The following is a 57,094-nucleotide window of genomic DNA, read 5'->3' as shown; positions in this document are numbered from 1 at the left end:
GAGGGGGTCCGGGACGAGCTGCCGCACTCCATCGCCGTGGTGGTGGAGGAGATGATCCCCGAGGGTCAGGTCATGAAGATCTACGCCGACCTGTACGTGGAGCGGCCCAGCCAGAAGGCCATCGTGCTCGGGCACAAGGCGAGTCGGCTCAAGGAGGTCGGCACCAACGCCCGCAAGCAGATCGAGGAACTGCTCGGCGGTCGGGTCTACCTCGACCTGCACGTGCGCGTCGCGAAGGATTGGCAGCGCGACCCGAGGCAGCTACGCAAGCTGGGCTTCTGACCCACCTCGTTGGCGGCGCCCGACCGGCGGCATGATCGGCCCTCGGTCGGGCGGCGGAGGATGTTCACCTTCGGTTGAGGTCGCTGTCGTTTGGTGCGTGCGCGACGCAGGGTAGGGAAGTTGTGCCCGGCGTCCCCGACCCAGATGCAGGCTGATGCGCAACAGGTACCTCGACCTCCTCCGTTCCCTGGCCATCGTTCGAGTAGTGGTCTACCACGTCACCGGATGGGCGACCCTCACCCTCGTCTTCCCTGCGATGTCGGTGATGTTCGCGCTGGCGGGTTCGCTGATGGCCGCGTCGCTGACCCGCTCCGGGCCGGCGGCGGTCGGGCGTCGGCTGCGCCGGCTGCTGCCGTCGCTGTGGGTGCTGGCGGTGGTCTTCGTGCCGGCCATGCTGTTCACCGGGCTGACGGTGAGTCCTCGGGTGCTGCTGTGGCTGTTCCCGGTCGCCGACCCGCCGGCCAACCACTGGGGTGCGCTGGCGCTGAGCGTCATCTGGTACCTGCGCGACTACCTGTGGTTCGTGTTCGCCTCGCCGGTCGCGTTCTGGCTGTTCCGGCGGGCTCCGCTGCCGACCCTGCTCGCCCCGTACCTCCTGCTGGTGGCGATCGAGGTGGGGATCTACCCGGCGCCGCCGGTGTTGCGCGAGTTCGGGCTCTACTTCGGCGCCTGGATGCTCGGCTTCGCCCACCACGCCGGGATGCTGCGCCGACTTCCCGGCCGGCTGCTGTACCCGGTGGCGCTCGTTCTCGCCATCGGCGGCGGCGCCTGGATCGCCGGACATCCCGGCCCGCGCGGGTACGACCTGAACGACAACCCGCTGGGCGACGCCCTCTGGTCGGCCGCGTTCATCCTGATCGTGCTGGGCCGGGCGCCGGCCGGGGTGGCCTGGCTGAGCCGGAGCCGACTGGCCGAACGGGCGGTGACGGTGCTCAACCGGCGGGCGCTCACCGTCTACCTCTGGCACATGCCGTTCGTGGTGGCGCTCACTCCGCTTGTCGACGTGGTGGGCTGGTCCCACCAGGACCCGATGGGCCTGGCCATCCGGGTGCTGCTGGTCTTCGCCCTGGTCGGGCTGGTCACCCTGGCCGTCGGCTGGGTCGAGGACGTCGCCGCCCGTCGCCGCCCGGAGCTGATCCCCGGTGGCCCGGCGCAGTCCGCCGACGCGGCCGTTCGGCCGTGTGCCGACGCTGCGGTCCGGCCGTGTGCCGACGCGGCGGACGGTGCCGGACCGACCGTCGGACGAGCGGTGGTGCCGGCGCCGCGGACGGCCGGGGCCAGCGTCGAGATCAACGCTCGCTGATCGTGAGGTTGCCGCTGTTGGCCGAACCGTCGAGCACCAGGGACGCCGCCGGGTTGTCGGCGACGGTGATGGTCTCGTCGCCGGAGTCGGCGTTGGACCGGACCCGGTAGGCGCCCGCCGGCACCACGAGCGTGACGTCACCGCTGGAGGCGTGGACGCGGGCCGAGGCCGGCTTGTCCAGCTCGACGTTGACATTGCCCGAGCTGGCCTCGGCGTCGACAGTGCCGCCCAGCCGGCGTGCGGTGATGTCTCCGGACGAGGCGCGCAGCCGTACCGCCGCGGCGGCCTCGCTCACCTCGATGTTGCCGGAACGGGCCTCCACCCCGACCGCGCCCGACGCACCGGAGATCCGCACGTCGCCCGAGCTCACCTGTAGCTCGACGGCGCCGACCCGGCTCAGCTCGACGTTGCCGGAACTGGTCTCGCCCTGCACCGCCACACCCTCCGGCACCGTCACCTCGTAGGAGATGCTGCACCGCGAGCCGCAGTCGGTGTCCAGCACCAACTCGCTGCCCTTGATCTCGTACCGGGCGTTGTCCGGTTCGCCGCCCTGGTAGCGCACCACCCGCTTGATCCGTACCTCGGATGCCGGGCCGGTGCCGCGGAGCACCACGTCGCCCGAGCCCCCGGAAAGCCGGACCGTGGTGATCCGGACCGCCTCGGTGTTGTCGTAGTCGAGCCGGCGGAACGACAGGTTGTCGCACCCGGAGAGCACGATGAGGGTGGTGACGAGCCCGAGTGCGACGGGAGCGGCGACGCGACGACGGCGCGGGGTGGTGGTCAGCTGCAGTGCCATGACCAGCACGCTACGGCCGGGCACGAGTCGGCCGCATCGGGGTTCATCCGCGTCTGCACCCCGAACCAACCCTGATTTCGCACCCCGAGGGAGAATGGCCCGATGGCCGGGTATCGCCGACAGCTCTACCGCGACGACGCGGTGGTCCTGCGTGTGCAGAAACTCGGCGAGTCCGACCGGATCATCACCCTGCTCACCCGCCGGCACGGCCGGCTGCGCGCGGTGGCTCGAGGGATCCGCCGCACCACCAGCAAGTTCGGCGCCCGGCTGGAGCCGTTCGGCCACGTCGACCTCCAACTCGCCGGTGACCCGAAGGGCAACCACGGCAGCTCACTGCACACCGTCAGCCAGGTCGAGGGCATCGACCTGTACGGCAAACGGTTCCTGGGCGACTACCCGCGCTACACGGCGGCCAGCGCGATCGCCGAGACCGCCGAGCGGCTGACCCCGGTGGAGCGGGAGCCGTCGCTGCGGCTGTTCCAGCTCACCATCGGCGCGCTGAAGGCGCTGTCCCGGGGCGAGCACGCCACCACCCTGGTGCTCGACGCGTACCTGCTGCGCGGGATGTCCCTGGCCGGTTGGGCGCCGGCGCTGGTCGCCTGCGCGGTCTGTGGCACGCCCGGGCGGCACCGGGCGTTCTCCGTGCCGGCCGGTGGCGCGGTCTGCCCGGATTGTCGGCCACCCGGGGCGGCCCATCCCGCGCCGGCCACCATCGATCTGATGTCCGCGCTGACCACCGGCGACTGGGTGATCGCCGACGCCACCGACGCCGCCGTACGTCGGGAGTGCAGTGGGCTGGTCGCAGCTCACCTGCAGTGGCACCTGGAGCGCGCGCTACGCTCGCTGCCGCTGGTCGACCGGGGTTCCTCGGCGGCCGGCACGGCCCCTCCGCCGGAAGGCACCGGGGCCGTGGTGCTCCGGCCACGTGGCGACGTCGAGGCCGGGGCGGACGGCGCGAGCAGGGAGTGACCGAGTGATCCGATCGAAGAAGGCCGGCCGGCGCGAGCCGACCCCGCCGGTGCCACACCCGTCCGGGGCCCGACCCCCGGCGCTGCCCAGCGAGGCGGTGCCGAAGCACGTGGCGGTGGTGATGGACGGCAACGGCCGCTGGGCGAAGGACCGCGGGTTGCCGCGCACCAAGGGGCACGAGGCGGGGGAGCACAGCCTCTTCGACACCATCGAGGGCGCCATCGAGATGGGCATCCCGTACCTGTCGGCGTACGCGTTCTCCACCGAGAACTGGCGGCGTTCGCCCGACGAGGTCCGGTTCCTGATGGGGTTCAACCGGGACGTGATCCGTCGTCGCCGTGACCAGCTGGTCGACCTCGGCGTACGGGTGGTGTGGTCGGGCCGGCCCGGCCGGCTGTGGAAGAGCGTCATCACCGAGTTGCAGACCGCCGAGGAGATGTCCCGCGACAACTCGACGCTGACCCTGCAGTTCTGCGTCAACTACGGCGGGCAGGCCGAGATCGGTGACGCCGCCGCCGCGATCGCGCGGGACGTGGCGGCCGGCCGGCTGGATCCGGCGAAGGTCACCGAGAAGACCGTGGCGAAGTACCTCTACCACCCGGAGATCCCGGAGGTGGACCTGTTCCTGCGCCCCTCCGGTGAGGAACGGATCTCCAACTTCCTGCTCTGGCAGACCGCGTACGCCGAGCTGGTCTTCCTGGACACGCTCTGGCCCGACTTCGACCGCCGCCACCTCTGGTACGCGTGCGAGTTGTACGCCCAGCGGGACCGACGCTTCGGCGGCGCGCTGCCCAACCCGGTCGCCCCGGCTATCTGAGCCGATGTGCTTACCGGCACGTCACTCTGGGTATCAGAGACGTCAGAAGCCACTGACGGAGGTGAACCCACATGATCCAGAAGCGCATTGCCCAGTGGGCGGTGATGGCTGTCGCGGTGCCGCTGGCCGCGGCCGGTGCCCGCCGGCTCAGCCACACCCTGGAGGCCCGCCGTGGTCCCTCCGGGGCGACCCGGTTGCTGACCAAGGGTGCGGACCTGATCCGTCCGCAGAAGGCCAAGCGCCGCCGCTTCTTCTGACCGATCCCCAACTGTCCCCGGCGCCGTCCGCACCCCGTGCGGGCGGCGCCGTCGCATCCCCACCCGCCCCCACCCCACCCCACCCCCACCCGCCCCGCCCCGCCCCACCCCGCCCCGCCCGGGTCGATCATGGAGTTGTGGTGGCCGGATCAGCCGCTTTTGCGGTTTATGCTCACCACCACAACTCCATGATCGACTCGGCCCGGCGGGTGGGCGTTCGGTCGGCGGGGTAGGCGTGTGGTTGGCGTGGGTGGTTGCGGTCGTTTCGGCGTCCCGCGCACGGGCGGCGGGTAGGGTCCGGAGGTGGTGGGACGACGGCGGTTGGGGTGGGAATGCGGGATCTCCGATTCAAGATGATCATGGCGTTGAACGCCGCCGATCTGGGCGACCCGATCTGCGAGCAGGTGGCCGAGATCTGCGCCGAGATCGCCGAGCAGCACTGCGCCGAGTTCGGCCACACACCTCAGCTGCGGACCGGTGAGATCGCCGAACTGGCCACCGGTGAGCCGGCCCTGACCTGGGCGCCGTCCATCCCCGATTCCGGGCAGCGTGCCTGGTGACCGCACCCGCGCCCGCTGTCGACATCCGTCGTGCCGACGATCGCTTCGCCACCCGGATCTCCTGGCTGGACTCCAAGCACTCCTTCTCGTTCTCCCGGCACTACGACCCGGCGAACACCCACCACGGCCTGCTGCTGGTCAACAACGACGACGTGGTCCGACCGGGGGCCGGCTTCGAGACCCACCCGCACCAGGACATGGAGATCGTGACCTGGGTGCTGCGCGGTTCCCTGGTGCACCAGGACTCCACCGGGCACTCCGGGGTGATCTACCCGGGTCTGGCCCAACGGATGAGCGCCGGCACCGGCATCCTGCACTCGGAGAAGAACGACGCCTGGCGGCTCAACAACCAGGAGCCGCACAGCGACCCGGTGCACTTCGTGCAGATGTGGGTGCTCCCCGACGAGCAGGGCGTCGACCCCGGTTACGAGCAGTTGGAGATCGAGGACGAGCTGCTCCGCGGGGGCCTGGTGCCGATCGCCTCCGGGATGGACCGCTACGACGGCGCGTCCGCGATCCGGATCCGCAACCGGTACGCGACCCTGCACGCCGCCCGTCTCGCCCCCGGCGACGAGGTCACCATCCCCGACGCGCCCTACGTGCACGTGTACGTGCCCGACGGCACGGTGACCCTGGAGGGCAGCGGCCCGCTCGGCAGTGGCGACGCCGCCCGGCTCACCATGACCGGTGGCCGGCGGGTCACCGCCGACGAACCGGCCGAGATCCTGGTCTGGGAAATGCACGCCACGGTCGGCTGACCGTCCCCCGCGCGGCCCTCCCCATGATCTCGCCCGAACATTGATGTAGTGGCCTCCCCACCGGGGGAGACCACTACATCAAGGATCGAGCACGATCACGGTGGCGCGCAGGGCGCCGCCCCGGCTACGCCGGGGACTCGGTGCGGTCGGCGGCCCAGGTGGTGTGGAACGAACCTTCGCGGTCCACCCGCTGGTAGGTGTGCGCGCCGAAGTTGTCCCGCAGACCCTGGATCAGCGCGGCGGGCAGCCGCTCCGCGCGCAACGCGTCGAAGTACGCCAGCGACGACGAGAACGCGGGCGTCGGCACACCGGCCCGGGTCGCGTCGGCCACCACCCGCCGCCAGCTCGGCACGCCAGCGCTGACCGCCTCCGCGAAGTACGGGGCCACCAGCAGCGTCGGCAGGTCCGGCTGCTCGTCGTACGCCTCACGGATCCGGTTGAGGAAGCGGGCCCGGATGATGCAGCCACCCCGCCAGATCGTCGCGGTGCCACCCAGGTCGATGTCCCAGTTGTATTCCTGGCTGCCCGCACGGATGTGGTCGAAGCCCTGCGCGTACGCGACGATCTTGGAGGCGAGCAGCGCCCGGCGGACGTCCTCGACGAACGTGTCCCGGTCGCTGACCTGCCACTTCTCACCCGCGTCGGGGAACGCCCGGCGGGCCGCCTCACGCTGGTCGACGTGCCCCGAGAGCGAGCGGGCGAAGGTCGCCTCGGCGATCCCGGTGATCGGAATGCCCAGGTCCAGGGCGCTCTGCACTGTCCACCGACCGGTGCCCTTCTGCTCGGCCCGGTCCTGCACGATGTCCACGAACGACCGGCCCGTCGCCGCGTCGGTGTGCGCGAGCACGTCGGCGGTGATCTCGATGAGGAACGACTCCAGCTCGCCGTTGTTCCACTCCCGGAAGATCTCCGCGATCTCGGCCGGCGTCGCGTCCAGGCCCGCCCGGAGCAGGTCGTACGCCTCGGCGATGAGCTGCATGTCGGCGTACTCGATGCCGTTGTGCACCATCTTGACGAAGTGCCCGGCGCCGTCGGGCCCGACGTGCATGCAGCACGGCACGCCGTCCACCTGGGCGGCGATCTTCTCGAACATCGGCCCGAGCTTCGCGTACGACTCGGCGGAACCGCCCGGCATGATGCTCGGCCCGCGCAGCGCGCCCTCCTCGCCACCGGAGACGCCGGTGCCACTGAAGTGCAGCCCCTGCGCCCGCAGCGCCTCCTCGCGGCGGCGGGTGTCGGCGAAGTGGGCGTTGCCACAGTCGACGATGATGTCGCCCTCGTCGAGCAGCGGCACCAACTCGTCGATCACCGCGTCGGTGGGCGCGCCGGCCTTGACCATGACGATGACCGCGCGGGGGCGTTCCAGTGACGCCACGAAGTCGGCCATCGTCTCGCCCGGCACGAACGTGCCCTCGTCGCCGTGCTCGGCGACCAGGCTGCGGGTGCGCTCCGGCGAGCGGTTGTGCACTGCCACCGTGAAGCCGTTGCGGGCCAGGTTGCGGGCCACGTTGCGACCCATCACCGCCAGCCCGGTCACACCGATTTGTGCCCTCGCCTGATCAGCCATTCGTGCCGCCACCTCTCGTCACACCACTATCAGCGTTTGGAAACTTACCGTGATGTGACCCGATACGGACCAGTGACGGGCGTCCCGTTACTGCACGTGATGTGGACGTTGCCGCTGGCGGCCCGGGCCGTCGGCAATGGTCGGTGAGCGCCGCGCAGGGAAACGTGTCGTCATCCCGCGCCGCGCCCGTCAGCCTTCGGCGAGACGGGCTTCGATTCGGGCGATCTTCCCGGTCAGCGCGTCGGTGACCCCGGGCCGGACGTCGGCCTTGAGCACCACACTCACCCGGGGCGCCCGCGCGGCGACCACGTCGACTGCCTGCTTCACCACCGCCATCACCTCGTCCCACTCACCCTCGACGGTGGTGAACATGGCATCGGTCCGGTTGGGCAGGCCGGACGCACGGACCACCCGCACCGCCTCGGCGACCAGGTCACCCACGGAGTCGTCACCGCCGAGCGGGGTGATCGAGAACGCGATCAGCATGTGCCGATCGTGCCAGTAAAAACGGATGCGCGCCGGTCGGGCGGTGGCTACGGTACGGACATGCGTAACTGACGCCCCACTTTTGAGCCGGCCCGCCGTCCCGCGTCGCGGTCCGTGCGCTCCCGGGCGTCCCGCATTCCCTCCCCGCCGTTCGGCGGCGCTGGCAGTGCCCGACCCCCGGTGAGCAGTCCCTTCCCCACTCGACCGTCGCGCAACGACGGTCACCAGCCGATCCGACCGACCGCCGCAGCGCGGGACCGGCCGTGCCGGTCGGCATTGAAGGAGGCCCGGATGCCTGCCAGGCGTAACCCGAAGAAGACCCGTACCCCGAGAGCGACGCCGCTCGGCGTCGACCCGACGGCCGGCCACGGCCCGATCCCACCCGCCCTTCCGGCCCTCGACCTCGCTGTCGAACCGGCCCTGCCGGCGGTGCTTGTGGAACCGGGAACGCTGGCCGAGCCAGCGCTGCTGGCGGTGCTCGCCGAGCCGGCACTGCCAGCGGCCGTCCTGGACGAGGTGGCGCTGCCGGTCGACGTGCCGGCAGCGGTCGACGCGCCGACGGTGGACGATCTGCCGAAGACGACAGCGCGACCATCGGCACCGACGGCCGGCCCGCCGCAGGGTGGCGGCAACCGCTCCGGCGGCGGCCGCAGTCAGCAAGCCGGCCAGGCCCGCCGCTACGCCTTCCGCCGCAGCTGACAGAGCCACCCCACCCACCCGGCCGGGCCCAGCCCAGCCCCGCCCCGCCCCGCGATCTTGCACTTTCTGTCGCCGCATCACCGGCATAACGGGATGAATCAACGACAGAAACCGCAAGATCGGCGAGGGCGGCGCGTGGGCGCGAGGCGGTGACAGCAACATCAGGGATGTAGTGGCCTCAGGCGCCAACGAGGCCACTACATCCCTGATGTTGTGCGGATCTTTGCGGCGGGCGGCGGGCAGCGGGCGGCGGGCGGCGGCGGGCAGCAGGCGAGCGGCGGGCAGCGGGCGGCCGGCGGGGCGGACTCAGCTGATCAGGGGGCGGAAGGTGCCCAGGGCGACGCTCGTGGTGAGGGCGGCTGCGGCCAGCACGACGGCCCCGGCGATGAGGAGCGCGTCGGCGCCTGTGAAGTGCTGGTGGCGGGCGACGGTACGAGGTGTGCCGGCGTCGAAGCCCCGCGCGTCCATCGCCACCGCCAACCGGGTGCCTCGACGGATCGCCCCCACCAGCAGCGCGAACGCGGTGGAGGCGAAGAGCCGCAGTTTCGCCACCGGATTGCGTCCCGCGTCGACGCCCCGGGCGCGCCGAGCCATGCTGATCATCTGCCACTCCTGACCGAGCAGCGGCACCAGCCGGAACGCCGCCAGCGCCCCGATGGCGAACCGGGCCGGCGCCTTCGCGTTCTGGATCAACGCGTCGGCCAGGTCGGTGGGGTCGGTGGTCGCGAAGACGATCACACCGGGCAGTGCCACCGCGAACACCCGCAGCACCAGGCCGAGCGCGGTGAGCAGCACTCCGGTGCTCACCAGCACCGGCCCCGCGTCGAGCAGGACCCGGCCGGACCGGTCGGCCGCGAACAGGACCAGGGTGACCAGGATGCCGGCGGCACTGAGCAGCAGTGGCCAGGCCCGACGGGCAAGCACCCGGTAGCGGATGCCGAACAGCGGCAGGACGGCCAGCTCGAGGGCGATGGCGATCGCCGGAGCCACCGGGTCCAGGGTCGCCAGCAGGGTGAACGAGAAGACCAGTGCGGCGGCGACCTTCGCCACCGGGTTGCGGCGGGCCAACGGCGCGTCCGGCGCGGCGACCGGCTCGATACTGATCATCGGCCGTCGTCCGGGGCGCGTCGCAGGGTGACGGTGCGGTCGGCGAGCGCGGCCACGAAGTCCGCGTCGTGGGTGACGGTGACCACGCCGTGGCCGGCGTCGCGCAGGTCGGCGAAGAGGTCGACCAGCTCCCGCCAGGTCCGCCGGTCCTGGCCGAAGGTGGGTTCGTCGCAGATCAACAGGCGTGGCGCGGTGGCCAGTGCCGTCGCGACGCTCAGCCGCCGCGCCTCGCCACCGGAGAGGGTGTACGGGTTGGCGGCGGCGAGCCGGGCCAGTCGCAGCCGTTCCAGCAGCCCGGCCACGGTTTCCTTGACGACCGCCTCGGGTTGACCGGTGCGGCGTGGGCCGAGCGCCAACTCGTCGAAGACCGTGCTGGTGACGAACTGGTGCTCCGGATCCTGGAAGACCGACCCGATCCGTCGGGCCAGCGCGGGGGCCCGCCACCGGTGCGGGGGAGTGCGGTGGTCCCGGCCGGCCAACTCGGCGGACGCGGTGACCCGCCCTCTGCCCGGCCGGAGCAGGCCGCCGAGCAGCAACGCCAGGGTGGACTTGCCGGCACCGTTGGGTCCGCGTACGGCGAGTGCCTCACCGGCGCGTACCGCCAGGTCGGTGGAGCCCAGCCGGGGCGGCAGGCCGAGCCGGTCGGCGGTGAGCAACAGCTCCCCGGGCCCGGCGGTGGCCGCCCGGGGCGCGATGGGGTGACCGGGCACCCAGACGCCCTCGGCGGCCAGGGCGGCGCCGTGGGTGGCGAAGACCGCCTCGGGTGTGCCGTCCGCGCGGACGCCGCCACCCGGTTCCAGGACGACCACCCGGTCGACAAGCGGCAGCGCCTCGGCGACCCGGTGCTCGACCAGGATCAGCGTGGTGTCGGCGTCCAGTGCGCCTGCCACCGCGCGCCGGACCAGGTCGGCCCCGGCCGGGTCCAGGTTGGCGGTCGGCTCGTCGAGCAGCAGCAGGGCGGGGCGCAGGGCCAGCGCGCCGGCCAGGGCGAGGCGTTGCTGCTCGCCGCCGGAGAGCGCCGCCGTGTGGCGGTCCCGGGGGTACGGGAAGCCGACCCGGTGCAGCGCCTCGTCCACCCGGGGCCAGATCTCGTCGGCCGGCACGCCCCGGTTCTCCAGCCCGAACGCGACGTCGTCGCCGCAGCGCGCCATCACCAGTTGGGTCTCCGGGTCCTGGAAGACGATGCCGACCCGTTCCCGCCCCTTGCGCGGGTCGAGCCCGTCGATCTCGACGGTGCCCTCCTGCTCGCCGGAGTCCTCGGGGAGCAGCCCGGCCAGCGCGCTGAGCAGTGTGCTCTTACCGGCCCCGGACGGTCCGAGAAGCAGAACCCGCTCCCCAGCCTCAACCCGCAGGTCAACCCCGCGAACGGCCCAGGCGCGCCGCCCAGCGTGCCGCCACCCGAACCCCCGCAGCAAAACCCCGCCCACCGACCCACCCCCCTCCCACCCAACCGCGCGCCCCGCCTAACCCTGCACGGTCGATCATGAGGTTGACGGCGGTTATGAAGATCCATCCGCCCGTCAACCTCATGATCGACGCGAGTGGGTGGGGGTTAGATCAGGGCTCGGTTTCGGCCTGCGGGGAAGCGGTCCAGGACGCCGGTGTTGGCCAGGGCGTTGGTGAGCAGCCAGCCGCCGGCGCCGGCGATCACGGTGGCGCTGACGATGGTGAGCAGCGCGTACGGGATGCGGTAGTCGGTCAGCGCGTAGTCGACGTTCCAGACGAAGAAGTCGAACAACGCGGCGCTGAGACCGGTCAGCGCACCGGCGAACACAGCGGTCGGCAGCCGGAACGACCGGTACCGGAAGGCGGCGAAGGCCAGCTCGGCGCCGATGCCCTGCACGATGCCCTGCGGGATCACCGTGCCGGCCCACTGGCTGCCCAGCAGCGCGGACAGCACCGCGGCCACCGTCTCGCAGTAGAGCGCGGCGCCGGGCTTGCGGATGACCAGCCCGCCGATCACCGCCGGCATCAGCCAGACGCCGTAGAGCAGCGTCTGCGCCGGCGGGAAGAAGGCGAACGCGCCCTCGGTGGCGCTCCAGACCAGGCCCCAGGCCCAGAAGATGACGCCGAAGGCGACAGCGATCACCGAGGCGACCACGATGTCGATGGTGCGCCAACGGTGTGTGTCGGTGGTGGATGTCATGTGTTGCTCCCAGTTCGTGAGTGCGAACCAGGAGAAGACGCACGCCGCGTCCGGTGGCACCGGACTGCGGCGCGGCTGGAGGTCGACCGAACTCCCTGCGCTGGCATTACCCAGATCAGGTTCGAGGGTCTGCGGGCGTACCCGCACTCTCAGCGCTGTGCGCTCCCCTGTCGGATATGAAGTTGTCTCGCTGACGCTAACACCGACCGGGGTCGCGGGCCCAGCAGGGCATCCGCCTGACCTGCGGGAGCGGCCGACCCGCCGCCGGCTGGGTACGCTTCCGATCATGCGGGTTGACGCGCGAGGCTTCACGTTCGAGGTGACCGTCGGCGGTCCGACGGATGGCGTACCCGTCCTGCTGCTGCACGGCTTCCCGCAGCACAGCGGCGAGTGGGACGACGTGGTACCGGCGCTGCACGCCGCTGGGCTGCGCACGTACGCGCTGGACCAGCGCGGTTACTCACCCGGGGCGCGGCCCACGGCGGTGGCCGACTACCGGATCCCCGAGCTCGTCACCGACGTGGTGGCGGTGCTCGACGCGCTCGGGCTGGACGCCGCCCACCTGGTCGGCCACGACTGGGGCGCTGTCGTGGCCTGGGCGGTGGCCGCCCGGCACCCCGAGCGGGTGCGCACGCTGACCGCGGTGTCCGTACCGCATCCGGCGGCCATGGCGCACGCCCTGAGCACCGACGCCCAACAGAAGGCCCGCTCGTCGTACATCGCGCTGTTCCGCAAGCCGGACAAGGCGGAGAAGGTGCTGCTGGCGTGGCACGCCACCGCGCTGCGCAAGCTGCTCGGCGGGGTGGGCGACACCTCCCGGGTGAACCGGTACGCCGACCCGATGCGGGAGCCGGGGGCGCTCACGGCCGCGCTGAACTGGTATCGGGCGATGTCCCGCGCCGACCTGGCCGGCGTCGGCCCGGTCGCGGTGCCCACCACGTACGTCTGGAGTGACAGCGACGTCGCCATCGGCCGGACCGCCGCCGAGGCGTGCGCGGAGAACGTCACCGGCGACTACCGCTTCGTGCAGCTGCCCGGGGTGAGTCACTGGATCCCGGACGCCGCGCCGGCCCCGCTCGCCGAGGCGATCCTGGCCCGAGCCGGCGGAACGGCCTGAACCGTGCGGGCCGGCGAGGAAAAGCCATCGTGACGACGGACGCCAGCGGGCCGGGCAGCCGTCGCTCGGTCGCCGCGCAGCTGCGCGTGCTCGGCGTACGCCCCGGCTCGACGCTGCTGGTGCACGCCGCGCTGCGTCCCCTGGGCTTCGTCAGCGGCGGCCCGCACGCGATGGTGCTCGCCCTGCGCGACGCGCTCGGCCCGGACGGCACGATCGTCGTGCCCACCCACACGCCCGACAACAGCGACCCCGCGCAGTGGCGCAACCCGCCGGTGCCAGCGGGCTGGTGGCCGCTGATCCGCTCGGAGATGCCGGGCTTCGACCCGGCGGTCACGCCGAGCCGGTTCATGGGTGCGCTCGCCGAGACGGTCCGTGGCTGGCCCGGCGCCCTGCGCAGCTCGCATCCGCACGTGTCGTTCGCCGCGCTCGGGCCGGCCGCCGAACAGGTGGTGGCAGGGCACACCCTGGCGGACATGCTCGGCGAGGGCTCCCCGCTGGCGCGCCTCTACGACCTGGACGCCGACGTGTTGCTCCTCGGCGTGGACCGCTCGGTGAGCACCTCGCTGCACCTGGCCGAGTACCGCTGCCCCGGCTCGCCCCGGGAGCGACTCGGTGCCGCCGTGCGTACCGCCGACGGTGGCCGGGAATGGGTGTGGTGGCAGGACGTACGACTCGACGCGGACGACTTCGCCGTGTTGGGCGAGGACCTGGAGGCCACCGGGGTGGTACGCACCGCACCGGTCGGCACCGGGACCGGCAGGTTGATGCGCCAGCGGGCGGCGGTCGACTTCGCGGTTCGTTGGCTGGCCCGCAATCGAACGACGGAGGACGTATGACGGTGAGTGCCGAGGACTACCTGGCCGTGGTGACCGAGACGATCGGCCGGGTGGCCGCCAGTCAGCGGGAGGCGGTGGGGCGGGCCGCCGACCTGATCGCCGAGGCCGTCCGGGCCGACGGCGTGGTGCACGCGTTCGGCACCGGGCACTCGGAGGCCCTCGCCATGGAGATCGCCGGACGGGCCGGCGGTCTCGTGCCGACCAACCGGATCGCGCTACGCGACCTGGTTCTGCTCGGCGGCGAACCGGCCGAACGTCTCGGCCCGCTGCTGGAACGGGACCCGGCCATCGCGCACCGCCTCTACGAGCTGGCCCCGGTGCGCCCCACCGACGTCTTCGTGCTCGCCTCGAACTCCGGGGTCAACGGCGCGATGGTGGAGTTCGCCACGCTGGTGAAGGAGCACGGTCACGGGCTGGTGGCGATCACCTCGGCCCAGCACTCCGGCCGGATGACCTCCCGGCACCCGTCCGGCCGCAAGCTGAGCGACCTCGCCGACGTGGTGCTCGACAACGGCGCGCCGTACGGCGACGCAACGCTGCCCCTGCCCGGCGGCGGCGCGGTCGGCGCGGTCTCCTCGATCACCGCGGCGCTGCTGGCGCAGCAGGTGACAGTGGAGGTGGTGGCGCGGTTGTTGGCGGCGGGGGAGCGGCCCCCGGTCTACCTGTCGGCGAACATCCCGGACGGCGACGCGCACAACAACGAGCTGGAAGCGCGGTACGCGGGCCGGATCCGACGCGGGTCCTGACGCCTCTGGCGGCCGACTTGCGTCCCGGAAATGAACGGCAGATGTCGTGAACCTGTTTCGCGCTCGGCCGGGTGGGGCATTGGCGTTGCTGCCGGCGGCCGGGACCGCCGGCAGTAGCGTCTCACCGGAGGTAGCGCGTGTCCAAGGAGACCGAGAAGCAGCGCTGGCAGCGCAACTTCGCCGACCTGCTGCAGGAGTTGCGGGTCGCCCAGACCGGCGTGCAGATCCTCTTCGCCTTCCTGCTCACCCTGCCGTTCAGTAACGGGTTCACCAGGACCACGGAGTTTCAGCGGGACGTCTACATCGTGGCGTTGCTCGCGGCGGCGGCCGCCACCGCGCTGATCATCTCGCCGGTGGCGTTCCACCGGGCGCTGTTCCGGCAGGGGCGCAAACCGGAGCTGGTCCGTTTCGCGCACCGGATGGCCACCGGCGGCCTCGCCTTCATGCTGATCGCGATGGTCAGCGCGGTGCTGCTGATCACCGACTTCGTGCTGGACCGGCCGATCGCCTTCGTGCTCAGCTCCTTGGCCGGAATCTGGTTCCTCACGTTCTGGGTGGCCCTGCCGTTCGCCCGGCGCAACTGGGGTGAGGATGACATCGACGACGATGACGACGACCCGGACACGATCAACGGTCACTGACCAGGCCGATCTTCACGCAGCGCTACCCCTGGGTAACAACCGGGGGTAGCGTGGCGGTAGTCGCGCACGTCGACGCAGCCGCACCGAGCTTCGAGGGGGCAGCCGTGACCACGACGCAGGACGGCCGACCGGCACCGGACGGCCCCGACTCCGAAACCACGGCCGGTGCCGCCGCGCCGCTGCCCGCGGAAGCCGGGCAGGTCACCGAGAAGGAGGCCCGGCAGGTCGCCGAGGCCGCCCGCGAGTCCACCTGGGACCGGCCCAGCTTCGGCAAGGAGCTGTTCCTCGGCCGGTTCCGGCTCGACCTCATCGACCCGTGGCCCCAATCCGATCCGGACGACGTGGCGCGCGCGGGGGAGTTCCTTGCTCGGTTCCGCGCCTTCCTGACCTCCGAGGTGGATGGCGAGGCCATCGAACGGGACGCGTCCATACCCGACTCGGTGTTCCACGGCCTGGCCGACCTCGGCGCGTTCGGCATGAAGATCGACCGGAAGTACGGCGGGCTCGGGCTGAGCAACCTGCACTACTGCCGGGCGCTCATGCTCGCCGGCTCGGTCAGCCCGGCCATCGGCGCGCTGCTCTCGGCGCACCAGTCGATCGGGGTGCCACAGCCGCTGAAGATGTTCGGCACCGCCGAGCAGAAGCAACGCTTCCTGCCCCGGCTCGCCGCCGGCGAGGTGTCCGCGTTCCTGCTCACCGAGCCCGACGTCGGCTCCGACCCGGCCCGGCTGGGCACCATCGCCGAGCCCACCGAGGACGGCACCGGTTACCGGCTCAACGGGGTGAAGCTCTGGGCCACCAACGGCATCGTGGCCACCCTGCTGGTGGTGATGGCCCGGGTGCCCGCCACGGAGGGACGTCGCGGCGGGATCACCGCGTTCGTGGTGGACGGCGACAGCCCCGGCATCACCGTCGAGCGGCGCAACGAGTTCATCGGCCTGCGCGGGCTGGAGAACAGCCTGACCCGGTTCCACGACGTGATCGTCCCCGCCGAGAACGTCATCGGCGGCGAGGGCAAGGGGCTGAAGATCGCCCTGACCACTCTGAACACCGGCCGGCTCTCGCTGCCCGCCATGTGCGTGGGCGCCGGCAAGTGGGCGTTGAACGTGGCCCGGGGATGGGCCGCCGACCGGGTCCAGTGGGGACGGCCGGTCGGCGAGCACGAGGCGGTCGCGCAGAAGCTCTCCTTCATCGCCGCCACCACGTACGGCATGGAAACCATGCTCGACCTCTGCTGCCTGCTCGCCGACGACGACCGCAACGACATCCGGATCGAAGCGGCGCTGGTCAAGCTGTACGCCAGCGAGATGGCCTGGAAGATCGCCGACGAGTTGATCCAGATCCGGGGCGGACGAGGCTACGAGACGGCCGACTCACTGGCCGCCCGCGGCGAACGCCCGGCTGCCGTCGAGCAGATGCTGCGCGACCTGCGGATCAACCGGATCTTCGAGGGCTCCACCGAGATCATGCACCTGCTGATCGCGCGGGAGGCGGTCGACGCCCACCTGTCGGTGGCCGGCGACATCATCGACCCGGACGCGGGGCTGCGCCGCAAGGCCCGAGCCGGCGCGCGAGCGGGCGCCTTCTACGCGAAGTGGCTACCCACCCTGGCCGTGGGCCGGGGGCAGAGCCCGTCGGCGTACGCCGACTTCGGCCCGCTCGCCGCGCACCTGCGGCAGGTGGAGCGCTCGTCGCGCAAGCTGGCCCGGTCGACGTTCTACGCGATGTCCCGCTGGCAGGGAAAGATGGAGCGGAAGCAGGCGTTCCTCGGCCGGGTGGTGGACATCGGGGCCGAGTTGTTCGCGATGTCAGCGGTCTGCGTCCGGGCCACCGCCGAACGGGACAGCCGCCCGGAGAACGTCGAGCTGGCCGACCTGTTCTGCCGGCAGGCGCGGGTGCGGGTGGACGCCCTGTTCGCCGCACTCTGGGACAACACCGACTCGGTCGACACCGCCGCCGCGAAGCGCATCCTCGCCGGCCGCTACGCGGGCCTGGAGGAGGGTGTGCTCACCCCGTCCGACGAACTGCCCTGGGTGGCCCAGTGGTCGCCCGGCCCGTCCACCGCCGAGGACGTCCGCCGCCGCATCCCCCCGAAGCCGTAAACCCCGCCGCGCGGGCTGATGCGGATCAGCGGGAGACCGCCCAGGCCAGCACTCCCGCCAGGATCAGACCGTTGAGCCCGGCCAGGGCCAGGTACGCCGCGGGTGGGATCTTCTTGCCCCGGCGTACGAAGGAGACCAGGACGGCGGCGTAGCCGAGCAGCAGGACGGCGATGACGACAAGGAAGTAGAACACCCGACGACCTTAGCGGCCCCGGCCGCGGAGGCCGAGTTGGCGCAGCTCCAGGGCGGCCAGGGCGTCGACTGTCGCGTCGTCGCCGCGCCGCCACGCCTCGGCGACGTCCGGACCGATCCGGGTCAGTTTGCCCAGTGGCTGGGTGGCCAGCGCGCGCAGGGCGAGCAGGTCCCGGCCGGCTGGCCCGGCAGCCAGCTTCGTCGCCGATCCGGCCCGGCGCATCCAGCGGACCCGCAGCGGCAGCCAGCCGAACAGCACGATGCCGAGTGGGAAGATCAGCACCGCGATGGCGAGGGCCAGGGCGAGCTGGTCGACCAGTTGCTGCTGGTCGCGGCCGGCGTCGGCGAGCGATCGGGCGGCGTCGGCGGCGCGCTGGAACGGTGCGGTGAGTTCGTCGCCGACCAGTGGCACCCGGCCGACCTTGCTGCCGGCGTCGCCCAGGTTGTCGGCGAGCCCGCTGCCGGCGCCCTCCAACTTCTGCCCCGGCACGGCGAGCTTCTGCACCAGGTCGTGCAGCCACAGCGCGCCGCGGATCGCCACGTACACCCAGGCGACGACGAGCAGATCGGTGAGCAACTGACGGGCGGCGGTCGGGAACCGATCGGCATAGATTTTCACGTCGGCCAGCGTGCCACGAACGGACGCGGCGGGGCACCCGTCGCCGTTCAACCAGGACTTGGCCGAATGCACGTGCACTCTGGTGAATCCGACGACCGCTACCGATGGAAGCGATTCACCGGACACGTTCGGCGAGCCTCAGCTCAGTCAGGTAGCGCTTGACGACTTGGCCCCCGTAGTTGACGTCGATGAGCCGCGCGATGGAGTTCAGCAATGCGCTCTGCTGCGCGTCCGGCAAGGCACGGTGGCCGGAGTAGGTCAACAGCAGATCCAGGTAGTCCGCTGTCGAGTACGGCAACTCCCACTCGTATCGGTAGAAGCTCGCAGGCCCGAACCGCTCCGACGAGGTCAGCTCCCGATCGTCCTCCGGAATGTCTGGAGCACCTTCAAGACGCAGGCCCGGTGGGGTCGACGGATCGAAGCGCTCGTAAAGCTTCTGAATCTCAACGAAGAACGCCTCGGTCCAGGTGCCACCGGCGATGTGGTGGGTTCCCACGGTGGCCAGCAGACCACCGAGACGCAAGGCGTCAGCAGACTTCGACACCCGCACGGCCGGATCGATCCAGTGAAACGCCGTCGCGGAGAGGACCACGTCGAACGGTTCCGCAGGCAAGGGCCACTCCTCGAACGCTGCCGTCACCACCTCCACCGAGTCGGAGCCGGCAAGGTTTCGCCGAGCCACAGCAGCCATGTCTGCGCCCAACTCGACGGCCACGATCCGGTAGCCCCGTTCCGCCAGCGGCACGGTCGCCTGTCCGGTGCCACAGCCGATCTCCAACACCCTTGCATCGGGCGCTACGCCGGCCGCAGCGAGATCATCGAACATCTGTGCCGGGTACCGGGGCCGCGCACGGTCATACCGTTCAGCGTCCTCGTTGAAAGTTTCTCGCAGCCTCACGTAGTCATTGCTCTCGCTCACCCAGAGAGAGTACGAGTGCCGCTCCTACGGCAGGCACCCAATTCTCAATGCCTGGCTCGCCGGGGCGCTGCAGCTCGCCCGCCTGCCGATCGTTACCGGAAATTCGCAACAACGTGCCACTTCAAGGCCGGCGGATCCCATGGGATCAGATTGAAGCACAGCAATGTAATGCGACGCTTCGGCGTGTAAACGCAGGCAGAGCGGTCCCTGGCATTCTGGGGCGAGGACCTTCGCGTGTCAGGGCTGCGCGGCGCGTGGTCAGCAACGGGGATCGGGCGTTCTGTTGGACCAGTCGCGTTGGACGAGGGCCGTGCGCCGGGTCAGCGGACGCAGGTCGGGCAGGTGCCGAAGATCTCCAGGGTGTGGCTGACGTCGGCGTAGCCGTGCTGCGCGGCGACCCGGTCGGCCCAGCTCTCCACGGCGGGGCCGGCCACCTCGACCGTACGCCCACACACCCGGCAGACCAGGTGATGGTGGTGCCCCTCGCTGCACCGGCGGTAGAGGTGCTCGCCGCCCGGCGGACGCATCACGTCGATCTCACCGGCGTCGGCGAGCCCCTGGAGGGTGCGGTAGACGGTGGTCAGGCCGACCCGCTCGCCGCGCTGCCGCAGCATCGCGTGCAGGTCCTGGGCGCTGTGGAAGCCCTCCATCTCGCCCAGCAGCGCGCTTACCGCCGAACGCTGCCGGGTGTTGCGCACCGCGGCGCTGCTCTCGCTCATGATCCCTCCCCGGCGTGACTGACCGCGTCCGCCACGATGTGCGCGACGTGCTCGTCGACCAGGCTGTAGGCGATCTCCCGGCCTCGACGGGAGCCGCGCACCACGCCCGCCCCGCGCAGCACCCGCAGGTGCTGGGAGACCAGTGGTTGCGCCGCGCCGAGCTTCTCCACCAACTCGTGCACGCACCGCTCGCCGCCGGCCAGCTCACTGACGATCGCCAGCCGGATGGGCGCGGACAGGGCGCGGAGCAACTCGCTGGCCCCGTCGAACCCGTCGTAGCCTGTCGCGCTGGTCATTCCGCAACGGTAACCAATACCACCGACGTCCCGCTGATCAGGCTCAGCTCAGCACGACCTCGTGCGGTTCCGGTGCCGGCGCGGCGGTCGGCGTCGTCCGGCGGCGTACGACCCGCCAGACCGCCCCGGTCACGGCCACCACCAGGAACGAGGCGATCGCCACCAGCACCACCGAGGCGCCCGGCGCGGTGTCCGCCGTGGCCGCCACCCAGACACCCGAGCCGGCGGCGAAGAGCCCGAGCGCCATGGCGGCGGCCATCGTGCTGCGGAAGCCCCGGGTGACCTGCTGGGCGGTGGCGACCGGCACCACCATCAACGCGCTGATCAGCAGCACTCCGACGGCCCGCATGGCGATGGTCACGGTGACCGCGGTGGCGACCGCGATCAGCAGGTTCAGGGTGCGGACCGGCAGGCCGGAGACCCGGGCGTACTCCTCGTCGTGGCTGACTGCGAAGAGCGCCGGCCGCAACGCGATCATCGTGACCAGGATCGCCGCGCCGAGCACCGCGATGGTGGTCAGGTCGGCGGGCGAGATGGTGGTCAGCGACCCGAACAGGTAGGCGTTGAGGTTCGCGCTGGTCGCGTCGGAGAGGCCGACCAGGAGTACGCCACCGGCGATGCCGCCGTAGAAGAGCAGGGCCAGGGCCAGGTCACCGGAGGTACGCCCACGGGCACGGACGACCTCGATGGCGATCGCGCCGAGGGTGGCGGCGATCACCGCGACCAGCACCGGCGAGCGGTTGAGCAGCAGCCCCGCCCCGACACCGGTCAGCGCCACGTGCCCCACCCCGTCGCCGATCAACGCCAGCCGGCGCTGCACCAGGTAGATGCCGAGCGCCGGCGCGGCCAGGCCGATCACCAGCGCGCCGATCAGGGCGCGCTGCATGTAGGGGTACTGGAAGAGTTCCATCTGTCAGTTGCTCCACAGCCCGGCGGGCTCGTCGTAGCAGTGCGGGTGCACGTGGTCGTGGTCGGGCTCCGCGTGATGGCCGGCCGGGTCCGGCACCGCGCCGTCGTGCGCGATGCGACCCTCGTGGACGACGACAGCCCGGCTGATCACCGGTCGCAGCGGGCCCAGTTCGTGGGCGACCAGCAGCACCGTTCCGCCGTCGGCGACGAAGTCGCGCAGCGCGCCGGCGAACGCCTCCTGGCTGGCCGCGTCCACCCCGGCGGTGGGCTCGTCGAGGACCAGCAGTTCGGGCTGGCCGGCCAGGGCGCGGGCGATCAGGGTGCGCTGCTGCTGGCCGCCGGAGAGCGTGGACACCGGGTCACCGGCCCGGTCGGCGAGCCCGACGGCGCGCAGCGCGTCGTCGACGGCGGACCGGTCGGCCCGACCGGGCGGACGCAGCACCCCCCGACGGGCCAGCCGGCCGGAGGCCACCACCTCGCGGACGGTGGCCGGCACGCCGCCGCCGGCGCCCAGGCGCTGCGGGACGTACCCGATGCGCGCCCACTGCCGGAAACGGCGCAACGGCCGGTCGAAGAGGGTGACCGAGCCGGCGCTGATCGGCACCAGCCCGAGCACGGCGCGGATCAGGGTGGACTTGCCGGAGCCGTTGGCGCCGAGGATCGCGACCACCTCGCCGGCGGTGACGGTGAGCGAGATGTCCCGGAGCACGGGGCGGCCGTCGTAGCCGACCACCCCGTGCTCGACGGTGATGACAGGTGAGGTCACGAGCAGCTCAAGGCCGTCTGCAGGGTCCGCAGGTTGGTGCGCATCACCGAAAGGTAGTCCCCGTTGCTGCCGGCGGCGAGCCCTTCGATCGGGTCGAGCACTGCGGTCTTCGCGCCGACCTGACCGGCGATGGTCTCGGCCACCTTCGGGCTGACCAGGGTCTCGAAGAAGATCGTGCTGGCCTGGTGCTCCTTCGCCTCCTCGATCACGTGCGCGAGGCGCTGCGGCGAGGGCTCGACGTCCGGGCTCAGCCCGGTGATGCCGACCTGGTCGAGCTGGTACCGGTCGGCGAGGTAGCCGAACGCGGCGTGGCTGGTCACGATCTCCCGCCGCTGGCAGGTCGCCAGACCGTTCTTGAACTCGCCGTCAAGGGTCGTCAGGTCGGCGCGCAGGGCGGTCGCCCGGGCGGTGTAGTCCGCGGCGTGGTCCGGGTCGGCCTTGCCGAGCCGCTGGGCGAGCTGGTCGCCGATGCCGGCCAGCCGGCTCGGGTCGAGCCAGACGTGCGGGTCCTTGCCGCCGCTCTCCTCGGCGTGCCCCTCCTCGCCCTCGTGGTCGTGCCCGCCGGCCGACGCGTCCAACAGCGGCTGCACGGTGGTCACGTCGAACGCCCGGTCGCCGCCGTTCTGGGCCACTGCGTCGTCCACCGCCGGCTGGAACCCCTTGAGGTAGACGATCAGCTCCGCGTCGCTGACCTGACCGACCTGGCTCGGGTTGAGTTCCAGGTCGTGCGGCTCGGCGCCGGGCTTGGCCAGGTTGGTCACCCGGACCGCGTCGCCGCCGATCCGTTCGGCCAGGAACTGGAGGGGGTAGAACGCGGCCACCACGTCGACTCGCTGAGGGTCGGCGCCGGCGGCGCCTCCGGTGGAGCAGCCGGCCCCGGCGCCCAGGGCGAGGAGTGCGGTCGTGGCGGCCAGGACACGGTACGTGGCGCGGTTGGTCATGTCATCAACTGTCCGTGGCAACGATAATGATTGTCAAAAACGCATGATTGCATGTCAGAGGAGCTTCGCGAGGCCCACCGTCACCAGCAGGGTCAGCATCACCAGTCGGATCAGCCGGGTCTGCGGCGCCTGAACCGCCCAGGTCGTCGCCAACAGGGCGATCAGGACCCCGGCGAGCGCGAGCGTCAACAGCCCGCCGATCACCCCGGGGGTGAAGAACGCCACCAGCACCACCACCAGGGTGAGCAGGAACACCGACGTCGGGTTCGCCCCGGCCAACCGGGCGAGCAGAGGGCGCTGCGTACGCTGCATCCCACAGACTCTACGAGGAGGAACCCCCGGTGCTGGTGACCAACCGGTTCGTGGTCGACGTCGATGCCGCCGACGGCTTCACCGAACGGGCGCACGCCGCCCTCACCGCGCTGGCCGCCCGACCCGGCTACCTGCGCGGTCAACTGGTCCGGGCGCTCGACGACCCCCGGCACTGGTCACTGGTCACCGAATGGGAGTCGGTCGGCACGTACCGGCGGGCGCTGGGCGCCTTCGAGGTCAAGGTCAGCGCCGTGCCGTTGCTCGCGGAGTCCGTCGACGAACCCTCCGCCTACGAGGCGCTGGCCACCGCCGCCCCCGGCGGGGCCGTGGTCGTCGCCGAGAGTGATCGGGCTGCGGGTCCTTACCGCTGAGCCGCCGGACACTACGCTGCTCCTATGACCGCACCCGCCCCGCCACCCGGTCCCGGGGTGGCTCCGCCGTTCGCCGCGCCGCCCACCGAGGGCCGCCGGAACCGGCTCTGGATCGGCCTCGGCGTCGGCGCGCTCGCCGTGGTGCTCTGCTGCGGCGGGGGTGGCACCGCCGTCGTCGGCCTGGCCGTCAGCGGAGTCCAGGCGATCCGGGAACAGGCCCACACCGTCACCAGCGACTACTACCAGGCGCTGGTCGAGCGGAACTACGGGCGGGCGTACGACCAGCTGTGCGACGACGCGCAGCGGCGTGAGTCCCGACCGGAGTTCGAGCGACGCGCCGCCGCCGAACCGCAGGTGACCGCGTTCCGGGTGGGCGAGGTGGACCAGACCTACCTGACCGTGCCGGTCGACGTGACCCTCGACGGCGGTGACCGGGAGCGGCAGCAGGTCAGCCTCGGCCAGGACGGGCAGACCGGGGGCGTGGAGGTCTGCGAGGTCAACTGACCCGCCACCGGTATTCTGCTGGGCTCGGGGGGACGGTGGTCGTACCGTTGTCCCGAACCGACCGTTCCATCCATCTCGCCCCCGCCGACCGCCAGCCGGCGTAGGAGGAAACATGCCAGCCGACCGTATCGACGCCGTCGTCAGCCTCGCCAAGCGCCGAGGCTTCGTCTTCCCCTCCAGTGAGATCTACGGAGGCACCCGATCGGCGTGGGACTACGGTCCGCTCGGCGTGGAGCTCAAGGAGAACGTCCGCCGGCAGTGGTGGAAGAACATGGTCCAGCAGCGCGACGACGTCGTCGGCCTGGACTCCGCGGTGATCCTGGCCCGCAAGGTGTGGGAGGCGTCCGGTCACATCGCCGAGTTCGTCGACCCGCTCACCGAGTGCCAGTTCTGTCACAAGCGGTTCCGGGCGGACCACCTGGAAGAGGCGTACGCCGAGAAGCACGGCAAGCCGCTGACCTCCCTGGCGGAGCTGAACTGCCCCAACTGCGGCAACAAGGGCACCTTCACCGAGCCGAAGATGTTCAACGGCCTGATGAAGACCTACCTGGGCCCGGTGGAGAGCGACGAAGGGCTGCACTACCTGCGCCCGGAGACCGCGCAGGGCATCTTCGTCAACTACAAGAACGTGGAGACGGTCGCCCGTAAGAAGCCGCCGTTCGGCATCGCGCAGACCGGCAAGTCGTTCCGCAACGAGATCACCCCGGGCAACTTCATCTTCCGGACCCGCGAGTTCGAGCAGATGGAGATGGAGTTCTTCGTCGAGCCGGGCACCGACGAGCAGTGGCACGAGTACTGGCTCCAGGAGCGCTGGAACTGGTACCTCGACCTCGGCCTCTCGGCGGACAATCTGCGGCTCTTCGAGCACCCCAAGGAGAAGTTGTCGCACTACTCGAAGCGGACTGTCGACATCGAGTACCGCTTCCAGTTCGGCGGCACCGAGTTCGCCGAGCTGGAGGGTGTCGCCAACCGCACCGACTTCGACCTCTCCACGCACAGCAAGCACTCCGGCGTCGACCTGTCGTACTTCGACCAGAGCAAGAGTGAGCGCTGGATGCCGTACGTCATCGAGCCGGCCGCGGGTCTGACCCGCGCGGTGCTCGCCTTCCTGCTGGAGGCGTACGACGAGGACGAGGCGCCGAACACCAAGGGCGGCGTGGACAAGCGCACCGTCATGCGGTTCGACCCGCGGCTCGCCCCGGTCAAGGTGGCGGTGCTGCCGCTGTCCCGCAACGAGGCGCTGTCGCCCAAGGCCAAGGACCTCGCGACGCTGCTGCGCAAGCGCTGGGTGGTGGAGTTCGACGACTCGCAGGCGATCGGGCGTCGCTACCGCCGGCAGGACGAGATCGGCACCCCGTTCTGCGTGACTGTCGACTTCGACACCCTGGACGACAACGCGGTGACGGTGCGCAACCGGGACACCATGGCCCAGGAGCGCGTCTCCCTGGACCAGGTCGAGCGCTACCTGATCGAGCGTCTCCCCGGCTGCTGAGACTCTGCGCACGGGGCCTCGGCCGACGCGATAAGCGCCGGTCGGGGCCCCGTACACTTGTCCGGTGACTGCCTCGACCGTGCCCGCGCTGCGCCCGCTGACTCTCGGCCAGCACCAGGTGTGGCCGCCGGTCGTCCTCGCGCCGATGGCCGGAATCACCAACATCGGGTTCCGTCGGCTCTGCCGCGAGCAGGGCGGCGGCATCTACGTCTGCGAGATGATCACCACTCGGGCGCTGGTCGAGCGCAACCCGAAGACACTGCGCATGATCGCGTTCGGCGACGACGAGAAGCCCCGCAGCCTCCAGCTCTACGGCACCGATCCGGAGATCACCGCCGCCGCCGTGCGGATCGTCGTCGAGCGCAACCTGGCCGATCACATCGACCTCAACTTCGGCTGCCCCGTACCCAAGGTCACCCGGCGTGGCGGCGGCGCGGCGCTACCGTGGCGGCGCCGGCTCTTCGCGCGGCTCGTGCGGGCCGCGGTGGCTGCCGCGTCACCGTCCGGCGTGCCGGTCACTGTCAAGATGCGCAAGGGCATCGACGACGACCACCTGACGTACGTCGAAGCCGGGCTCGCCGCCCAGGAGGCCGGCGTGGCCGCGGTGGCCCTGCACGGGCGGACGGCGTCGCAGCGTTACTCGGGCACCGCCGACTGGGACGCGATCGCCACGCTGAAGCAGGCCCTCGACGTGCCGGTGCTCGGCAACGGCGACATCTGGGAGGCCGACGACGCGCTGCGCATGGTTGCCCACACCGGCGTCGACGGCGTGGTCATCGGGCGCGGCTGCCTGGGCCGGCCGTGGCTCTTCGCCGACCTGGAGGCCGCCTTCAACGGTCGGTCGGAGCGACGGCTGCCCACCCTCGGCGAGGTGGCGGTGACCATGCGCCGGCACGCCGAGCTGCTTGTCGACCAGTTCTCGGCCGGCGCCCGCAACCCGGCCCGAGGTGAACGGGACGGTTGCACCGACTTCCGCAAGCATGTCGCCTGGTATCTCAAGGGCTTCCCGGTCGGCGGCGAGCTGCGTCGCTCGCTGGCGATGATCGAAAGCCTGGCCCAGCTCGACGACCTGCTCGGCAAGCTCGACCCGGCGGAACCGTTCCCGGTGACCGCCCTCGGGCAGCCGCGCGGGCGTACGAACTCACCCGGCAAGGTCTTCCTGCCTGAGGGCTGGCTGGCCAGCCGGGACGACGACACGGTCCCCGAGGGCGCCGAGATGGACGACTCCGGCGGCTGAGCCGTCGGCCCGTCGAGCAGAGACGCCCCGCGAACGTCCCTTCCGAACGCGGCCTCGGCGCGGAGGCTGGGCATCTGAGTTCGAGGCCCTTTCGAGCTGATGTCGTGAACGAATCACCCGCTCGGCCTCGGCTCGGCTCGGCTCGGCTCGGCTCGGCCTCGGCTCGGCTCGGCCTCGGCTCGGCTCGGCTCGGCCTCGGCTCGGCTCGGCTCGGCCTCGGCTCGGCTCGGCTCGGCTCGGCTCGGCTCGGCTCGGCCTCGGCTCGGCTCGGCCTCGGCTCGGCTCGGCCTCGGCTCGGCTCGGCCTCGGCTCGGCTCGGCCTCGGCTCGGCTCGGCTCGGCTCGGCCTCGGCTCGGCTCGGCCCGGCCCTGATTCGTTTACGACATCAGCTCCAAAGGGCCCGTGACGCGGTCAGTGGGGTGGGCCTTCTGTGCTGTGGACAGTGACCCGGTCATGCCGAAGGGCCGGACCCCGTGGTGGGGTCCGGCCCTTCGTCGTGGTGCGGTGGGTCAGCTGGTGGCGTAGCCGCGGGTGGCGATCCAGTCCGCGAGGTGCTCGACGCTGATCCAGTAGGAGGCGGTGTTCGGGTCGGCGGAGTCGGCGATCTTCACCGTGTTGCCGTTGTCGCGGTAGCCGACGACGCTGATGTAGTGCCCGCCCTCGTAGGAGTGCACGCCGCCGTCGGTGTCGGTGCTGGTGCCGGCGATGTTGGCGACCACGGCCCGGCCGTCGTCGACGGTCTTGACGATGTCGGCGCGCAGCGTGTCGGTCTGCTTGGTGTTGGCGTCGGGGGTGCTGATCTCGACCGACCGGTAGGCGTCGTTCTTGCCGGTTTCCTTGTTCAGCACGGGGGTGATGTCGTTGATGGAGTTGGTGCCGGCCTCGGTGGTGCCCATCTCCTTGGCCATGTCATCGACGTTGATGTCCTTACCCTGCACGGACAGGGCGTTACGCGTGGCGGCGGGCCCGCAGTAGTAGAAGTTCGGCTGCGCCTCGTAGCGCACACCCAACTCGCGCTCGCCGTGGCCCTTGCGGTCGGTCTGGGTCTGGGTGGCCGGCTTGCCGGTGGTGGGGGCGGCGAAGGCGGTGGTGACGGGGCCGGCGATGGCGCCTCCGGTGAACGCGAGGCCGGCGGCGGTCAGGGCGGTCTTACGGATCAGATCGGTACGCATGATGGCGTGCTCCTCTGCATCGGGGGTGCCCACACACAACCTCCGGGGGTGTGGTCGTGCGGGGGAAGTTCACGGCAACGTCGGCGATCCCGGGGGGACCTGCTCGGGCGTTGCGGGGGATGTAACCGGGGCGGCCGGCAGGGTGTTCCCGGCGGCTGCCGCGCCCCACGACTCGATGGTCGCGGTGGCATGCCAGGTATAACGACCCCGGCCGGCCCCCGATTCCACCGCCGGTGTGGCCCCGACCACCCGGCATCCCGGGCCAAACCGGACGATCCACCCACCTGACAACCGGACACCGGCGACCAGAATGACCTGATCGACTCGGGCTCACGGAAATCGCGGTGTCCCAGTGCCGGGGATACCCCGACTTCATGAAACCCGAGTGGATCACGGCGGTCTGCCCCGTTCGGGCACCCCGACCGGCCCGGAGCCCGTGGGCAGGGGCCGGGTGGACCGCTCTACTCGGGGGTCAGGTGGGTGGCGGTGTCGGGTTGGGGAACGTTGCGCTGCGTGGGGATGGTCGGCGTGGTCGACCAGGGGATCTCGGGCGCGCGGTGGAAGGTGATGCCGGCCGTCGTCCAGCGCGGGCCCTGGCCGGCCAGGCGGTCGCGGAAGCTGGCCCAGTCGTGGCTTGCCCGGGGTGACCAGCCCAGTTCGGCGATGGCCGGGAGGCGGGGCAGGAGCAGGAGTTCGATGTCGGCCAGCGAGGTGACCGATTCGGTCCAGAGCGGGGCCTCCACACCGAGCACAGCCTCGGCGGGTACACCGACGACGTGTGTACCCGGATCCCAGTCGTAGGCCTTTCGTACGTCGATGAGGCCGGCCCAGTCGTGCCCGATCGGGGTGTCCGGGGCGTACTTCATGTCCAGGTAGGCGTGGTTGCCGGGGGAGACGATCAGCCGGGCGCCCCGTCGTACGGCGTCGACGGTGGTGGGGTCTTCGCCGTTCGTGCCCCACCACTGCAGCGCCCGCCCGTCGAGGTGGGCGGCGGGTGCGAGCTGGTGCCAGCCGATGACGGTCTTGCCGAGGTCGGCCACGATGCGCTGGACCCGCTCGACGAAACCGGTGTAGACCTCGCCCTTCACCTTGAACGCCTCGTCGCCGCCGATGTGCAGCCAGGGGCCGGGGGTGAGAGCGGCCACCTCGCCCAACACGTCGGCCACGAAGTCGTACGTCCGCTCGTCGGTTGGGTCGACGTAGCTGAAGCCGACCTCGGTGCCGGTGTACGGCGGCGGCGCCGTCTTGTCCGGTGCCAGCTCCGGGTACGCGACAAGCGCCGAGTTGGTGTGCCCCGGGAGGTCGATCTCCGGTACGACGGTGATGTGGCGGGCGGCGGCGTAGGAGACGATCCGCGCGTAGTCGGCCTTCGTGTAGTGCCCGCCGGGGCCGCCGCCGACCTCGGTCGTCCCGCCGACGGTGGTCAGCTTCGGCCAGGAGTCGACGGTGATCCGCCAGCCCTGGTCGTCGGTGAGGTGCAGGTGCAGGTGGTTGAGCTTGTAACGGGCCAGGTGGTCGACCACCCGCAGCACGTCCTCGACGGCGAAGAAGTGCCGCGCCACGTCGAGCATCGCGCCCCGGTAGGGGAAGCGGGGTGCGTCGGTGATGGTCCCGCCGGGCAGCGCCCAGCGTTCGGTGACCGGGTCGGGGCTCTCGATCGCCGCCGGTAGGAGCTGACGGAGCGTCTGGACGCCGTAGAAGAGGCCGGCGCTGGTGGCGGCGGTGACGCGTACCCCGCTAGTGGCGATGTCGAGGCGGTAGGCCTCCGCGCCGAGGTCGGCGCTGTCGTCGAGCACCAGCGCGATGCCACCGGCGGCCTCCGGCGTGGTGGCGTCGGTGACCGGCAGCGGGTAGCCGGTGGCCGGGCGCAGGAGGTGGGCGAGCTGCTCGGCGACGGCCAGCGCGGCGGGGTCGGGGCTGGCCACGATGACCGCGTCAGCCGGGAGGACCCAGTCGGCGGTCGGGTCCGGCTGGACCTGGAGCGGGGCGGGGACGACGTCGGTCAGCCGGTGCGGGGGCGCCGGGGTGAGCAATGCGCCCGCGGTCTGCTCGGCCGTGCGGGCCAGCGTGGCCGCGTCCGGTTCCACCGCCGACAGCGGCGCGGGGACGGCGGTGGGGCCGGGGGAGGAGGTGGTCGACACGGCGGCGACTCCGGGGGTGTATTCGCGTCGGTTATGGCAAAAGTGAGGTTCACCGGCTGGCGTGGCGTCAAGCGTACGACGCTCAGCCGGGATGCGTGATGGTGCGCATGGAAGCGTTCCCAAAAACCGGTACGAACACGGATAGTCGTGATGGCTGTGCCAATTGTCACCGAACGGTCCCAGGTCACTCGATGTTCGCTTAACCTTCGCCCACCGATCGACGTTGACCCCGGGATTACCGGCGGTCCGTCCCGGGGAAGAAGAAAACTGAACCTTCGTTAAGTGTCAATCCGGCGCGTGTGTTGTGGAGGCTCTGGTGGCAGCGCAAGAGACCGTCGATCACAAGTACGTCTACGACTTCTCCGAAGGCAACAAGGAGCTCAAGGAACTGCTCGGCGGCAAGGGGGCGAACCTCGCCGAGATGACCAACCTGGGTCTGCCCGTCCCGCCCGGCTTCACCATCACGACCGAGGCGTGCCAGGCGTACCTCGCGACCGGACGGGAGCCGGACGGGCTCGCCGGTCAGATCGAGGCGCACCTGGAATCGCTGGAGCGCGCGATGGGCAAGCGCCTCGGCGACCCGCAGGACCCACTGCTGGTCTCCGTCCGCTCCGGTGCCAAGTTCTCCATGCCCGGCATGATGGAGACCGTCCTCAACGTGGGTCTCAACGACCAGAGCGTCGTCGGGCTCTCCGCGCAGGCGGGAGGCAACGACAGGTTCGCCTGGGACTCCTACCGGCGGCTCATCCAGATGTTCGGCAAGACCGTCTGCGAGGTGCCGGGCGAGGAGTTCGAGCACGCGCTCGACGAGGCCAAGCGCGCCAAGGGCACCCACAACGACCTGGATCTGGACGCCGACGACCTGCGCGGGCTTGTCGACGCGTACAAGAAGATCTTCCTGAAGCACACCGGTCGGGAGTTCCCGCAGCAGCCACGCGAACAGCTCGACCTGGCCATCCGGGCGGTCTTCGAGTCGTGGAACGCCGAGCGCGCGGTGCTCTACCGCCGCCAGGAGCGCATCCCGGCCGACCTCGGCACCGCTGTCAACGTGGTGACCATGGTCTTCGGCAACCTCGGGCCCGACTCCGGCACCGGGGTCGCGTTCACCCGCGACCCGGCCAGCGGCGCGCAGGGCATCTACGGCGACTACCTGGCCAACGCCCAGGGCGAGGACGTGGTCGCCGGCATCCGCAACACAGTGCCGTTGCAGGAGTTGGAGCAGCTCGACAAGTCCTCCTACGACGAGCTGCTCGGCATCATGGCCCGGCTGGAGGAGCACTACAAGGACCTGTGCGACATCGAGTTCACCATCGAACGCGGCAAGCTGTGGATGTTGCAGACCCGGGTCGGCAAGCGCACCGCCGCCGCCGCGTTCGTCATCGCCGGGCAACTCGTCGACGAGGGCCTGATCGACCTGGACGAGGCGCTGCACAGGGTCAACGGCGCGCAACTGGCCCAGCTGATGTTCCCGCGTTTCCAGCTCGACCACGAGTTCCAACCGGTCGCCAAGGGCATCGGCGCCTCGCCCGGCGCGGCGTCCGGGAAGGTGGTCTTCACCTCCGCCCGGGCCGTCGAGCTGGCCGCCGAGGGTGAGTCGGTGATCCTGGTGCGTCGGGAGACCAACCCGGACGACCTGAACGGCATGATCGCCGCGCAGGGCATCCTGACCTCGCGCGGCGGCAAGACCAGCCACGCCGCGGTGGTGGCCCGGGGCATGGGCAAGACCTGCGTCTCCGGTGCCGACGAGATCGAGGTGAACGTGCCGGCGAAGCGGTTCACCGTCGCCGGGCAGACCGTCAACGAGGGCGACGTCGTGTCCATCGACGGCACCACCGGCAAGGTCTACCTCGGTGAGGTGCCGGTCATGCCCTCCGAGGTCGTGCAGTACTTCGAGGGCAGCCTCGACCCCGAGCACATCGACAACGCGCTGGTCCGGGCCGTACACCGGATCATGACGCACGCCGACGGCAAGCGGAGGCTCGCGGTCCGCACGAACGCCGACACCGGCGCGGACGCCGCCCGGGCCCGGCGCTTCGGCGCCGAGGGCATCGGGCTGTGCCGCACCGAGCACATGTTCCTCGGCGACCGGCGGGAGCTGGTCGAGCGGCTGATCCTGGCCCGGGCCCCGGGCGAGCGGGAGGCGGCGCTGGCGGCGCTGCTGCCGTTGCAGCGGGCCGACTTCGAGGAGATCTTCCGCGAGATGGACGGCCTGCCGGTCACCGTCCGGCTCATCGACCCGCCGTTGCACGAGTTCCTGCCGCCGTTGGAGCAGCTCGCCGTCAACGTGGCGGTCGCCCAGGAACGCGGCGAGGACGTGGCCAAGGAGGAGGCGCTGCTCGCCGCCGTGCGGCGGATGCACGAGGAGAACCCGATGCTCGGGCTGCGGGGTGTACGCCTCGGCCTGGTCATCCCCGGCCTGTTCGCGATGCAGGTCCGGGCCATCGCCGAGGCGGCGGTCAGTTGTGCCCGTAACGGGGGCGTGGCCAAGCCGGAGATCATGGTGCCGCTGGTCGGCGCCGTGCAGGAGTTGGAGACGGTCCGCGCCGAGGCCGAGAAGATCATCGCCGAGGTGGTCGGGGACAGCGGCGTCGAGGTGCTGATCGGCACCATGATCGAGGTGCCCCGGGCGGCGCTGACCGCCGGGCAGATCGCCGAGGCCGCCGAGTTCTTCTCCTTCGGCACCAACGACCTGACCCAGATGGGTTGGGGCTTCTCCCGGGACGACGTCGAGGGCGCATTCTTCTGGCGCTACCTGGAGCTGGGCATCTTCGGCATCTCGCCGTTCGAGTCGATCGACCGCGACGGCGTCGGCCGGCTGGTGCGGATCGCCGCCGAGGAGGGCCGGGCGGCCCGACCCGGGCTGAAGCTCGGCATCTGCGGTGAGCACGGTGGCGACCCCGACTCGGTGCACTTCTTCCACGAGGTCGGCCTGGACTACGTGTCCTGCTCGCCGTTCCGGGTGCCGGTGGCCCGGCTGGAGGCCGGTCGGGCGGTCGTGGAGAGCGGCGGGTCGGACAGCCGCTGACGCACGTCGGCGGCGGCCCGGTCATCCGGCCGCCGCCGGCGTCTCAGATCGGCGGACGACGCCAGGTGGGTCGGGCCGCGCGGCGCAACTGCGTCGGCAGGGTCGCCATCGGGGTACGCGTGGCCAGCGGGGCGTGCGCGTCCGGCACGGAGGTCGCGCCGATGCCGCCGCCGCGAACGTCAAGGAACGAGCCCGCCCGGCGGGCCACCGCCCGCGCCTCCTCGTGCAGCGCCTCCAGGTCGCCCGCACCTGACACGGTGACGAGGGTCAACAGGGCGTTGCGCCCGGCCGGGTAGGTCACCACGCAGCCGGCGGTGGTGCACACGACCGATTCCCGGAACTCACCCTGCCGGACGGTGTCGGCCACCCGGTGACCGAGCCCGAAACTCGCGGCGGCGAGCGCGGCGAGATGGGTGGCGTCGGTGCTGGGCAGGTCGCTGGAGATGAGCAGGCCGTCAGTGCCCGCGAGCACCGTGCCGGCGATGTCGGGCCGGCGCTGGCGCAGCCCGCGTAGCTCCGTTCCCATCACCGTGTCTGCGTCCACGAGCGTCACCCCTCACCGGTCGGCTCTTCGTGTCAGTCGGATGGTCACGTTCCGCGCTGGGAACGCTACCGGCGGCGACTTCCAGCCGCGAGCCCGTAACCCTCGGCGATCGGTTGGCAACTGGGGGCCAATCGGTGGTTGTGTGCCCTTCGTCGATGCGTCGTGAGCGGGTCGAGCAACTGTGGCGGGCGTAATCTTGGCTCGCTCGTACACGGCCGATTGGGCGCCGCGTCGAACGGGAAGAGGTGACTGCATGACCAGTGTCTGGGAGAGCCTGACTGTCGACGCCCGCGACCCGGCCCGACTGGCCCGTTGGTGGGCCGAGGCGCTCGGCTATCAGGTCGTCACCGAGACTCCGAGCGGCGTGGAGATCCGGCAGTCCCCGGACCAGTCGCCCGCCCTGTTCTTCGGCCCGGTGGCCGAGGGCAAGGAGCGGAAGAACCGGCTGCACCTCGACCTGCGCCCCGCCAACCAGGAGGCCGAGGTCGAGCGCCTGGTCGACATGGGCGCCCGGCACGTCGACATCGGTCAGGGCGAGGTCGACTGGACGGTGCTGTCCGACCCCGAGGGCAACGAGTTCTGCGTTCTCCGTGAACGCGAGGAGTGAGCCGGTCTTGCGAGCCCCGCAGTCGAGAGCTGTGGCGGCTCCGTGAACGCGAGGAGTGAGCCGGACGCGCGGTTGGTCGAGGAGCCGCCCAAGGACACCGGGCACCGCCGGTCGCCGTACGAGCGCGACCGGGCCCGGGTGCTGCACTCGGCGGCGTTTCGCCGGTTGGCCGCCAAGACCCAGGTGCACACCGCCGGGACTGACGACTTCCTTCGTACGCGGCTGACGCACTCGTTGGAGGTGGCGCAGATCGCCCGGGAGATGGGTGCCCGGCTGGGCTGTGACCCGGACGTGGTGGACGTCGCGGGGCTCGCGCACGACCTCGGGCACCCACCGTTCGGGCACAACGGCGAGGCCGCGCTGGACCTGCTCGCCACGCCGTGCGGTGGCTTCGAGGGCAACGCGCAGACGCTGCGGGTGTTGACCCGGCTGGAGGCGAAGGTGCTCGCCCCGGACGGCTCGTCCGCCGGGCTGAACCTGACCCGGGCGTCGCTCGACGCGATCGGCAAGTACCCCTGGCCGCGCCGGCCGGGGGAGCGCAAGTTCGGGGTGTACGCCGACGACGCTGCCGTCTTCGACTGGATCCGGGTCGGCGCGCCCGGCGACCGGCGCTGCCTGGAGGCCCAGGTGATGGACTGGGCCGACGACGTCGCGTACTCGGTGCACGACGTGGAGGACGGCATCCACGGTGGCTACGTCACGTTGCATCCCCTGCTCACCGACGCCGACGAGCGGGCCGCGCTCTGCGCCGACGTGGCCGCCGCCTACTCCGGTGAGTCCGCGGCGGACCTGGCCGAGGTGCTTGTCGATCTGCTGGCCGGTCCGCTGCTCGCCCCGTTCGCCGGGTACGACGGTAGCCATCGCGCCCAGGTCGCGTTGAAGGCCACCACCAGCGGGGTGACCGGGCTGTTCGTGTCAGCGGCGGTGGCGGCCACTGAGGAGCGCTTCGGTCCGGGCCCGCACCGCCGCTACGCCGCCGATCTGGTGGTGCCCCGACTGGTCCGGGCGCAGTGTGCAGTGCTCAAGGGCATCGCGCTTCGGTACGTGATGCGTCGCAGTGGCTTTCGGGGCCGCTACGAGCGGCAGCGGACGATGCTGGCGGAGTTGGTCGCCGCGCTGGTCCGGCGTGCCCCGGAGGGGCTCGACCCGGTCTTCGCCCCGCTGTGGCGGGCCGCACCGGATGACGCGGCCCGGCTGCGGGTGGTGATCGACCAGGTCGCCTCGCTCACCGACCCGGCGGCGGTGAGTTGGCACACCCGCCTGGTCGGGGGAGGCACGCCGCCGATTGACCACGAGCCAGCTTAGGCTAACCTAACTGGCATGACGGAACGCCCCAGGAACGTCACCTCGGCCCGGGTGCTGCGCACCGAGCGGCCCACCCCGCACCTGATCCGGCTCGTCCTCGGTGGGGACGAACTGGTCGGCCTGCCGGTGGGCGAGTTCACCGACCACTACATCAAGGTCGTGTTCCCGCAGCCGAACGTCGCGTACCCGCAGCCGTTGGACCTCGCCGCGATCCGCCGGGACCTGCCCCGGGAGCAGTGGCCCCGGCTGCGCGCGTACACGGTGCGGCGCTGGGATCCGCTGGCCGGGGAGTTGACCGTCGACGTGGTGTACCACGGCGACGAGGGTTTGGCCGGTCCGTGGGCCGCCGCGTTGCGCCCGGGGGATCCGGTGCACTTCGTCGGCCCCGGCGGCGCGTACGCCCCGAACCCGGACGCGGACTGGCATCTGCTGGTCGGTGACGAGAGCGCCCTGCCGGCGATCGCCGCCGCCCTCGAGCGTCTGCCGTTGGGTGCCCCGGCCCACGTCTTCGTGGAGATCGCCGACCCGGCGGAGGAGCAGAAGCTGCTCAGCCCCGGGGCGGTCGAGCTGACCTGGCTGCACCGTGGCGAACGCCCGGTGGGCGAGGCGCTGGTCGCGGCGGTGCGGGCGTTGGAGTTCCCAGCCGGCCAGGTGCACGCGTTCGTGCACGGCGAGGCAGCGTTCGTCCGGGACCTGCGCCGGCTGCTGCGCGGCGAGCGGGGCCTACCCCTCGACCGGCTCTCCATCTCCGGCTACTGGCGGCGCGGCATGGACGACGAGGGTTGGCGCTCCACCAAGGCCGACTGGAACCAGCAGGTGGCGGCCGAGGAGACGGCCATTCCGGAGCCCGCCGCGGCGGCCTGAGCGCCGCTCACCCCTCGGGGGTGTTCATCTCCTTACCGGCCCGGGCGAGGCGCCGGCTGAGCAGTACGGCGTACCCGACGACGGCCAGGGAGAGCAGCGACAGCATCACCCTGGGCTGGTGCACCGTCGCGGTGATCAGGCTGACCGAGACCACCCCGTAGGCGGCGATCGCCAACCGGGCGGCGCTCGGTCGGGTCCACAACCAGTACAGGGCGAGCCCGCAGGCCGTCCACACCACCATCGAGGCGCCCAGCAGCAGCCGCAGCTCCAGCGGCAGCTGGTTCGCGTCGTCGTCGACCAGCCGGACCACCTGCCCGAGCGCCCAGCCGAGCAGCAACAGCGCACCGCCGAGCGGAATGTGCAGGTAGGTGTACGCCTGCCCGCCGCGCAGCCGGCTCTGGGTCAGCCGGGTGGTGACGAAGGTGGTGTAGACCCACCAGACCGCCGCCGGGATGAGGAACGCCATCGCGGCGGTGAGGATCATGTGGGGTGGGGGGTGGTCCGGCACCGCGAAGAGCAGGCTGGCCAGCGCGCTACCCAGCACGATGATGGTGAACTGGCCGATCCGTTCCGGCAGGTGCCGGTTGTCCACCGGCCAGCGGTTGAGCCAGCGCACCCCGGCCCAGGGCGTGGCCAGTTCGATGACCATCGCGACGATCCACAGGACCGGGCGTAGTTCGGCGGAAACGGTCAGCGACCCCAGCCAGATCAACCAGCCCGACCCGAAGCCGATCAGATAGACAGTCGTCACCATTCGGGCGCTCGGGCTGGTCGGCCAGGCCCGCAGGTACAGCAGGAGCAGCACACCCCGCACGATCAGGTAGCCGACCGGCAGCAGCACGCTCTCCGGGACCTCGTCGACTCCGAGGGTCATCGCGCCCGCTCCGACCAACGCGACAAGCACCAGCAGCCGGTGCAGCGCGTCGTCCGGATCGAACCGGGTGTCGTAGTAGACCTGCCCCATCCAGGCCCACTGGATCACCACGAAGAGCCCGATCACGGCCAGCACGGCCTTTGGCGACGGGGCCGGTTCGTTGCCCAACCGGGCCACCACCGCGGCGAGGGCGTACACGAAGATGAGGTCGAGGAAGAGCTCCAGCCAGGTGGCGTGCCGGTGGCCGGCCTCGTCCGTCTGCGGGGTCTGCCCGGGTAGCCCCATCCGAGCGGCCAGCCATCTCGGCAGGCGGGGGGCTTCGGTCCGTACCCGGCGCATCTGGTCATGGTCCCCGTGCGGACCCGGCCTGCGGGCCGGAACCGCCCAGCCGGCAGCGGCCGCCGCCACACCGGCGTCCCCCGGCCGGCGTGTCGTCGGTCCGGCAGGGCAGGATGTACGGCGAGGGGGTGGCGCATGGCTGGGCGGATCCGGGACGAGGACATCGCACTGGTCCGGGAACGCACCTCGATCGGGGATGTGATCTCCGAGACCGTCACCCTGAAGTCCGCCGGCGGCGGCAACCTCAAGGGCCTGTGCCCGTTCCACGACGAGAAAAGTCCGTCGTTCAACGTGTCCCCGGCCCGCAACGTCTGGTACTGCTTCGGCTGTGGGGCCGGCGGGGACGCGATCAAGTTCCTGATGGACGCCGACCACCTCAGCTTCGTGGAGTCCGTCGAGCAGCTGGCCGGCCGCGCCGGCATCCAACTGCGTTACATCGAGGACGACAAGGGCACCCCGCGCCCGCGCCCGCAGCAGGGTCAGCGGCAGCGCCTGGTCGCCGCGCACGCCGCCGCCGTCGAGTTCTACCGCGCGCAACTGAGCACCGCCGGCGCCCGGCCGGCACGGGAGTTCCTGGCGCGACGGGGTTTCGACAGGGCCGCCGCCGAGCGCTACGGCTGTGGGTTCGCGCCGGAGGGTTGGGACCTGCTCACCAAGCACCTACGCCAGCAGGGCTTCACCCACCAGGAGCTGGTCACCGCCGGGCTGTCCCGGGAGGCCCGTTCGGGCTCCCTGATCGACCGGTTCCGCCGCCGGCTGCTCTGGCCGATCCGCGACCTCGCCGGCGACGTGATCGGCTTCGGCGCGCGCAAGCTCTTCGACGACGACGACGGCCCGAAGTACCTGAACACCCCCGAGACGCCGATCTACAAGAAGTCGCACGTGCTCTACGGCATCGACCAGGCCAAGCGGGAGATCGCCAAGCAGGGGCGGGCGGTGATCGTCGAGGGTTACACCGACGTGATGGCCTGCCACCTCGCCGGGGTGACCACGGCCGTGGCGACCTGCGGCACCGCCTTCGCCGCGGACCACATCTCCGTCCTGCGTCGGCTCCTGTTCGACAGCGACGAGGTGGCCGGCGAGATCATCTTCACCTTCGACGGTGACGCCGCCGGGCAGAAGGCCGCGCTGCGCGCCTTCGAAGACGACCAGCGCTTCGTCGGGCGTACGTTCATCGCGGTCAGCCCGGACAACATGGACCCGTGCGACCTGCGGCTGGCCAAGGGTGACCTGGCGGTGCGTGACCTGGTCGCCCGCCGCGAGCCGCTTGTCGACTTCGCGCTGCGGCACGTGATCAGCCGTTTCGACCTGGACACCGTCGACGGCCGGGTCGAGGCGATGCGCCACGCCGCCCCCCTGGTCGCGCGACTCAAGGACCGGGAAAAGCGCCCCGAGTACGTCCGCAAGCTCGCCATGGACCTCGGCATGGAGATCGAGCCGGTGCAGCGGGCGGTGCTCGCCGCCGGCAACACCGCGCCGCCCGGCACCCGCGACGCCGCCCCCGCCGCCCGGCCGACCTCGGCCCGCCCTGAGCCTGCGGTGGACAGCCCGCAGTCGATGGTCGAGCGGGAAGCGCTCAAACTCGCCCTCCAGCAACCCGTTCTGGCCGGGCCGATGTTCGACGCTGTCGAGGCCACCGAATACCGCCACCCGGTGCACGTCGCGGTGCGTACCGCCATCGCGGTGGCCGGTGGCGCCGCGTCGGCGACCGGCGGCGCGGTCTGGATCGAGTCGGTCCGCGACGCCTGCGACGACCTGGCGGCTGCGGCGCTTGTCGGCGAGCTGGCCGTCGAACCACTGCGGATCGACGGCGAACCGGACCCGCGCTACGTGTCGATCACCATGGCGCGGGTGCAGTTCGGGTCGGTGACCGCCCGGGTCCGGGACCTCAAGTCACGCATCCAGCGGATCAACCCGGTCAACAACAAGGACGAGTACTTCGCCGCGTTCGGTGAGCTGCTGTCCCTGGAGCAGCACGCCCGGGCGCTGCGCGAGCAGGCCGCGGGAGGCCTCTAGATGGGACTGTTCAGCCGCAAGCCGAAGCTGCCGCCGGCCGACCGGCCGCCGCTGACCGCCGACGAGCGGGTGTTGGCCTGGGCCGCCGCCGGCAACGGCGAGGGCGACGGGGTGGTGGTCGCCACCAACCTCGGATTGTGGTTGCCCGGTCGGGGGCACCGGCTCGGGTGGCACAGCATCCTCAAGGCGGTCTGGTCCGGCCGGAAGTTGACAGTCACCCCCGCCGAGCAGCTCGTCGAGCGGGACGGCTACACGGTGGTCGTCGACGGTCCGGCCGAAACGTACCTGCTGCTCGACCCGGGGGAGTTGCCGCACCAGGTGCGGGCCCGGGTGACCCGCTCGGTCGCGTACACCGAGCACCAGCCGGTGCCCGGCGGCGCGGCGCGGGTCGCGGCCCGCCGCGTGGCCGGGGTCGACGGTCTGACCTGGACGGTCCGACTCGACCCCGGCACTCCGGCGGACGACGAGGCCCTGCTCGCCGAGACCGACCGGCTGGTCGGCGTGGCCCGCGCCGCCACCGCGCCGGCCGACAACTGACCGGCCCTGTCAGTTCGCGCCGAGGTCCTTCAGCGCCTTCTCGGCGCCGCGGTGCAGCGGCACCGGCAGGGTCCTGCGGGCCTTTTCCAGCGAGATCCCCTTGGCCGCCGGGTTGGCCTGGGCCAGGGCGTCGCGCTTGTCGAAGACCGTCCGGGTGATCGCGCAGGCGACGTTGGCGTCCAGGTCCTTACGGACCAACAACACGTTCGGTACGACGATGGTCGGGGTGTCGCTCGCCGTCCGGTACGCGTCCCGGCCGATCGTCCCGGCCTGGTAGGCGGGGCTCAACGCTGCCATCTTCGGCAGCAACGGCGAGATGTCGACGAACTTCACCGAGCCGCCGGCCGTGGTGAACAGGTCGGTGAGGCCACCGGTGGGCAGACCACCGGACCAGAAGAAGCCGTCGACGCTGCCGTCCTTGATCCCCTCGACAGTCTTGGTCAGGTCCAGTCGCTGCGCCCTGACGTCCTTGGCCGGGTCGAGGCCGGCGGCCTCCAACAGCCGGTTGGCGATCACCTCGGTGCCGGACTTCGGTGAGCCGGTGGAGATCCGCTTGCCCCGCATGTCGGCCACCGAGGTGATCCCAGAGTCGTTGCGGACCACCACCTGGGTGTAGTTGTCGTAGATGCGGGTCAGCGCCTCCACCGGCTGCGGCGCGGTGAAGCTGTCCTTGCCCTCGAACGCATTGACAGCCGTGTCGAACAGCGAGAACGCCACGTCGTACTGGCCACCGACCAGTTGCTCGACGTTCTGCACCGAAGCGCCGGTCTCGGCCGCGGTGCCGGAGAGCTTGCCGCCCGTCGCCCCGGACAACTGCCCGGCCAGGGCGTTGCCGACCACGTAGTAGACGCCGGTCGCGTTGCCGGTGGCGATGCCGACGCGGGTCTCCTTTGTCACCTCGCAGGTGACCTCGCTGGCCGTGTCGTCCTTTGCCGCGCCGCCCTGCTGACCTCCGCACCCCGCGGTGCCGACCGTCACGAGGGCGAGCACGCTCAGGCCCGCCGCGAGCCGTACGTCGATTCGTCTCACAGTTGTTCCTCCACAGGGTTGGCTGGTGATCCGGACGATGACCGGCCGGCGGATCCGCGTCGGACGAACACACCCGCCGCCGCGACGGCGGCCAGCGCCGCGCCCACAGTTACCGGCACGGGTTCGAGCCAGAGCAGTGTGACGCCGGCGAGGGCACCCAGCACCCGTTCCGGCGCGCCGGCCGGGCCCACGCCGGGCAACCAGCCACCGGCGGCGACGGCGAGCACCGCCACACTGAGCGCGGTGACCGCCGCGGCGAAGGCGATCCGTTGAACGCCACCGATGCCGAGCAGACCGAGCCCGGCCGGCGTGATGACGAACGCGATCGGGGTCAGGTACGCCGGCAGCGCGTACCGCAGGGTCTGCCACATGGTCGGCACCAGCCGGCCGCCGGTGACGGCGGCGGCGGCCACCGCGGCGAGCGCTGTCGGTGGGGACACCTCGGACAGCACAGCGAAGTAGAAGACGAACATCGCCGCCGCCGGCGCGGTGACGCCCAGGTCGAGCAGGGCCGGACCGACGATCACCCAACCGATCACGAACGACGCGGTGACCGGCACGGCCAGACCCAGCAGGGTGAGCGCGACGGCGGCGAGCAGCGCGGTGAGCACCAGCACCAGCGTCGGGTCCGAGGTGACCGCCTGCGCCCCGCCGATCAGCAGCGCCGCCGCCTGCGGCCCGAGGCCGGTCTTCGTGGTGGTCGCCGTGATGATGCCGGCGGCGGCGCAGACCGCGGTGACGGCGAGGACGCCGCGTACGCCGGTGACGAGCGCGGTCACCAGCCGGCCCGGGGTGAGCCGGTGCGCGCGGTCCTCGTTCCTGGGGGCGCGGCCGTTCCTGGGGGCGCGGCCGTTCCTGGGGGCCAGGAACGACAACGCGACGGTGAGCACGATGGCGAACACGACAGCCCTCGTCGCGGACACGCCTAGCGCGAGGAACACGATGATGGCGATCAGCGAGGCGAAGTGGTAGCCGAACCGGGCCAGCAGACGCCAGGGCGAGCCGACGTCCATCACCACGGGGCGTACGCCCGAACGGCGGGCGTCGATCTCGACGGCGAGCAGGATGCCGAGGTAGTAGAGCACCGTCGGCACGGTCGCCCAGCCCAGCACCTGGAGGTACGAGACGCCCAGGTACTCGGCGATGATGAACGCCGCCGCACCCAGAGTGGGTGGGGAGAGGATGGCGCCCACCCCTGCCGCGGCCAACATGCCGCCGGCCCGCTCCGGCGGGTAGCCGGCGCGGCGCAGCAGCGGCCAGGTGACCGCGCCGATGCTCACCGTCGTCGCCGCGCCGGAGCCGGAGACGGTGCCGAGCAGGAACCCCGAGGCCACCGCCGTCCGGCCGGCGGCGGTACGCGAACGCCGGAACGCCGCGGCCGACAGCTCGACGAAGAACCGCCCGGCCCCGGACAACTCCAGCACCGCGCCGTAGATGGTGAACAGCACGATGTACGAGGCGGCCACGTCGAGCGGCGTGCCGTAGAAGCCGCTGTCGGAGTTGTAGAACGCGTCGACCAGCTGACTGAAGTCGAGCCCCGCGTGCGCGACCGGCCAGGACTGCGGCAGCAACCCGCCGTAGTAGCCGTACCCGAGGAACAGCAGGCAGACCGCCGGCAGGATCCAACCGGTGGTCCGTCGGCACGCTTCGAGCAGCAGAAGCAGCAGGACGGTGCCCAGCACCAGATCCGTCGGCGCCAGCAGGCCCTGCCGGTCGAGGAACGCGTTGTACCCGCCGCCACCGCTGCCGATCCGGATCGGCAGGACGGGGTAGAGACAGGCCGCCACCGCCAGGACGACCAGGACCCAGTCGGTCACTGTGGGCCGCGTCGAGGCGGGTGGTCGCCGGGCGCGTAGCCGGGCCGGCAGCCGCAGGTCGGCCGGGTAGGCGAGGAAGACCAGCGGGAGTACGCCGGCCAGGAAGATGATCAGGTAGTACTTGCTGCCCTGCGACAGCGGGCGGAACACCTGCCACAGGGCGAGAGCGCCGATCGCGAGCGCCGCAGTGGTGAGGAGCAGACCCACCGGCCCGGAGAGCACCCGTCCCGGTTTCTCGTCCTCGAACTGGGCGGCGAGGTCCCGGGTCGCCTGCTCGGGGATGTCGGGCCCGCTCGGGTCGGGCCCGCTCGGGTCGGGCTCGCTTGCGTGGGGCTCGCTCGGGTCGGGCCCGCTTGCGTGGGGCTCGCTCCGGTCGGCTTCCGGTCGTGGTCGGGGTGGCCCGCCGTCGGGGCTCACCGCAGACCCACCGGCGGGAGAGTTGGCTGGTCGGGCAGGTGACGACGAACCATCTGGCGCGCTGATGGGCGACACGAAAGGACGATACACGTCGATTGGCTGACGGGTGGGGCACCGACCGGCGTTTCGTCGCCTGTGGTCGGGGTGACCGGCGGGTCGCGTGCGCCGTCGCCCTGCCCGTCTCGCGGCGGACGTCCCGGCACAACCGCGCGTATTTGCGTGGAGGGCTGTCGGACCCGGCGGTTAGGGTCGGACGGTGACTTCGGGGCGACCACTGATTCAGGCTCGGGGGCTGGTGAAGCGGTTCGGTGATTTCACCGCCGTGGACGGCATCGACGTCGAGGTGCGCCCGGGTGAGGCGTTCGGCTTCCTCGGGCCCAACGGAGCGGGCAAGTCGTCCACCATGCGGATGGTCGGCTGCATATCCCCGCCCAGCGGCGGTGAGTTGCGCATCCTCGACATGGATCCGGTGGCCGACGGGCCGGCGATCCGGGCGCGCCTCGGGGTCTGCCCCCAGCTGGACAATCTCGATCCGGAGCTGACCGTCCGGGAAAATCTGACCGTCTACGCCCGCTACTTCGGCATCTCCCGCCGGGCGGCCCGGGAGCGCGCCGCCGAGCTGCTCGACTTCGTCCAGCTCACCGAGCGCGCCGACAGCAAGGTCGAGCCGCTCTCCGGTGGGATGAAGCGTCGGCTGACCATCGCCCGCGCACTGGTGAACGATCCGGAGATCGTGCTGCTCGACGAGCCGACCACCGGGCTCGACCCGCAGGCCCGGCACCTGGTGTGGGAGCGGCTGTTCCGGCTCAAGCAGCAGGGCGTCACGCTGGTGCTCACCACGCACTACATGGACGAGGCCGAGCAGCTCTGCGACCGCCTGGTGGTGATGGACGGCGGCCGGATCGTCGCGGAGGGCTCACCCCGAGCGTTGATCGAGCAGCACTCGACGCGTGAGGTGGTCGAGCTGCGCTTCGCCGCCGAGTCGCAGGAGCCGTTCGCCGGCAAGCTCGACGGGCTGGGGGAGCGGGTCGAGGTCCTGCCCGACCGGGTCCTGCTCTACGTGCCCGACGGCGACGCGGCGGTCGCCGAGGTCACCGCGCTGGGGCTCCAGCCGGCCAACGTGCTGGTCCGGCGCAGCGGCCTGGAGGACGTCTTCCTGCACCTGACCGGCCGCACCCTGGTCGACTGACGGGCCAAAGAGGATCGTTGGCAGCCCATCCCTGCGACATTTCCGGTGTATCGACCCCGGCCCGTGAAGATCCACTCGGCTTCCTGCAAGTCGGGGTGATGCGGCGAAGTGGACAGCCCGACTTCCTGAAACCCGAGTCGATCAAGCGGCCGGGGCCAGGGGTACCGGCCAGGCCGAGGCGGGCGGCTGGGCCGAGGCGGGCGGCTGGGCCGAGGTGGGCGGCTGGGCCGAGGTGGGCGGCTGGGCCGAGGTGGGCGGCTGGGCCGAGGTGGGCGGCTGGGCCGAGGTGGGCGGCCAGGCGGGGCGAGTGGCTGGGGGCGGGGGCCGGACGACTGGGTGAAACGCGGGCGACAAGTCGAGGGGAACGTCGTAAGGTGGCCGGCGGTCTGCCGTAACCCGGGGAGTTTCATGTCTGATCTGGTGACCGCCAACCGACGCCAGGCCGGGCTGACCGCCCTCTACCTGGGCATCTTCGCGATGGTCTGGTTCAGTGTGCCGGCGGCGGAGCAGCCGCTACGTGCCCTGCTGGTGGCGGGCAGCATCGTCGCACTGCTCACCGCCGTGCTGGGCGGTGTGCTGTCCTCCCGACTGCGGGGTGCCGGCAGCCCTCGGGACCGGGCCGCCGACCGCCCGTACCTGCTCATCGTCGTGGCCGAGTTCGTCGCCGCCGGGCTGGGTGCCGCCGTGTTGGTGGCGGCCAACTGGTCCGAGTACGTGCCGGTGCTGGTCTGCCTGGTGGTCGGTCTGCACTTCTTCCCGCTCGCCCCGCTCCTGCGGGATCCGTTGCTGCGCCCGCTCGGTGCCGCGCTGTGCCTGGTGGCGGCGGCGGGCCTCGTCACCGGCCTCGCCTCGGGAGTCTCCGCCGGGTTGGTGGTCGGCGTCGGCGCGGGAGTGCTGCTGCTCGCTTACGCCGTGCAGGCGCTGGTCCGCGGTTACCGGCCGGCCTGACCGGCGCAGCCCGCCGAAGTCGGGGCCGCCGCCCGCCCGTCGACACCACGGCTCGGCCACCGAGCACCCGGTCCGACCATTGACGGTCCGATCGTTGGCAGCTCAGCAGCAACCGTTCCCGCGTGTCGAGCTGCTGAGCTGCCAACGATCACCGCTCAACGGGCTCTGGCCCAGGTGACGAAACGGTCGGTCAGTCGATCCTGACCGGCCTGGCCGGCGAGGTCCCCGGCCGCCTCGTAGAGCAACGCGGCCAGGTAGATGAGCAGGCCGATCCGGTCCTCGCGGTACTCGCCCAGCAACGCCAGGCGGGCCGGCGAGCAGGGCCACGCCGCCCCGCAGACCCGACAGCGCCAGGACGGGCGCGCCGCCACGTGGGGGCGGTACCGGGGCATCAGCGCCCGCCGCCGTCATGAGCCGACCAGATGAGTCGCACGGGGGAACCTCCGTCGGGTGGGTGGGGAGCGCCCCGGATCGGGGGTCACGGGGCGCTCCCGGCCTGGTTCCGCCCGCCGTCTGATCCCGTGAGCGGTTCCGCTGCGTGACAGTCTGGTGAGGACCCGACTACGGTGGGAGGTTCCGCACGCTGACGACCAGCGCGTACGGCGATCGGCCCGGCACGGTACGGGAATGTACGGGGGTTGTCCGTGGAGAGTTCGTCCATGCTGGAGCACTTCGCCGAGGAGCTGCGACTGGCCCGGGCCGCCAACGGGATGTCACAGGCCGCGCTGGCCGAGGCGTTGAGCTATTCCGGGGCGCTGGTCGCCAAGGTGGAGACCTCCGAGCGCCGGCCGAGTCTGGACTTCGCCCGTCGGTTGGACGCAGTGTTCGGGGCCGACGGTCGGTTCGAACGCATCCAGCGGCGGATCAGCCGGGAGGCCGTGGTGCCGTGGTTCCGCGACTGGGCCGGCATCGAGCAGGAGACCACAGCGCTGCGCTCGTTCGAGCCGCTGTGCGTGCCGGGCCTCCTGCAAACTGAGGGGTACGCCCGTGCGCTACTGACCGGCGGCGGCTTGTTCGCGGCGGACGAGGTCGAGCAGCAGGTGGCAACCCGGCTGGACCGTCAGAGACTGCTCACCCGAGACCGGCCTCCGCTGCTCACTGCCGTGATCGACGAGCACGTGCTGCGCCGATCTGTCGGTGGGCCGGGAGTTATGCGCGAGCAAGTTCAGCACCTCGTGAAGCTCGGCACGGCGTTCCCGAGGGTCCGAATCCAGGTAGTGCCGACTCCCGCTGGTGCTTACGCTGGGCTCGGAGGGCCGTTCGTGATCGCAAGCTCGTCGCAGGGGGAGGACCTTGTCTATCTCGCCGGGCAGCGTCACGGGCAGGTGATCGACCGCGCCGAGTACGTCCGTCAGATGGTCGAGGTGTGGGAGTCGATCCGCGGTGAGGCACTATCGCACGGGCAGTCCCTCGATCTGATGGCGGAAGTGGCGGAGACATGGATTTAACCGGTGCCCGGTGGCGCAAGAGCATTCGTAGCGGCCCGGATGGCGGCAACTGTGTGGAGGTTGCCAGCAACCTGCCTGGGCTGGTGGCCGTCCGCGACTCCAAGGACCCGACCGGCCCCGTGCTCGTCTTCCCGCCCGACGCGTGGCGCGCGTTCGTCGGCTCCGACTCCGTCGGCCGGTAGGTAGGGAGCGACCACGCCGCCTTGATCGACTCGGCTTTCAGGAAGTCGCGGCATCGGGGTGGCTCTGACGCCGCGACTTTCAGGAAGCCGAGTCGATCAACCAGCGGAGCCCGGCCGACGCGGTGAAACCCGGGCGACACGTCGGCGGGGTCGTCGTAGGGTGACCGGCGGTCTGTCGTACCCCGGGAGTAGACAGGTCGTGGTGACCGGCGTGGCGGGCGGGGTGGTCGGGTGAGTGTGGCGGGATCGGCGCGGTTCCCATGGGTGCCGGCGTACGCGGTGTTCGAGCACTACCTGGTGGGTCTGCGACGCACCTGGCGGGCGGGGGTGTTCTCCTCGTTCCTGCTGCCGGTGCTGACCGTCCTCGGGTTCGGGGTCGGCGTCGGCGCCTACATCGACCAGGGCGTCGACGGGGTGCGTTACCTCGACTGGCTGGTCCCGGGGCTGATCGCCTCGACAGCGCTCCAGGTGACCGTCGGCGACTCGACCTGGCCGGTGTTCAGCAACTTCCAGTGGATCAAGACCTACTTCGCGCAGGGCGCGTCGCCGCTGCGGGTCTGTGACATCGTGGCCGGGCACCTGGCCTTCGTGCTGTTCCGGGTGCTCACCACGATCGTGGCGTTCCTGCTGGTCACCGGGCTGTTCGGGGCGTTGCGGTCGCCATGGGCGGTGGCCGCCCTGCCGGTGGTGGCGTTGTTCGGGCTGGCTGTCGCCGCGCCGACCTTCGCGTACGCCGCGTCGGTGCCCAGCGACAGTTGGCTCGCGATGCTGTTCCGGTTCGCGGTGATCCCGATGACGCTCTTCGCCGGGGTGTTCTTTCCGGTCGAGTCGTTGCCCGAGGCGCTGCGCTGGCTGGCGTACGCGACGCCGTTGTGGCATGCCGTGGACCTGTGCCGCGCGGCCACGCTCGGCGTCGCCCCACAGTGGTCGATCGTCGGGCACCTGCTCTACCTGGCTGCCTGGGCGGTCGCCGGCTGGTTGCTGGCGGTGCGCGCGTTCCGTCGCAAGCTCGTCGTCTGAGCCCGAGCAGGCCCGGCAGCCGAGCGAGCAAGAGCAACTCGTCGTTTGAAGAGCAAGCAGAGAGGGTGTCGTGGTCACGCTGATCCTGCCCCGGCTGGTCGATGTCTCCGCCGCGTCCCGGCGGTCGGCGTCGGTGGTCGGGCGCAACGTCGCGGCGCTGAAGTCGGTCTACTGGCTGCTGCTGCTCTCCGGCTTCGTGGAGCCGCTGCTCTACCTGCTCTCCATCGGGGTGGGCGTCGGCGCGCTGGTCGGCGACCTGCCGCTGCCGGACGGGCGGCTGGTCTCGTACGCCGAGTTCGTGGCCCCGGCGATGCTCGCCTCCTCGGCGATGACCGGGGCGCTCGCGGAGACCACCTTCAACTTCTTCGGCAAGATGAAGTACATGAAGCTGTACGACGGGATGATCGCCACCCCGGTACGGCCGTTCGAGATCGCCGTGGGCGAGTTGGGTTGGGCGATGCTGCGGGGCAGCGCCTACTCGGCGGCGTTCCTCGGGGTGATGGTCGCGCTGGAGTTGACGAGCGTCACCCGCGCGCTGACCGCCCTCCCGGCCGCGGTGCTGGTCGGGTTCGCGTTCGGGGCGCTCGGCATGGCGATCTCCACCTTCATGCGCAGTTGGCAGGATTTCGACCTGATGGGCTCCGCGCAGTTCACGCTCTTCCTCTTCTCCGGCACCTTCGTGCCGGCGCAGGCCTATCCGACAGTGCTGCACTGGCTCGTCGAGATCACCCCGCTGTACCGGTCGGTGCACCTGATCCGGGGGGTCGCCCTGGGCAGCGGTGGTTGGCTCTGGTTGCTCGACGTGCTCTACCTGCTGGCGGTGGTGGCGGTCGGTCTGCTGGTGGCTTCCCGCCGGATGGCGAAGTTGCTCTACAAGTAGGGGGTTATCCGCGCCCGTCGGCGGGGCATGTCCGGAGGTGACACCGCCGACCAGGAGGAGGGGCGATGGCCTCGGACGAGTCTTCCGCCCAGCGTGAGCGTGATCCCGCCAGCACGCCGGTGGGGCCCGACGCGGGCCCGGACAGCCCCACCGACCTGCCCGGCAGTGGCTGGAAGGCGGCGTTGCGCCGGACGATCAGCGAGTTCCAGGACGACAGCCTGACCGACTGGGCGGCGGCTCTGACCTACTACGGGGTGCTGTCCATCTTCCCGGGCGTGCTGGTGCTGATCTCCCTGCTCGGGCTGCTCGGCGAGAGCGCCACCGAGGGCGTCAAGGACACCGTCAACCAGGCGGTGCCGGACGACAGCATCCGGCAGATCATCACCGATGCGATCGGCACTGCGGACAGGAACGGTGGTCTGGCCAGCCTCGCCGCGATCATCGGTCTGGTGGCGGCGTTCTGGTCGGCTTCCGGTTACATCGGCGCGTTCATGCGCGCCTCCAACACGATCTACGACGTGCCGGAGGGCCGGCCGATCTGGAAGACCCTGCCGATCCGACTCGGGGTAACAGCGGTGATCGGTGTGCTGTTGCTGGCCAGCGCGGTGATCGTGGTCTTCACGGGCCGCCTCGCCGAATCCGTTGGCGACGTGATCGGGCTCGGCTCGACGGCGGTCGCGGTGTGGGACGTCGCCAAGTGGCCGGTGCTGCTGATCCTGGTCAGCCTGATGTTCGCGATCCTCTACTGGGCCTCGCCGAACGCCCGGCACGGCGGTTTCCGCTGGGTCAGCCCCGGCGGGGTGCTGGCCGTGGTGATCTGGCTGGTGATCTCCGGCCTGTTCGCCCTCTACGTGAGCAACTTCGGTTCGTACAACAAGACGTACGGGACGCTGGCCGGGGTGATCATCTTCTTGGTCTGGCTCTGGCTGAGCAACATCGCGATCCTGCTGGGGGCGGAGTTCGACGCGGAGTTGGAGCGTGGTCGCGCGATCTCGGCCGGCCACGCGGTGGACGACGAGCCGTACGTCGAGCTGCGCGACGACCGCAAGCTCCGCAAGAAGCGCAACTCTGCCGGCCGTCGCTGACGGTCCCGCGCCAAACGCCCCGCCACCGAGGATCGGCTGGCGGGGCGTTTGCGTGTCCGTCGATGGAACTGCGGGCGAGGGGACGCGGGCCGTCCGTGATCCTTTCCTTGATCGACTAGTAGCTTTTGTTCTTTCGGACAAAAGTTGGTCTCGGAACGGTTGAAGCTCTGGACAGGCGGCGTGGAACGCTCTTACTGTGTCGGACACAACACATCGGCATTGCGTCGATGTGAACGCTGCCAATGAAGAGGGGGCCCCGGGTGCGCACCGTCGACCCCCTACACGTGCGTCTGTTGCGGCTGCTCCGCGACGAGGGCGCCGTGTCCCGAGCTGAGCTCGGTGACCGACTCCAGATGCCGCGTCCGCGGATGCTGGCCGAGCTGGATCGCCTGGTGGCGCTGGGCTACGTCGCCGAGGCCGGGCTCGCCGCATCCCGAGGTGGGCGTCGCTCGACCCTTGTCGAGCTGAACCCGAAGCTGCGCTTCGCCGCCGTCGACCTCGGTGCCAGTTCGATGGACGTCGAGGTGGTCAACGGCCGCCTCGAACCGGTGGCCCACTACGCCGAGGCGGCCGACATCCGCAACGGCCCGAAGGTGACCCTGCAACGGGTCAACGAGCTGCTGCACAAGGCTCGGGTCGACGGCGCGTACGAGCGACTGGACGCGGTCGGCATCGGCGTACCCGGCCCGGTCAGCTTCCGCGACGGCGTTCCGGTCTCACCACCGATCATGCCGGGCTGGGACCGGTTCCCGGTGCGTGAACTGCTCAGCCGGGAGCACGGCTGCCCGGCGGTGGTCGACAACGACGTCAACATCATGGCGATCGGGGAGCGGCACGGTGGGGTCGCCCACTCGGTCGACGACTTCCTCTTCGTGAAGATCGGCACCGGCATCGGGTGCGGCATCTACCTCACCGGCGAGGTCTACCGGGGCACCGACGGTTGTGCCGGCGACATCGGCCACATCCAGGTCGACTCGCACGGTCCGATGTGTTCCTGCGGCAACGTCGGCTGCCTGGAGGCGCTGTTCAGCGGCGCCGCGCTGGCCAAGGACGCGGCAGCCGCCGCCCGCAGTGGGACCTCGCCGGCGCTGGCCGAGCGGTTGGCCCTGCGGGGAGTCGTCACCGCGCTGGACGTCGCCGAGGGCGCCGTCGAGGGCGACGTGACCTGCATCCAGCTGATCCGGGACGGCGGACGGCGGGTCGGCGGGGTGCTCGCCGGCCTGGTCAGCTTCACCAACCCGTCGATGATCGTGATCGGCGGCGGGCTGGCCCAGCTGGGTCACATCCTGCTCGCCGAGATCCGCAGTGTGGTCTACCGCCGGTCGCTGCCGCTGGCCACCGGCAACCTTCCCGTCGTCCTGTCCGAGCTGGGCGGCCGTGCCGGTGTCACCGGTGCGGCGGTGCTCGCGAGTGACGTCGCCTTCGGGGAAGCCGCATGAAGCTGTTCGAGATTCCGTCGTGAGCGAGGAGGAGACTGTGGCTCTGCCCGAGGATGACCCCGCCACCGCGTCGGCCGAGGCCGTCGCCGAGGCGCCGCTGGTCGAGGCTCCCGCCGACACCGTCGCGGGCGAGGTGGTCCTGCGCCTCACCGACCTGGTGAAGACCTTCCCCGGCGTACGCGCGCTCGACGGCGTGCAGCTTGAGGTGCGTGCCGGCGAGGTGCACTGCCTGCTCGGGCAGAACGGCGCCGGCAAGTCCACCCTCATCAAGGTTCTCGCCGGGGTGCACCAACCGGATTCCGGGCAGGTGGAGTGGCGCGGTGAGCCGGCCACGTTCGCCAACCCGCAGGCCGCCATGAAGGCCGGCATCGCCACCATCTACCAGGAGCTCGACCTCGTCGAGGACCTGTCGGTGGCGGAGAACGCGTTCCTCGGGCACGAGTACCGCAACTTCGGGTTCGTCCGGCGCGGCCGGATGGCCCGCCACACCCGGCAGATCCTCAGCCGGCTCGGCCACGGTGAGATTCCGCCCGGGCGGATGGTCCGGTCACTGCCGGCAGCCGGCAAGCAGATCGTCAGCATGGCGCGGGCGCTGTCGCACGAGGCCCGACTGATCATCATGGACGAGCCGAGCGCGGTGCTGGCCCACGACGAGGTCGGCAACCTGTTCCGGATCATCCGTGAGCTGACCGCGCAGGGCATCGCCGTCATCTACATCTCCCACCGGCTGGAGGAGATCCGCGAGATCGGCGACCGGGTCACCGTACTCAAGGACGGCCGGACCACGGCGGCGAACCTGCCGGCGCGCGACACCCCGACCCGCGACCTGGTGAGCCGGATGACCGGCCGCACCATCGAGTACGTCTTCCCGGACCGGCCGACCGAGGACTCCGCCGGCGCCGACCTGCTCCAGGTGGAGGGGTTGACCCGCGCCGGCGAGTTCGCCGACGTCTCGCTGAGCGTGCGCGCCGGGGAGATCGTGGGCATCGCGGGCCTGGTCGGCTCCGGTCGCTCCGAACTGCTGGAGACGATCTACGGTGCCCGCCTCCCGGAGGCCGGCACGGTGCGGATGGACGGGAAGGTCCTGCGTCCCGGCGTCGGCGCGGCGGTTCGCGCCGGCATGGGGATGGCCCCGGAGGAACGCAAGAGCCAGGCGCTGCTGCTCGGCGAGCCGATCTACCGCAACGTCACGCTGGCCACCTTCGGCCGGTACGCGCGGCTCGGCTTCACCAACGCCGCCAAGGAACGCGCCGAGGCCGACCGGATCGCGGAGACCCTGGAGCTGCGGCCCCGGGACGTCGACCGGCCGGTACGCACGCTGTCCGGCGGCAACCAGCAGAAGGTGGTGGTCGGGCGTTGGCTGCTCGGCGGCACCAAGTTGCTGCTCCTCGACGAGCCGACCCGGGGTGTGGACGTGGGCGCCCGGGCCGAGCTCTACCAGGTCATCCGGGCATTGGCCGCTCAGGGCGTGGGGGTGCTGCTGGTCTCCAGCGAGGTGCCCGAGGTGCTGGGTCTGGCCGACCGGGTGCTGGTGATGCGGGAAGGGCGGGTCGTCCGCGAAGCCGCGGCCGGCGAACTCGACGAGAACACTGTGCTTGACCTCGTGATGGCGGGGTCCTTGATGGAAGGCGCACCGGCATGAGCGACGCGACTCCCACTCCCACCGCGACACCGGAGCGCCCGCAGCTTCCGGCGCAGTCGCCGCCGGTGGACCCGGCGGAGACGGCGGTGGCCAATAACAAGGCAGGATCCGGGGGCAAGCTCTCCTGGTGGCGGGGTGACGGTGGCGACGGCGCCAAGCGCAACCTCGGTCTGATCGGGGTGCTGGCCGCGCTCATCGTGGTCGGCGCGGTCACCAAGCCCGACCTGTACGGCGACCCGAACTGGGTCTGGAACAACGTCCTGGCCATCCTCCAGTTGGCCTCGGTCGTCGGTGTGGTCACTGTCGGCATGACCTTCGTGATCATCGGTGGTGGCATCGACCTGTCGGTCGGCGCGATCGTCGCGCTGGCCGGGGTCTGGTGCACCACTGTGGCCACCCAGAGCTACGGCGCCGGCGGCATGATCTTCGCCGCCCTCGCGGTCGGCATCTGCGTCGGCCTCGTCAACGGTGTGCTCATCTCGTACGGGCGGCTGGTCCCCTTCATCGCGACGCTGGCGATGCTGGTGGCCGCGCGAGGGCTCGCGGCGTCGATCTCCAACAAGCAGACCCAGGTGTCGAGCAGCACGTTCATCAACGACATCGCGGCGCGCAAGGTGATCGGTATCCCGATCCTCGTCTACATCCTCGGCGCGGTCGTGCTGGCCGGTTGGGTGGTGCTCAACCGCACGACCTTCGGCCGGCGGACCATCGCCGTCGGCGGTAACCCGGAGGCGGCCCGGTTGGCCGGCATCAACGTCCGGCGCCACACCATGCTGCTCTATGCGCTCTCCGGTCTGTGCTGCGGCATCGCCGCGATCATGCTCACCTCGCAGGCGACCTCGGCGCAGGCGGCGATGGCCAACCTGTACGAGTTGGACGCGATCGCCGCGGCGATCATCGGCGGGACGTTGCTCAGCGGCGGTCGGGGCACCATCGTCGGCTCGCTGCTCGGCGTCATCATCTTCGCCACCATCACGAACCTCTTCGCCATCAACGGCCTCTCCATCGAGGCGCAGAACATGGTCAAGGGCGGCATCATCGTCGCCGCCGTCCTGGTCCAGCAGTTCCAGTTCAAGTCAGTCACTCGGCTCCTCGCGCGGAACAGGGTCACCACCGCAACCTGACGCACCGCACCGTTGTCCTGGCGACGTCGAGAATTCGACGCTGGCCGGGCCTCGCACACCCTCAACAAGTCAAATCCCGCTCCCAGGAGGTCATTCATGACCCAGCACAGTCGCGACCTGTCGCGCCGCCGGTTGCTCTTCGGTGGAGCCGCAGTGGGCGCTGCCACCCTGCTCACCGCCTGCACCAGCAACGAGACCCCGGCCGCCAGCACCCAGACCAAGGCCGCCGGAAACGCCGAGGGCAACAACGCCCCGGGCAAGAAGGTCGTCATCGGCTTCTCCGCCCCGGCCGCCGACCACGGCTGGATGGGCGCTATCCACGCCAACGCCAAGGCGCAGGCCGCGGCCTACTCGGACGTGGAGTTCAAGGAGGTCGACGGCGGGTCGAACTCCGAGGCCCAGCGTTCCACGCTCGGCACCCTGATCGCCCAGAAGCCGGACATCATCGTCGTGCTGCCGCACGACGGCAAGGAGGTCAACGCCGTTGCCCTCCAGGCCATGCAGGCGGGCATCCCGATCGTGAACCTCGACCGGGCGTTCCCCGACGCGCTGGCCTCGCGGCTGGTCATCAAGGGCGACAACTACGGCATGGGCGTCTCGGCCGGGCACTTCATCGGCAAGATGCTCAAGGACAAGGGCGTCGCCAACCCGGTCATCGGTGAGATCGCCGGTCTGGAGATCCCGCTGACCGTCGAGCGCAGCGAGGGCTTCAAGGCCGCCCTGGCGACCTACGGGTTCAAGGTGGGCAACCGTCGTTCGGCCGAGTTCACCTCGGACAGCGGCCAGCGCGAGGCGTCCCAGCTGCTCCAGGCGCTGCCGAAGATCGACGCCATCTGGAACCACGACGACGACCAGGGCATCGGTGTGCTCGCGGCCATCAAGCAGGCCAACCGGTCGGAGTTCTTCATGGTCGGCGGCGCGGGCTCCAAGCTCGCGATCGACGCGATCAAGGCCGACAACACCGTGCTGAAGGCCACTGTCACCTACAACCCGTCGATGGCCTCCTCGGCCGTCTCGCTCGCGCGGCTCATCGCGCAGGGTCGGGGCCTGGGCGACCTGACGGAGCTGCAGGTGCCCAAGGAAGTGACTCTGGCCTCGGAGACGATCACCAAGGAGAACGCGAGCAGCTACGACAAGCTCGGGTTCTGACATACGGGGGGAGACCCACCTTGTCCACGACAGACAAAGAACTGCGGGTCGGCATGGTCGGCTACGCGTTCATGGGCGCCGCGCACTCACAGGCGTGGCGCACCGTGAACCGCGTCTTCGACCTGCCGGCGCGGGCCCGGATGGCGTTGATCTGCGGCCGAGACACAGCGAAGGTGGCTGACGCCGCCGACACACTCGGCTGGGACGCGTACACCACCGACTGGCGTGACCTGATCAACCGGGACGACATCGACGTCGTCGACATCTGCACCCCGGGAGACAGTCACGCCGAGATCGCTCTCGCCGCGTTGGCCGCAGGCAAGCACGTTCTGTGCGAGAAGCCGTTGGCCAACTCGGTGGAGGAGGCACGGGCGATGACCGCTGCGGCGGATGTCGCCCGGGCCGCCGGAGTGCGGTCGATGTGCGGGTTCAACTACCGCCGGGTCCCCGCGGTCACGATGATGCGCCAGTTGGTCGCCGACGGACGGCTCGGGGTGATTCGACACGTCCGTGCGACGTACCTGCAGGACTGGATCGTGGACCCGCAGTTCCCGCTGGTCTGGCGGTTGCAGAAGGACAGGGCGGGCTCCGGCGCGCTCGGTGACATCGGTGCGCACATCATCGACCTGACCCAGTTCGTCACGGGTCAGCGGATCAGCGGCGTCAGCGCGGTCACCGAGACCTTCGTCAAGGAGCGGCCGTTGCCGGCCGAGTCGAGCGGTCTGGCGGCCTCGGTGGACGGCCACACGGCGCCCACCGGAACGGTCACCGTCGACGACGCCGCGGTCTTCGTGGCGCGGCTCGACGGTGGCGCCCTGGCCACGTACGAGGCGAGCCGGTTCGCGACAGGCCGTAAGAACGCGCTGCGTGTCGAGATCAACGGCTCGCTGGGCAGCGTGGTCTTCGACCTGGAGCGCCTCAACGAGCTGGAGTTCTACGACGCGACCCGCCCGGCTGTGGAGCAGGGCTTCAACCGCATCCTGGTGACCGAGGGCGAGCACCCGTACATGTCGGCGTGGTGGCCCCCGGGCCACATCATCGGCTACGAGCACTCGTTCACGCACGAGATGCGCGACTTCATCGAGGCGGTCGCCACCGGTGTCGACCCGACTCCCTCCTTCGCCGACGCGTTGCAGGTCCAGCTGGTGCTGGACGCGGTGGCCCGTTCGGCGGAGCTCGGCTCCTCCTGGGCCGAGGTGGAACCGACGCTGACCGCGGCAACTGTCTGACCATCGACCATCCGCGACGGCGGTGTTCGCACCGCCGTCGCCCGACCGGCTTTCCGACGCCGACCGGCGAGGGACCAGCCACGGATTGCGCCCCGTGGCCGGGACAGAGGTCGGCATCGGTGAGCGTGCAGCCGGGCCCCACGGCCCGGTGGCGCACGAGCAGGACGGTCGTCCGGTGCGACCGGACCGGGATTCCCCGGCCGCACCGGAGGACCGCCACCACCGGTGACTTCCGGAGGACCTGATGACACCGCCCGCCGCCGTCCCCAGCCGTACCGCATCCGCTCGCCGGTTTCCGGCGGGTCGTGGTTCGGTCGGTGTTCCGGTGGGCGCGGCGGCCTGAGACGCCCGGCCGGGGCATGCCAACGCCCCGACCGGCCGGATGCGGGGGAGGCAGGGTCGAGACGCCGACCCGACCCTGCCTACCAGCCCCGTCTGCTCGCACCTGCCGGGATCCGGTCCGGCGTCGTCGCCGCCGACGCCGACGTCGGAAGCCGGTGCTGTTCCGGTGCGGGGCGAGCGGACGGGGCCCATCCACCCAGCCCGAAACTTTCCGAAACCCGGCCGTATCTTTCCGAAACATATTCTGATATTCCTATATTTGCC

General features: G+C 71.1%; 56 protein-coding genes, 1 pseudogene and 1 riboswitch (1 of these 58 running past the window's edge). Of the genes and pseudogenes, 35 read left to right on the top strand and 22 right to left on the bottom strand.

Features of this window, described 5'->3' with window-relative positions:
- Nucleotides 1-282: the final stretch of a GTPase Era gene (era, locus tag IW249_RS02200; protein WP_372433024.1), read on the top strand. It extends 615 nt beyond the left edge of the window; 282 of the gene's 897 nt are visible here — the last part of the coding sequence; its start codon lies off the left edge, out of view; its stop codon occupies nt 280-282.
- 154 nt (nt 283-436) lie between these two features.
- On the top strand, nt 437-1,585 hold the full coding sequence (locus IW249_RS02195; RefSeq protein ID WP_196919271.1) for an acyltransferase family protein: 1,149 nt from the start codon (nt 437-439) through the stop codon (nt 1,583-1,585).
- Here the strand turns inward: IW249_RS02195 and IW249_RS02190 are convergent.
- Entirely contained in the window at nt 1,572-2,381 is an 810-nt protein-coding gene (locus IW249_RS02190) for a DUF4097 family beta strand repeat-containing protein (RefSeq protein ID WP_196919270.1), read from the bottom strand. The genes IW249_RS02195 and IW249_RS02190 overlap by 14 nt on opposite strands.
- A gap of 102 nt (nt 2,382-2,483) precedes the next feature.
- Here IW249_RS02190 and recO point away from each other — a divergent pair, with 102 nt between their 5' ends.
- The 5 genes from recO (at nt 2,484) to IW249_RS02165 (ending at nt 5,742) form a co-directional block, all read left to right on the top strand.
- Nucleotides 2,484-3,350 (top strand): DNA repair protein RecO, encoded by an 867-nt coding sequence (gene recO, locus IW249_RS02185; protein ID WP_196919269.1) that lies wholly within the window; start codon nt 2,484-2,486, stop codon nt 3,348-3,350.
- A gap of 4 nt (nt 3,351-3,354) precedes the next feature.
- A complete protein-coding gene (locus IW249_RS02180) occupies nt 3,355-4,167 on the top strand; it encodes an isoprenyl transferase (RefSeq protein WP_196919268.1) in 813 nt (270 codons plus the stop codon).
- Between the two features lie 71 nt (nt 4,168-4,238).
- Nucleotides 4,239-4,424, top strand: a complete 186-nt coding sequence (locus tag IW249_RS02175) for a hypothetical protein (protein WP_030491795.1) — start codon at nt 4,239-4,241, stop codon at nt 4,422-4,424.
- 332 nt (nt 4,425-4,756) lie between these two features.
- Nucleotides 4,757-4,984: a thioredoxin reductase gene (locus IW249_RS02170; protein ID WP_231392379.1), complete on the top strand. Its 228-nt coding sequence runs from the start codon at nt 4,757-4,759 to the stop codon at nt 4,982-4,984.
- The gene (locus IW249_RS02165) at nt 4,981-5,742 is read left to right on the top strand and encodes a pirin family protein (RefSeq protein ID WP_196919267.1); all 762 of its coding nucleotides are present in this window, start codon (nt 4,981-4,983) and stop codon (nt 5,740-5,742) included. The genes IW249_RS02170 and IW249_RS02165 overlap by 4 nt, the downstream gene beginning before the upstream one ends.
- 124 nt (nt 5,743-5,866) lie before the next feature.
- Here IW249_RS02165 and gnd read toward each other — a convergent pair whose 3' ends face one another.
- Nucleotides 5,867-7,309, bottom strand: a complete 1,443-nt coding sequence (gene gnd, locus IW249_RS02160) for an NADP-dependent phosphogluconate dehydrogenase (RefSeq protein ID WP_196919266.1) — start codon at nt 7,307-7,309, stop codon at nt 5,867-5,869.
- Between the two features lie 189 nt (nt 7,310-7,498).
- The gene (locus tag IW249_RS02155; protein ID WP_196919265.1) at nt 7,499-7,795 is read right to left on the bottom strand and encodes a thiamine-binding protein; all 297 of its coding nucleotides are present in this window, start codon (nt 7,793-7,795) and stop codon (nt 7,499-7,501) included.
- Between the two features lie 291 nt (nt 7,796-8,086).
- Between IW249_RS02155 and IW249_RS02150 the strand changes: the two genes are divergently transcribed.
- On the top strand, nt 8,087-8,494 hold the full coding sequence (locus IW249_RS02150; protein WP_196919264.1) for a hypothetical protein: 408 nt from the start codon (nt 8,087-8,089) through the stop codon (nt 8,492-8,494).
- A gap of 306 nt (nt 8,495-8,800) precedes the next feature.
- Here the strand turns inward: IW249_RS02150 and IW249_RS02145 are convergent, their stop codons facing one another.
- The 3 genes from IW249_RS02145 to IW249_RS02135 form a co-directional block, all read right to left on the bottom strand.
- On the bottom strand, nt 8,801-9,601 hold the full coding sequence (locus IW249_RS02145; RefSeq protein ID WP_196919263.1) for an energy-coupling factor transporter transmembrane component T family protein: 801 nt from the start codon (nt 9,599-9,601) through the stop codon (nt 8,801-8,803).
- Complete coding sequence (locus IW249_RS02140; protein WP_196919262.1) at nt 9,598-11,028, bottom strand: ABC transporter ATP-binding protein; 1,431 nt, start codon at nt 11,026-11,028, stop codon at nt 9,598-9,600. Before IW249_RS02140 ends, IW249_RS02145 begins: the two co-directional genes overlap by 4 nt.
- Before the next feature lie 125 nt (nt 11,029-11,153).
- Nucleotides 11,154-11,747 (bottom strand): ECF transporter S component, encoded by a 594-nt coding sequence (locus tag IW249_RS02135; protein ID WP_196919261.1) that lies wholly within the window; start codon nt 11,745-11,747, stop codon nt 11,154-11,156.
- A 74-nt stretch (nt 11,748-11,821) separates the two neighbouring features.
- Nucleotides 11,822-11,926: riboswitch (TPP riboswitch) on the bottom strand.
- A gap of 107 nt (nt 11,927-12,033) precedes the next feature.
- On the opposite strand from IW249_RS02135, the gene IW249_RS02130 reads away from it, so the two are divergent.
- The 5 genes from IW249_RS02130 to IW249_RS02110 all read left to right on the top strand — a co-directional run bounded on the left by IW249_RS02130 (nt 12,034) and on the right by IW249_RS02110 (nt 17,189).
- Complete coding sequence (locus IW249_RS02130; RefSeq protein ID WP_196919260.1) at nt 12,034-12,864, top strand: alpha/beta fold hydrolase; 831 nt, start codon at nt 12,034-12,036, stop codon at nt 12,862-12,864.
- Nucleotides 12,865-12,893: 29 nt separating this feature from the next.
- Nucleotides 12,894-13,700 (top strand): AAC(3) family N-acetyltransferase, encoded by an 807-nt coding sequence (locus tag IW249_RS02125; protein ID WP_196919259.1) that lies wholly within the window; start codon nt 12,894-12,896, stop codon nt 13,698-13,700.
- Complete coding sequence (locus tag IW249_RS02120) at nt 13,697-14,446, top strand: sugar isomerase domain-containing protein (RefSeq protein ID WP_196919258.1); 750 nt, start codon at nt 13,697-13,699, stop codon at nt 14,444-14,446. Before IW249_RS02125 ends, IW249_RS02120 begins: the two co-directional genes overlap by 4 nt.
- Before the next feature lie 137 nt (nt 14,447-14,583).
- Nucleotides 14,584-15,087: a DUF6328 family protein gene (locus IW249_RS02115; protein ID WP_196919257.1), complete on the top strand. Its 504-nt coding sequence runs from the start codon at nt 14,584-14,586 to the stop codon at nt 15,085-15,087.
- Between the two features lie 104 nt (nt 15,088-15,191).
- Entirely contained in the window at nt 15,192-17,189 is a 1,998-nt protein-coding gene (locus IW249_RS02110) for an acyl-CoA dehydrogenase family protein (RefSeq protein ID WP_196919256.1), read from the top strand.
- 25 nt (nt 17,190-17,214) lie between these two features.
- Here the strand turns inward: IW249_RS02110 and IW249_RS02105 are convergent, their stop codons facing one another.
- From IW249_RS02105 to IW249_RS02065, 9 genes are all read right to left on the bottom strand, one after another.
- A complete protein-coding gene (locus IW249_RS02105) occupies nt 17,215-17,382 on the bottom strand; it encodes a hypothetical protein (RefSeq protein WP_167337361.1) in 168 nt (55 codons plus the stop codon).
- A gap of 9 nt (nt 17,383-17,391) precedes the next feature.
- The gene (locus tag IW249_RS02100) at nt 17,392-18,000 is read right to left on the bottom strand and encodes a hypothetical protein (RefSeq protein ID WP_196919255.1); all 609 of its coding nucleotides are present in this window, start codon (nt 17,998-18,000) and stop codon (nt 17,392-17,394) included.
- Between the two features lie 115 nt (nt 18,001-18,115).
- On the bottom strand, nt 18,116-18,919 hold the full coding sequence (locus IW249_RS02095) for a class I SAM-dependent methyltransferase (RefSeq protein ID WP_196919254.1): 804 nt from the start codon (nt 18,917-18,919) through the stop codon (nt 18,116-18,118).
- Between the two features lie 320 nt (nt 18,920-19,239).
- Nucleotides 19,240-19,638, bottom strand: coding sequence for a Fur family transcriptional regulator (locus tag IW249_RS02090; protein ID WP_145792480.1), 399 nt, complete (start codon nt 19,636-19,638; stop codon nt 19,240-19,242).
- Nucleotides 19,635-19,934, bottom strand: coding sequence for an ArsR/SmtB family transcription factor (locus IW249_RS02085; protein ID WP_030338189.1), 300 nt, complete (start codon nt 19,932-19,934; stop codon nt 19,635-19,637). The genes IW249_RS02090 and IW249_RS02085 overlap by 4 nt, the downstream gene beginning before the upstream one ends.
- 43 nt (nt 19,935-19,977) lie before the next feature.
- Entirely contained in the window at nt 19,978-20,844 is an 867-nt protein-coding gene (locus IW249_RS02080) for a metal ABC transporter permease (RefSeq protein WP_196919253.1), read from the bottom strand.
- 3 nt (nt 20,845-20,847) lie between these two features.
- A complete protein-coding gene (locus IW249_RS02075) occupies nt 20,848-21,609 on the bottom strand; it encodes a metal ABC transporter ATP-binding protein (protein WP_196919252.1) in 762 nt (253 codons plus the stop codon).
- On the bottom strand, nt 21,606-22,550 hold the full coding sequence (locus IW249_RS02070; RefSeq protein ID WP_196919251.1) for a metal ABC transporter substrate-binding protein: 945 nt from the start codon (nt 22,548-22,550) through the stop codon (nt 21,606-21,608). Before IW249_RS02070 ends, IW249_RS02075 begins: the two co-directional genes overlap by 4 nt.
- Before the next feature lie 54 nt (nt 22,551-22,604).
- Nucleotides 22,605-22,862 (bottom strand): hypothetical protein, encoded by a 258-nt coding sequence (locus IW249_RS02065; RefSeq protein WP_030338196.1) that lies wholly within the window; start codon nt 22,860-22,862, stop codon nt 22,605-22,607.
- 29 nt (nt 22,863-22,891) lie between these two features.
- Here IW249_RS02065 and IW249_RS02060 point away from each other — a divergent pair, with 29 nt between their 5' ends.
- From IW249_RS02060 to dusB, 4 genes are all read left to right on the top strand, one after another.
- Nucleotides 22,892-23,233: an antibiotic biosynthesis monooxygenase family protein gene (locus tag IW249_RS02060; RefSeq protein ID WP_112589142.1), complete on the top strand. Its 342-nt coding sequence runs from the start codon at nt 22,892-22,894 to the stop codon at nt 23,231-23,233.
- A gap of 24 nt (nt 23,234-23,257) precedes the next feature.
- The gene (locus IW249_RS02055) at nt 23,258-23,737 is read left to right on the top strand and encodes a hypothetical protein (RefSeq protein WP_196919250.1); all 480 of its coding nucleotides are present in this window, start codon (nt 23,258-23,260) and stop codon (nt 23,735-23,737) included.
- 112 nt (nt 23,738-23,849) lie between these two features.
- Entirely contained in the window at nt 23,850-25,229 is a 1,380-nt protein-coding gene (locus IW249_RS02050; protein ID WP_196919249.1) for a glycine--tRNA ligase, read from the top strand.
- 64 nt (nt 25,230-25,293) lie between these two features.
- Nucleotides 25,294-26,466 carry a tRNA dihydrouridine synthase DusB gene (gene dusB / locus IW249_RS02045; protein WP_196919248.1) on the top strand — a complete coding sequence of 391 codons (1,173 nt, stop codon included), beginning with the start codon at nt 25,294-25,296 and terminating at the stop codon, nt 26,464-26,466.
- Nucleotides 26,467-26,975: 509 nt separating this feature from the next.
- Here the strand turns inward: dusB and IW249_RS02040 are convergent.
- Nucleotides 26,976-27,638, bottom strand: coding sequence for a C39 family peptidase (locus IW249_RS02040; protein WP_196919247.1), 663 nt, complete (start codon nt 27,636-27,638; stop codon nt 26,976-26,978).
- 461 nt (nt 27,639-28,099) lie between these two features.
- On the bottom strand, nt 28,100-29,872 hold the full coding sequence (locus IW249_RS02035; RefSeq protein ID WP_196924591.1) for a beta-N-acetylhexosaminidase: 1,773 nt from the start codon (nt 29,870-29,872) through the stop codon (nt 28,100-28,102).
- A gap of 223 nt (nt 29,873-30,095) precedes the next feature.
- Between IW249_RS02035 and ppdK the strand changes: the two genes are divergently transcribed.
- Nucleotides 30,096-32,804 (top strand): pyruvate, phosphate dikinase, encoded by a 2,709-nt coding sequence (ppdK, locus tag IW249_RS02030; RefSeq protein ID WP_196919246.1) that lies wholly within the window; start codon nt 30,096-30,098, stop codon nt 32,802-32,804.
- A gap of 43 nt (nt 32,805-32,847) precedes the next feature.
- On the opposite strand, the gene IW249_RS02025 is transcribed toward ppdK, so the two are convergent.
- A complete protein-coding gene (locus tag IW249_RS02025) occupies nt 32,848-33,348 on the bottom strand; it encodes a roadblock/LC7 domain-containing protein (protein ID WP_196919245.1) in 501 nt (166 codons plus the stop codon).
- 253 nt (nt 33,349-33,601) lie between these two features.
- Here IW249_RS02025 and IW249_RS02020 point away from each other — a divergent pair, with 253 nt between their 5' ends.
- The 3 genes from IW249_RS02020 to IW249_RS02010 are packed head-to-tail and all read left to right on the top strand — an operon-like array spanning nt 33,602 to nt 36,124.
- The gene (locus IW249_RS02020; RefSeq protein ID WP_196919244.1) at nt 33,602-33,955 is read left to right on the top strand and encodes a VOC family protein; all 354 of its coding nucleotides are present in this window, start codon (nt 33,602-33,604) and stop codon (nt 33,953-33,955) included.
- Nucleotides 33,956-33,997: 42 nt separating this feature from the next.
- A complete protein-coding gene (locus IW249_RS02015) occupies nt 33,998-35,260 on the top strand; it encodes a deoxyguanosinetriphosphate triphosphohydrolase (RefSeq protein WP_196919243.1) in 1,263 nt (420 codons plus the stop codon).
- Nucleotides 35,261-35,275: 15 nt separating this feature from the next.
- On the top strand, nt 35,276-36,124 hold the full coding sequence (locus tag IW249_RS02010; protein ID WP_196919242.1) for a siderophore-interacting protein: 849 nt from the start codon (nt 35,276-35,278) through the stop codon (nt 36,122-36,124).
- 7 nt (nt 36,125-36,131) lie between these two features.
- On the opposite strand, the gene IW249_RS02005 is transcribed toward IW249_RS02010, so the two are convergent.
- Nucleotides 36,132-37,337 (bottom strand): low temperature requirement protein A, encoded by a 1,206-nt coding sequence (locus tag IW249_RS02005; protein WP_196919241.1) that lies wholly within the window; start codon nt 37,335-37,337, stop codon nt 36,132-36,134.
- A gap of 113 nt (nt 37,338-37,450) precedes the next feature.
- Here IW249_RS02005 and dnaG point away from each other — a divergent pair.
- Both dnaG and IW249_RS01995 read left to right on the top strand, forming a co-directional pair.
- Nucleotides 37,451-39,353, top strand: a pseudogene (dnaG, locus tag IW249_RS02000) (DNA primase).
- Entirely contained in the window at nt 39,354-39,890 is a 537-nt protein-coding gene (locus IW249_RS01995; RefSeq protein WP_196919239.1) for a hypothetical protein, read from the top strand.
- Between the two features lie 9 nt (nt 39,891-39,899).
- Here IW249_RS01995 and IW249_RS01990 read toward each other — a convergent pair whose 3' ends face one another.
- Both IW249_RS01990 and IW249_RS01985 read right to left on the bottom strand, forming a co-directional pair.
- A complete protein-coding gene (locus tag IW249_RS01990; protein WP_196919238.1) occupies nt 39,900-40,919 on the bottom strand; it encodes a TAXI family TRAP transporter solute-binding subunit in 1,020 nt (339 codons plus the stop codon).
- A complete protein-coding gene (locus IW249_RS01985; protein WP_196919237.1) occupies nt 40,916-43,228 on the bottom strand; it encodes a TRAP transporter permease in 2,313 nt (770 codons plus the stop codon). Before IW249_RS01985 ends, IW249_RS01990 begins: the two co-directional genes overlap by 4 nt.
- Before the next feature lie 181 nt (nt 43,229-43,409).
- Between IW249_RS01985 and IW249_RS01980 the strand changes: the two genes are divergently transcribed.
- Together IW249_RS01980 and IW249_RS01975 are read left to right on the top strand one after the other, a co-directional pair.
- Nucleotides 43,410-44,342 carry an ABC transporter ATP-binding protein gene (locus tag IW249_RS01980; protein WP_091408968.1) on the top strand — a complete coding sequence of 311 codons (933 nt, stop codon included), beginning with the start codon at nt 43,410-43,412 and terminating at the stop codon, nt 44,340-44,342.
- 408 nt (nt 44,343-44,750) lie between these two features.
- The gene (locus IW249_RS01975) at nt 44,751-45,290 is read left to right on the top strand and encodes a hypothetical protein (RefSeq protein WP_196919236.1); all 540 of its coding nucleotides are present in this window, start codon (nt 44,751-44,753) and stop codon (nt 45,288-45,290) included.
- A 155-nt stretch (nt 45,291-45,445) separates the two neighbouring features.
- Here IW249_RS01975 and IW249_RS01970 read toward each other — a convergent pair whose 3' ends face one another.
- A complete protein-coding gene (locus IW249_RS01970; RefSeq protein WP_307788495.1) occupies nt 45,446-45,661 on the bottom strand; it encodes a flavin reductase in 216 nt (71 codons plus the stop codon).
- A gap of 288 nt (nt 45,662-45,949) precedes the next feature.
- Between IW249_RS01970 and IW249_RS01965 the strand changes: the two genes are divergently transcribed.
- The 10 genes from IW249_RS01965 to IW249_RS01920 all read left to right on the top strand — a co-directional run bounded on the left by IW249_RS01965 (nt 45,950) and on the right by IW249_RS01920 (nt 56,488).
- Entirely contained in the window at nt 45,950-46,738 is a 789-nt protein-coding gene (locus IW249_RS01965) for a helix-turn-helix domain-containing protein (protein WP_196919234.1), read from the top strand.
- Entirely contained in the window at nt 46,729-46,920 is a 192-nt protein-coding gene (locus IW249_RS01960) for a DUF397 domain-containing protein (RefSeq protein WP_196919233.1), read from the top strand. Before IW249_RS01965 ends, IW249_RS01960 begins: the two co-directional genes overlap by 10 nt.
- Before the next feature lie 231 nt (nt 46,921-47,151).
- Nucleotides 47,152-47,940, top strand: coding sequence for an ABC transporter permease (locus tag IW249_RS01955; protein ID WP_196919232.1), 789 nt, complete (start codon nt 47,152-47,154; stop codon nt 47,938-47,940).
- 70 nt (nt 47,941-48,010) lie between these two features.
- Entirely contained in the window at nt 48,011-48,820 is an 810-nt protein-coding gene (locus tag IW249_RS01950; protein WP_196919231.1) for an ABC transporter permease, read from the top strand.
- A 65-nt stretch (nt 48,821-48,885) separates the two neighbouring features.
- Nucleotides 48,886-49,905 (top strand): YihY/virulence factor BrkB family protein, encoded by a 1,020-nt coding sequence (locus IW249_RS01945; RefSeq protein WP_196919230.1) that lies wholly within the window; start codon nt 48,886-48,888, stop codon nt 49,903-49,905.
- 260 nt (nt 49,906-50,165) lie between these two features.
- Nucleotides 50,166-51,344 (top strand): ROK family protein, encoded by a 1,179-nt coding sequence (locus tag IW249_RS01940; RefSeq protein WP_196919229.1) that lies wholly within the window; start codon nt 50,166-50,168, stop codon nt 51,342-51,344.
- Nucleotides 51,345-51,477: 133 nt separating this feature from the next.
- Complete coding sequence (locus tag IW249_RS01935) at nt 51,478-52,986, top strand: sugar ABC transporter ATP-binding protein (RefSeq protein ID WP_196924590.1); 1,509 nt, start codon at nt 51,478-51,480, stop codon at nt 52,984-52,986.
- On the top strand, nt 52,983-54,110 hold the full coding sequence (locus tag IW249_RS01930) for an ABC transporter permease (protein WP_091408995.1): 1,128 nt from the start codon (nt 52,983-52,985) through the stop codon (nt 54,108-54,110). The genes IW249_RS01935 and IW249_RS01930 overlap by 4 nt, the downstream gene beginning before the upstream one ends.
- 96 nt (nt 54,111-54,206) lie before the next feature.
- Nucleotides 54,207-55,259, top strand: a complete 1,053-nt coding sequence (locus tag IW249_RS01925) for a substrate-binding domain-containing protein (protein ID WP_196919228.1) — start codon at nt 54,207-54,209, stop codon at nt 55,257-55,259.
- A gap of 53 nt (nt 55,260-55,312) precedes the next feature.
- Nucleotides 55,313-56,488: a Gfo/Idh/MocA family protein gene (locus IW249_RS01920; protein WP_372433023.1), complete on the top strand. Its 1,176-nt coding sequence runs from the start codon at nt 55,313-55,315 to the stop codon at nt 56,486-56,488.
- The last annotated feature ends 606 nt before the right edge of the window (nt 56,489-57,094 follow it).

It is taken from the genome of Micromonospora vinacea, assembly GCF_015751785.1.
GTDB classification, from domain to species: Bacteria; Actinomycetota; Actinomycetes; order Mycobacteriales; family Micromonosporaceae; genus Micromonospora; species Micromonospora vinacea.
This window is presented reverse-complemented; position numbering and strand designations above follow the sequence as displayed.

Coding starts and splice junctions, on each gene's coding strand:
- IW249_RS02070 (WP_196919251.1), bottom strand. CDS start 22,550: ATGACCAACCGCGCCACGTACCGTGTCCTGGCCGCCACGACCGCACTC.
- IW249_RS02155 (WP_196919265.1), bottom strand. CDS start 7,795: ATGCTGATCGCGTTCTCGATCACCCCGCTCGGCGGTGACGACTCCGTG.
- IW249_RS01965 (WP_196919234.1), top strand. CDS start 45,950: ATGCTGGAGCACTTCGCCGAGGAGCTGCGACTGGCCCGGGCCGCCAAC.
- IW249_RS02020 (WP_196919244.1), top strand. CDS start 33,602: ATGACCAGTGTCTGGGAGAGCCTGACTGTCGACGCCCGCGACCCGGCC.
- IW249_RS02175 (WP_030491795.1), top strand. CDS start 4,239: ATGATCCAGAAGCGCATTGCCCAGTGGGCGGTGATGGCTGTCGCGGTG.
- IW249_RS01960 (WP_196919233.1), top strand. CDS start 46,729: ATGGATTTAACCGGTGCCCGGTGGCGCAAGAGCATTCGTAGCGGCCCG.
- IW249_RS02195 (WP_196919271.1), top strand. CDS start 437: ATGCGCAACAGGTACCTCGACCTCCTCCGTTCCCTGGCCATCGTTCGA.
- IW249_RS02040 (WP_196919247.1), bottom strand. CDS start 27,638: ATGCGTACCGATCTGATCCGTAAGACCGCCCTGACCGCCGCCGGCCTC.
- IW249_RS02135 (WP_196919261.1), bottom strand. CDS start 11,747: ATGACATCCACCACCGACACACACCGTTGGCGCACCATCGACATCGTG.
- IW249_RS02170 (WP_231392379.1), top strand. CDS start 4,757: ATGCGGGATCTCCGATTCAAGATGATCATGGCGTTGAACGCCGCCGAT.
- IW249_RS01920 (WP_372433023.1), top strand. CDS start 55,313: ATGGTCGGCTACGCGTTCATGGGCGCCGCGCACTCACAGGCGTGGCGC.
- IW249_RS02090 (WP_145792480.1), bottom strand. CDS start 19,638: ATGAGCGAGAGCAGCGCCGCGGTGCGCAACACCCGGCAGCGTTCGGCG.
- IW249_RS02150 (WP_196919264.1), top strand. CDS start 8,087: ATGCCTGCCAGGCGTAACCCGAAGAAGACCCGTACCCCGAGAGCGACG.
- IW249_RS02055 (WP_196919250.1), top strand. CDS start 23,258: ATGACCGCACCCGCCCCGCCACCCGGTCCCGGGGTGGCTCCGCCGTTC.
- IW249_RS01930 (WP_091408995.1), top strand. CDS start 52,983: ATGAGCGACGCGACTCCCACTCCCACCGCGACACCGGAGCGCCCGCAG.
- IW249_RS02120 (WP_196919258.1), top strand. CDS start 13,697: ATGACGGTGAGTGCCGAGGACTACCTGGCCGTGGTGACCGAGACGATC.
- IW249_RS02085 (WP_030338189.1), bottom strand. CDS start 19,934: ATGACCAGCGCGACAGGCTACGACGGGTTCGACGGGGCCAGCGAGTTG.
- IW249_RS02130 (WP_196919260.1), top strand. CDS start 12,034: ATGCGGGTTGACGCGCGAGGCTTCACGTTCGAGGTGACCGTCGGCGGT.
- IW249_RS02080 (WP_196919253.1), bottom strand. CDS start 20,844: ATGGAACTCTTCCAGTACCCCTACATGCAGCGCGCCCTGATCGGCGCG.
- IW249_RS01975 (WP_196919236.1), top strand. CDS start 44,751: ATGTCTGATCTGGTGACCGCCAACCGACGCCAGGCCGGGCTGACCGCC.
- IW249_RS02190 (WP_196919270.1), bottom strand. CDS start 2,381: ATGGCACTGCAGCTGACCACCACCCCGCGCCGTCGTCGCGTCGCCGCT.
- IW249_RS01995 (WP_196919239.1), top strand. CDS start 39,354: ATGGGACTGTTCAGCCGCAAGCCGAAGCTGCCGCCGGCCGACCGGCCG.
- IW249_RS02145 (WP_196919263.1), bottom strand. CDS start 9,601: ATGATCAGTATCGAGCCGGTCGCCGCGCCGGACGCGCCGTTGGCCCGC.
- gnd (WP_196919266.1), bottom strand. CDS start 7,309: ATGGCTGATCAGGCGAGGGCACAAATCGGTGTGACCGGGCTGGCGGTG.
- IW249_RS02050 (WP_196919249.1), top strand. CDS start 23,850: ATGCCAGCCGACCGTATCGACGCCGTCGTCAGCCTCGCCAAGCGCCGA.
- IW249_RS01925 (WP_196919228.1), top strand. CDS start 54,207: ATGACCCAGCACAGTCGCGACCTGTCGCGCCGCCGGTTGCTCTTCGGT.
- IW249_RS02010 (WP_196919242.1), top strand. CDS start 35,276: ATGACGGAACGCCCCAGGAACGTCACCTCGGCCCGGGTGCTGCGCACC.
- IW249_RS02005 (WP_196919241.1), bottom strand. CDS start 37,337: ATGCGCCGGGTACGGACCGAAGCCCCCCGCCTGCCGAGATGGCTGGCC.
- IW249_RS02065 (WP_030338196.1), bottom strand. CDS start 22,862: ATGCAGCGTACGCAGCGCCCTCTGCTCGCCCGGTTGGCCGGGGCGAAC.
- recO (WP_196919269.1), top strand. CDS start 2,484: ATGGCCGGGTATCGCCGACAGCTCTACCGCGACGACGCGGTGGTCCTG.
- IW249_RS01945 (WP_196919230.1), top strand. CDS start 48,886: ATGGCCTCGGACGAGTCTTCCGCCCAGCGTGAGCGTGATCCCGCCAGC.